This window comes from Methylosinus sp. Sm6 (assembly GCF_019802345.1).
In the GTDB taxonomy this organism is placed as follows: domain Bacteria; phylum Pseudomonadota; class Alphaproteobacteria; order Rhizobiales; family Beijerinckiaceae; genus Methylosinus.
This window is the reverse complement of record NZ_JAINDZ010000014.1, coordinates 54,360-111,432: the sequence shown is the minus strand read 5'-3', so window position 1 is coordinate 111,432 and position 57,073 is coordinate 54,360. Positions and strand designations below refer to the sequence as shown.

The following is a 57,073-nucleotide window of genomic DNA, read 5'->3' as shown; positions in this document are numbered from 1 at the left end:
AGCTGGACGGCGCAGACCACCGAGTGAATGCAGACGAAATCTCGACGCGCGTCCTTTCCCGAGAACGAGAGAAGGACGCGCCTTTCACCCGGTCAGCCGACGGCACAGCCCATCCAGCTGCTCCAGCGTCGTATAGCGAATACGAAGCTCGCCGGACTCGCCGCGATGCTGGATGGTCACATGCAGGCCGAGAGCGTCGGTCAGCATCTTCTCGATCGCGATCGTGTCGGCGTCCTTGTCGATGCGCGACTTGCGCGGCTTCGCCTCGACGGCGCCGGTTTCGCGCTGCGCCAGCTGCTCGACGTCGCGCACCGTCAGACCCTCGGCCACCACCTTGCGGGCGACCGCGTCCGGGTCGTCGACCGCCAGCAGCGCGCGCGCATGGCCGGCCGAGATCGCGCCATCGCTGACGAGTCGCCGCGTCGTCTCCGGCAGATTGAGCAGACGGATGGTGTTGGCGACATGGGAGCGGCTCTTGCCGATGATGCGGGCGAGCTCGCTCTGCGAATAGCCGAACTCGCCGCTCAGCCGCTCATAGCCGCGCGCCTCCTCGATCGCATTGAGATCGGCGCGCTGCACATTCTCGATGATGGCGAGTTCCAGCGCCTCGCGGTCGTCGGCCTCATGCACCAGCACCGGCACATCCGACAGATTGGCGAGCTGGGCCGCACGCCAGCGGCGCTCGCCGGCGATGATCTCATAGGCGTCGGCGACGCCGGGCACGGTGCGCACGAGGATCGGCTGGATGATCCCCTTCTCGCGGATCGAGGCGGCGAGGTCGGCGAGATCGTCCTCGCCGAAAGCGACGCGGGGATTGCGCGGATTGGGGCGCAGAAATTCGATCGGGACCTTGCGCTGGCCGCGCGCCCGCTCGACCGCCGGCGTCTCCTCGCCGGCCTCTCCGATGAGGGCGGCGAGGCCCCGCCCCAGCCGCGTGCGAACTTCCTCGGCCATATTCGTGGTCGCCTCTTTCGGGTCGGGCAACGCCGCGCGTCAGGCGGCGCGCAGCTGCTTCTCGCGCTGGATGACTTCGGTCGCGAGCTTCAGATAGGCTTGGCTGCCGCTACATTTGAGATCATAGAGCAGCACCGGCTTGCCATAGGACGGCGCCTCGGACACACGCACATTGCGCGGAATCACCGTCTCATAGACCTTATCGCCCATGAAGCGCCGCACATCGGCGACCACTTGGGTCGCGAGATTATTGCGTGGGTCGAACATGGTCAGCACGATGCCGTGGATGGTCAGCCGCGGGTTCAAGGTCTTCTTGACCTGATCGACCGTCGACAGCAGCTGCGACAGGCCTTCGAGCGCGAAGAATTCGCATTGCAGCGGCACGACCACCGAATCGGCGCCGGCCAGCGCATTGATGGTCAAGAGATTGAGCGACGGCGGGCAATCCACCAGCACATAGGTGAAAGGCGGAATCTGCTCGCGACGTTCGGCCGGCGCCAGCTCGGCGATGGCGCGCTTCAGGCGAAAGGCGCGATCCTTGTCGCCGGCGATCTGCAGCTCGACGCCGAGCAGGTCGAGCGTCGAAGGAGCGATGCAAAGACGCGGAACGGCGGTCGCGACGATCGCCTCGGCGAGGCTGCTCTCGCCGAGCAGCACGTCATAAGTGGAAATCTTGCGCGCCTTGCGATCGACGCCGAGGCCGGTCGAGGCATTGCCCTGCGGATCGAGATCGATCACCAGAACGGTCTCGCCGACAGCGGCGAGCGCCGTGCCGAGATTAATGGCGGTGGTCGTCTTGCCGACGCCGCCCTTTTGATTCGCCAACACCAAAATGCGGGGCCGAGGAACTTCGGTCACGTCAGACTCCAAAATCCCGCGCTATGGCGATGATGCGTCCGGACGAATGGGTGCGGCTCGCAAATGTTCTGACCTGGAAATTATCTGCGACCTTCGAGTCGGTCAATTCGATCGCCCAATCTTCGCCTTTCAAAAACACGCCGACGGTGCTTTTCAACAAGAGTTCGCGCGACCACTCGACCAGCTGCGACAAGGGCGCCAGCGCGCGGGCGGTGACGGCGTCGACACTTCCCTCGAGCTTCGGCAGCTCGGTCTCGATGCGTCCGAGATGAATTTCGGCCGGCGCCCCTGTTTCACGTGAAACGGCGCGCAGGAAGGAGGCCTTGCGCTGATCGCTCTCGATCAGGTGAACTTTCGCGCCGGGTCGCTCCCTCAGGCAAATCGCGAGGACCATTCCGGGAAAACCCGCGCCGGCGCCGAGATCCGCCCATTTTTCGACGTTCGGAAAGCGTTCCAGAACTTGCGCCGAATCGGCGAAATGCCGCGTCCAGAGAGTCGGCAGAGTGCCCGGCGCGACGAGATTGATCGACTTCTGCCATTTGCGCAGAAGCGCCTCATAGAGCGCGAGCTCTCGAACAAAGGGCCGCAGCGCCGGGGCCAGCTCCAGCGCCTGAGCCCGATCGCGCGCTAACTCCCGATCTGCGCTCACTTGCGTCGCGCCCGTGCGGCGAGAAGAGTCAGCGCCGCCGGCGTGATGCCTTCGATCCGCTGCGCCTGGGCGAGCGTGCGCGGCTGCAGAAAGGCGAGCTTCGCCCGCAGTTCCGCGGAGAGGCCGCCGATCTCGCGATAATCCAGCGTCGACGGCAAGGTCAGCTGCTCGTCGCGGCGATAGGCGTCGATATCGGCGCTCTGGCGGTCGAGATAGACCGCATAGAGCGCATCCGTCTCGACGCGCGCCGCCGTCTCTGCGTCGATCGAGCGGAGCTCGGGCCAGATATGGGAGAGACGCGCGAGATCGATTCCGGGATATGACAACAGCGCGAAGGCGCTGCGCCGCTGACCGTCCTGATTGATCGGCAGACCCTGCCGGGCCGCCGCCGCCGAAGTGAGCGTCAGTTCCGTCAGCATCGCACGCGCCCGCCCGAGCCGCGACATCCGATCGGCGAAGACATCCGCCCGCTGGGCGCCGACGCAACCGAAAGCGAGGCCTCGCCCAGTCAGCCTTTCATCGGCGTTGTCGGCGCGCAGAGACAAACGATATTCGGCCCGCGAGGTGAACATTCGATAGGGCTCGCTGACGCCTCGTGTGACGAGATCGTCGATCATGACGCCGAGATAGGCCTCGGCGCGATCGAAGATGATCGGCGCACGGCCGGCGGCGCGCGCCGCCGCATTCAGACCGGCGACGAGGCCTTGCGCCGCCGCCTCCTCATAGCCGGTGGTGCCATTGATCTGACCCGCGAAGAACAGTCCTTCGACCCGCTTGGTCGCGAGGCTGGCGCCGAGCTCGCGCGGGTCGACGAAATCATATTCGATCGCATAGCCGGGCCTCAGAATGCGCGCCTCTTCCAGCCCCTCGATGCTGCGGATGAAGAGATGTTGCACCTCTTCCGGCAGCGATGTGGAGACGCCATTGGGATAGACGGTGTCATCGTCGAGCCCTTCCGGCTCCAGAAAAATCTGATGGGCCTCGCGATCGTTGAAGCGCGTCACCTTATCCTCGATCGAGGGGCAATAGCGCGGACCGGGGCCGGAGATCGCGCCGCTGCGCAGCGGCGAGCGGTCGAGATTGTCGAGAATGACCCGATGCGCCACGGCGTTGGTGCGGGTGATGTGACAGTCGATCTGTGGATTGACGATCCTCGTCGTGAGAAAGGAGAAAGGCTCGGGCGTCTCATCGCCGGCCTGCCGCTCGAGCTTTTCCCAGGCGATGGTCCTGCCGTCGAGGCGCGGCGGCGTGCCGGTCTTCAGCCGCTGCGTCGCAAAGCCGATCCGGCGCAGGTCTTCAGCCAGGCGGATCGACGGCTGCTCGCCCATGCGGCCGGCGGAAATCCGCTTTTCCCCGATGTGAATGACGCCGTTCAAAAACGTCCCGGTGGTCAGAACGACGGCGCTGGCGCGCAGCATGGCGCCGCCGAGCTCCACGCCGCAGACGCGACCCTCCTCGATGACGAGGCGTTCCGCCGAGCCTTCGACAATATCGAGCCCTGGCACAGCGGCGATCGCCGCCTGCATTGCGGAACGGTAGAGCTTGCGGTCCGCTTGGGCGCGCGGCCCGCGCACGGCGGGCCCTTTGGAACGGTTGAGAAGACGGAACTGAATGCCGGCGGCGTCAGCCACGCGGCCCATGAGCCCGTCGAGCGCGTCGATCTCTCGCACGAGCTGGCCCTTGCCCAAGCCGCCGATCGCCGGATTGCAGGACATGGCGCCGATGGTCGCGTGGGAATGCGTGATCAGCGCCGTGACCGCGCCGAGTCGCGCGGCAGCGGCCGCGGCTTCACAGCCCGCATGCCCGCCGCCGATCACCACCACGTCATAGGACGAACGGTTCATTCGACTCACCCGACAATCCTATCCGCATCACAGACGACCTTGTCCCGCCGTGTTTCACGTGAAACAGCTATCTACTTTCCGATGCAGAATTGCGCGAAGATCGCATCCAGCACATCCTCCACATCGACCGCCCCGACGATGCGGCCGAGCGCGCGGGTGGCGCCGCGCAAATCCTCGGCTACGATCTCCAGCGCCTTCCCCTGCTCCAGACTCGCCCGAAGGCAGGCCGCCGCCGCCTCCACCAGGATCCGGTGGCGCTCGCGTGTGAGCAGAGCGCCGGATCCGTCGCCGAGCCGCTGCTCGGCCCGCCGCCGAATGTCGGCGATCAGCGCCTCCATTCCAAGCCCTGTCCGCGCCGATATGGCAAGATCCGCCCCGACCGGCACGCGAACATCCGCCTTGGTCGCGATGCGAATGCAATCGCCGGCGCCCGCCGCGATCTCATCGGCCGGCGGCTCCTTGCCGCCCTCCGAAAGCCAGAGCGACAAATCGGCCTCGCCGATCCGCGCGCGCGTGCGCGAAACGCCCAAGCGCTCGATCTCGTCGGCGGTCTCGCGGAGACCCGCCGTGTCGACCAGAGTGACCGGAAGCCCGCCGATATCGAGATGAACCTCGATCATGTCCCGGGTGGTGCCGGGAATATCCGAGACGATCGCCACATCGCGCTGCGCCAGCGCGTTCAGCAAGGTCGATTTGCCCGAATTGGGCGGACCCAGCAGCAGGACGAGAAAGCCCTCGCGCAGCCGCTCCGCCGCCGGCGCCTGTCGCGCCAGCTCTTCCATTTCCCGCATGAGGGGCGCGAGCAAGGGCCGCAAATGCTCCGCCGGCGCGAGCACATCGCCCTCGTCGGAAAAATCCAGCTCGGCCTCGACGAGAGCCGAGGCGCGAATGAGCGCGTCGCGCCACTCCTCGACGCGCCGTCGCAATCCGCCGCTCAGGGCCTGCAGCGCTTGGCGTCGCTGAAGCGCCGTTTCCGCGTCGACCAGATCGGCGATGCCCTCGACCTGCGACAGATCCATTTTGCCACGGACGAAACTGCGCCGCGCGAATTCGCCCGGCTCCGCCCTGCGCAAGCCGGGGGTCTGAGACAGGCTGGTCAAGAATCCGTCAATAACAGAGCGCCCGCCGTGAATCTGGAGCTCGCCATAATCTTCGCCCGTAGGCGACCGCCCGGCGGGAAAGAACAGGACGAGCCCATGATCGAGAATTTCGCCGGAACGAGGATCGCGCAAGCCTGCATAATGCGCAAAGCGCGGCTGCGGCGTCAGGCCGGCGATCGCCTCCAGCATCTGCGAGACGCAAGGTCCGGACAAGCGGATCACGGCGATGGCGGCGCGGCCAGCGCCGGTCGCCAAGGCAAAGATCGTATCGCTCGACATGTGCATCCCGCCCGGTCCGAGACATCGACTCGCCGTGTCGCTCTATAAAAATTCACCGCGGTTCGAAAGGGTTTACAGGCGGAAGCTCGTCAGCTCTGGCCAGAGGCCGCGGCGCCGCGCGCCTGTCGGCGCCGACGCTCCAGCCTTCCATCTCCTCGAGATCTTGCTCCAGCGGCGCTTGCGACTAGCGACAGGCGATACGGACGCAGCCGATCGACTGAACGCTCTCCCGGGCGAAAGCCTCGCGCGTCAGGTGTTCATCGAATCGAAGAAAGCGGCGTTGCCTTTCGGCGTCTCGCGCAGCTTGCCGAGCAGGAACTCGATGGCGTCGACCGTGCCCATCGGATTGAGGATGCGGCGCAGCACATACATCTTCTTGAGGATGTCCGACGGCACCAGCAGCTCTTCCTTGCGGGTGCCGGAGCGGGTGATGTCGATCGCCGGGAACACGCGCTTGTCGGAAACTTTTCTGTCGAGAATGATCTCCGAATTGCCGGTGCCCTTGAACTCTTCGAAAATCACTTCGTCCATGCGCGAACCAGTGTCGATCAGCGCCGTCGCGATGATCGTCAGCGAGCCGCCCTCTTCGATATTGCGCGCGGCCCCGAAGAAGCGCTTGGGCCGCTGCAGGGCGTTGGCGTCGACGCCGCCGGTCAGCACCTTGCCGGAGGACGGAACGACGGTGTTGTAGGCGCGGCCGAGACGGGTGATCGAATCGAGCAGGATCACCACGTCGCGCCGATGCTCGACGAGGCGCTTGGCCTTCTCGATCACCATTTCGGCGACTTGCACATGGCGCACAGCCGGCTCGTCGAAGGTCGAGGACACGACCTCGCCGCGCACGGAGCGCTGCATGTCGGTCACTTCCTCCGGACGCTCGTCGATCAGCAGAACGATCAGATAACATTCCGGATGATTGGTGGTGATCGACTGTGCGATGTTCTGCAGCAGCACGGTCTTGCCGGTGCGCGGCGGCGCGACGACCAGCGCGCGCTGGCCCTTGCCGATCGGCGCGACGAGATCGATGACGCGCGCGGACAGATCCTTGCGGGTCGGGTCCTCGATCTCGAGCTTCAGCCGCTCGTCCGGATAGAGCGGCGTCAGATTGTCGAAGGGGACCTTGTGACGGATCTTCTCCGGGTCCTCGAAATTGATCGAATTGACCTTGAGCAGCGCGAAATAGCGTTCGCCTTCCTTCGGGCTGCGGATCATCCCTTCCACAGTGTCGCCGGTGCGCAGGCCGAAGCGGCGAATCTGCGAGGGCGAGACATAGATGTCGTCGGGACCGGCGAGATAATTGGCGTCCGGCGAGCGCAGGAAGCCAAAGCCGTCCTGCAGCACCTCGACGACGCCCTCGCCGACGATCTCGACCTCCCGGCCGGCGAACTGCTTCAGAATCGCGAACAGCAGTTCCTGCCGCCGCATCAGCGAGGCGTTCTCGACTTCATGCTCCTCGGCGAAGGCGAGAAGCTCGGCAGCAGACTTGGACTTCAGGTCCTGAAGCTTGATTTCCCCCATGTGGGACAATCCTCGACGAAATTTTGGCGGCAGGTGGGGCTGCGGGGACACGGCAGAGATGCGGGAAGGAAAGTCCCGGGGCGCCGGTCGTGGTCCGGCTGTCGTGTGGACGACAATCTGCCTGAGGTGGGCGATTCAGCAATTAGTCCGTTTTGCCGAAGAACGCAAGACGAATGAAGAACGGGCGATGACGAATGTGTGAATTGCGTCAAGCATCGGGCTGTTCGGCCGCGCGATTTTGGCGCGCGGCCGTGCTCGAGACGCGCGTCAGAAAGGCTTCACGATCACCAGGATCACGATGCCGATCATCAGAACCGTCGGAAGCTCGTTGATCGCGCGATAAAAACCCGCCGGGCGCGTATTGCCGTCGCGGGCGAAGACGCGGGTCAGATAGCCGAAATAAAAATGCGCCGCGGTCAGCAGCACGACCAGAGCAAGCTTGGCGTGCAGCCAGCCGGCGCCGCGGAACTCGCCGAGATAAATGAGCGCCAGCCCCGCCAGCCAGGCGACGCCCATCGCCGGCGCCATGATGATGCGCACGAGCCCGCGCTCCATCTTCTTGAACCGTTCCGCCTGCGGACCGGTCCCGACCTCGGCGTGATTGACGAAGAGCCGCGGCAGATAGAGCAGAGCGGCCATCCAGGCGATGATGGCGATCACATGAAGCGCTTTGATCCACAAATACATGGTTGACTATCCTCTGTTGCGGACGCGCTCGACGAGCCGCGCGATATGGGCGAGCGGCGTCTCCGGAAGCACGCCATGGCCGAGATTGAAAATATGCGGGCGACCTGCGAAGGCGCTCGAAATCTCGTCGATCTGCCGGTCCAGCGCCTCGCCGCCGGCGACGAGAGCCAGCGGATCCAGATTGCCCTGCAGCGTCACGCTGGCCGGAACCTCGCCGATGGCCCATTGCGGCGGCGTCGAGGTGTCGAGGCCGAGCGCATCGGCGCCGAGACGCTTTGCGAGATCGCCGAGATGCGGCCCCGCGCCGCGGACAAAGGCGATGATCGGGACCGAAGGGCGCTGCTGCTTCAACTCGGCGATGATCCGCCGCAATGGCGAGACGACCCAGCGCTCGAATTCCTGCGGCGGCAGCACGCCGGCCCAGCTGTCGAACAGCTGCACTGTCTCGACGCCGGCGTCGATCTGGCGCGTGAGATAAGCGACCGAAGCCTCGATTAGCCGATCGATCAGCCGGGCGAAGGCCTGCGGATGACGATAGGCGAACAGCCGCGCCGGCGCTTGATCCGGCGTGCCCTCGCCGGCGATCATATAGCTCGCCACTGTCCAAGGCGCGCCGCAAAAGCCGATGAAGGCGACCGTCTCCGGCAGCTCCCGCTTCACCCGCTCGATCGTCTGATAGACCGGCGCCAGTCGATCGGCGTCGAACGCCGGCGCGAGCCGATCCAGATCTTTGGGCTCGGCGATCGGCTCGAGCTTCGGACCATGGCCGGATTCGAACGAGACCTTCTGCCCCAGCGCATCGGGAACGACGAGAATATCGCTGAACAGAATGGCGGCGTCGAAGCCGAAGCGCTCGATCGGCTGCAGCGTGATCCGCGCCGCGACCTCGGGATTGTAGCAAGTGTCGAGAAAGCTCCCGGCGCGGGCGCGCAGCTCGCGATATTCGGGCAGATAGCGCCCGGCCTGGCGCATCAGCCAGATCGGCGGAATATCGAGCGCCTCGCCCCGCAGCGCCGCGATGAGCGGCTTCTCCTCACCCATTTCGCTCGGCTCCATCGTCTCGCGGCCTCGAGGAACGCGCCATGCATCCCGGAAGAGGAGCTATCTCAAATCGACACAAAAACAAAATTCAATCTTTAAGAGATTTTTTTGATTTTATTTACCGTTTGTTGACGGAGGTTAATTTTCGTCAACCTTTTGTCCACAACCTACGTACCATGGACGCCACTGTAGACGCATTGTCCACATCTGTTGAAAATGTCGCATAACCCCATGTCTAAACAAATGTTTAAAGAAGACGACGCCTGCGGATGGATCCTGGACCGTGGAGAATTCCACCAGCCATAGCCACACTCCCGCTTTTCGGCGCCCGTCGCGTCGCCTGTTGATCGGCGGCTATCGATATGCGCAGCTGTTCACAATAGGCCCCGTAGCGCGGGGTTTTATCCCCGCTATGCCGAGCTTCGCCTCGGCATTGTGAATCCTTTTCCGCGAGGAGAGCGTGATGATCAGTGCGGCCGGCGAATCTCTCTGGCGCGGCTCGGCGCCCCTGGTGCTCGCTTCCCAGAGCGAGGCGCGACGGCTTGCTCTGCAGCAGACCGGCGCGGCTTTCGTCGTTCAGCCGGCCGATGTCGACGAACGCGCGATCGAGGCGCAAGTGGCGGCGGCGGGCGGCGGGCCGGACGACATCGCCGCGCGGCTCGCGCGTGAAAAGGCCCTCGTCGTCTCCGCTCTCCGTCCCGGCGCGCTGGTGATCGGCGCCGATCAGGTGGCGAGCTGCGAGGGCCGCCGATTCGGCAAGCCGGCCGATATCGCCGCCGCCGCCGATCAGCTCCGCTTTCTCTCCGGCCGGACGCATCGGCTCCATTCGGCTTTGGCGCTCGCCCGAGACGGCGGCCTTCTGCTCGAGATCGTGGCGCATGCCGATCTCACGATGCGCGTCTTTTCGGAGGCGTTTCTGGCCCATTATCTCGACGTCGTCGGCGCGCGCGTCACTTCGAGCGCCGGCGCCTATCAGATCGAAGGCCTCGGCATTCATCTCTTCGAGCAAATCTCCGGCGATCATTGGACCATTCTCGGCCTGCCGCTGACCCCTCTCCTCGCCGCGCTGCGGCGCGAAGGCGTCCTTCTGTCATGAGCGCGCGAAAAGAGGGGCGCCCGCCATGCTGACCATCGGCCTCACCGGCTCGATCGGCATGGGCAAAACAACCACGGCCGACATGTTCCGCGCCGAGGGCGTGCCCGTCTATGATTCGGACCGCGCGGTGCATGAAATCTACAGCGGCCCGGACGCCGCGCGCATAGAGATGCTGTTTCCGGGGACGCTCGTCGACGGCGTCGTCGATCGCGCCAAGCTCGCGGCGCGCGTGCTCGGCGACCCGGAGGCGCTGCGCCGGCTCGAGGCGCTCGTTCATCCGATCGTGCTGGAGAAGCGCAAGGCCTTCGTCGAGGAGCGGCGTCGCGCCGGCGACCGCCTCGTTCTCTTCGACATTCCCTTGCTGTTCGAGACGGGCGGCGACGATGATGTCGACGCCATCGTCGTGGTCACGGCGCCGCGGGCCGTTCAGCGCGAGAGAGTGCTGGCGCGTCCGGGCATGACCGAGGAAAAATTCGCGGCGATTCTCGCCAAGCAGATCCCGGATGAGGAAAAGCGCCGCCGGGCCGATTTCGTTGTTCATAGTGATCGCGGACCCGATTTCGCCCGCGAGCAGGTTCGGCTAATTCTAAAGGAGCTGAGATCGCGCGAAGCGAAGGCGCGGTGAGCATTTTCAAAAGGGGCGTTGCATGCGCGAGATCGTCTTCGATACGGAGACGACCGGCCTCGATCCGGCCAAGGGCCATCGCATCGTCGAGATCGGCGCCGTCGAGATATCCAATCTCATTCCGACCGGCCGCACCTTTCACTTCTATCTCGATCCCGAACGCGACATGCCGGAAGAGGCGTTCCGCGTGCACGGGCTCTCGACCGCCTTTCTGACCGGACAGAAGAAGTTCCGCGAGATCGCGGACTCCTTTCTCGAATTCGTCGCCGACGCGCAGCTCGTCGCACATAACGCCGAATTCGACATGCGCTTCGTCAACGCCGAGCTCGCCGCTCTCGGCCGGCCGGCGATCGAGGCGGAGCGCGTCGTCGACACTCTCGCCATTGCGCGACGGCGCCATCCCGGCGCCGCCAATTCATTGGACGCGCTCTGTCAGCGCTATGGCGTGGACGCCTCACGGCGCGACAAGCATGGCGCTCTGCTCGATTCCTATCTGCTCGCCGAGGTCTATGCGGAGCTGATGGGCGGACGCCAGTCGGCGCTGGTGCTGCAGAGCGCGGTGACGGCGGAGGCGGAGGAGCTCGGCGTTGATCTGCTGCGCGGCCGTCCCGTCCCGCTGGCGCCGCGCCTATCGGCGGAAGAGCGCGCGGCGCACGCGAAATTCATCACCGCGCTCGCTCAGGAGCCGATCTGGCGCTTTTATGCGACGCCGGAGCCCGACGCGCCGGCCGCCGAGGCGGCTCTCGCCGCCCGCAGCGCCTGACGCGGTTCGGCGCCGCGGCTCAATTGGCGTTGGCGGGGGACTGCTGTTCCTGCGCGAATTGCGCCGCGCGCTGCTGATAGAGCGCCAAAAAGTCGATCGGATCGATATAGAGCGGCGGAAAGCCCCCATTGCGCGTCGCATCGGCGACGATCTGGCGCACGAAGGGGAACAGCAGCCGCGGGCATTCGATCATCACGATCGGATGAAGCTGCTCCTGCGGAATGTTCAGCAGGCGGAACACGCCGCAATAATCGAGCTCGAATTTGAACATCAGATCCGCGCCCTCGCCGGCGGAGGCCTCGAGCGTCACGGAGACCTCGAAATCATTCGGGGCGAGCTGCTTGGCGTTGACATTCACCTGAATGCCGATGTTCGGCGCCGAGTCGCGCGGGCCGAGCGAGCGCGGCGCATTGGGATTCTCGAAAGAGAGATCTTTCACATATTGCACGAGAATATTGAGCGCGGGCCCTTCCGAGGCGGGGGCGGCGCCGCTTCCATTCGTGTCGGTCATCGTTGAGCTCCTTGCCGATTTCGGCTCCCGAACGGCGCGAACGGGATCGTCCCTCGCCTGGCGCCCGCCTAACACGCCTCCCTGCGGGCGACAATGAGATTCGGAGCGGGAGTCACGCGGGGCCGGCGCCCGGCGCGCGCCGGGCGGGAGGCCGGCGTTTGCGCTTTTCCTCGGTGACGGCCTTCCATTCGGTCGGAGCGAGATCGATGGTCCTCGGTCCCTTCTCCTCCACGACCTTGCCGCGGATGCGATCGGCGAGGCGCGCGCGGACGGAGGGCGCCTTCAAAGCGAGGCCGACGAGATCGGAGGCGAAGCCGGGCAGGATCAACAGCAGGCTGCCCACCGCTTCGATGCCGCCCTCGAGCAGATTGCCGGAGCGTCCGGTCTCGCCATGCGGCTCGGCGAGGCGCTGGCGCAAATAGAGATACAGCCGCTTCACATCGGCGAGGCCGAGCAGCGTCGTGCCGACGCCGAGCACGATGGCGGCGATCACGCCGAGCACCTCGACGACGAAGACGAAGGCCAGGATCTCGACGACGAGCCAGGCCGCCAGGACGTAAGCGACGAGCTTCGATTTATTCAAGATCGTCCTCCGCTTCCGCAGGCCTGCGACTGTCCCGCGCTTCGCCTTCCGCCATTTTCCGCCAGATCCGGCCGAGCCCACCCGCCGCTCGGCCCGGCTCCCGCGGCGGGCGGAAGAACGCTTGCCCCCCAACCCTCGTCCTGAGGAGCCGCCGGAGGCGGCGTCACGAAGGACGGCCGCGGGGCGCAGTCAAAGGTTTCTCCCCGTTGCCGCCCCTTCGAGACGCCCGCTTCGCAGGCTCCTCAGGACGAGGGTGATGGGGTTGTAGTCCTTCACCCGATTACCCTGCGCCGACGGGGGTTGATTCGTGACATTTGGGTTGCGACATGATACGCGACAATCCTTCCGCCCGGGAGACGCCCTTTGCCGGCCAATGAACCTTTTGATCCGTCGATCCTCGTGCTCGCTGCGCTCGCGGCCTTCGTGGTGTGGAAATTGTGGTCGGTCCTCGGCGTCCGCACCGACCGCGAGAACTCCGCCGCCGGCCGCTTCCCGTCTCCCGGCCGACGTATCGGCCTCGCGCCTCAGCCGCCCGGCCCGGGCTTCTCCCCGCCCCCGGCAAATCAGAACCGCTGGGACGGTCTCGCCGAGCCGGGCAGCAAGGGCTGGTCGGGTCTCGACGTGATCGCCGCCGCGGATCGCGCCTTCGACGCCCAGACCTTCGTCGAAGGCGCGAAGAAGGCCTATGAGCTCGTGGTCGAGGCTTTCGCCAAGGGCGATCGGGAACTCTTGCGCAATCTCCTCGCCAAGGACGTTTATGACAGCTTCGCCGAGGCGATCGCGGCGCGGGAATCGCGCGGCGAAACGGCCGAGGCCAAGGTCGTGACGATCGAAAAGGCGGGCGTCGAGGACGCCCAGGTCGAGCGCGGCCGGGCGCAGGTCACCATTCGCTTCGCCGTGAAGCTGATCTCGGCGCGCCGCGACAACGCCGGCGTCGTGATCGAAGGCGACGCCGAGCGGCCGATCGAGATCACCGATCTGTGGACATTCGCGCGCGATATTTCCTCGCGCGATCCGAATTGGAAGCTGGTCGCGACCGAAACGATCCACTAGGGCCGGGCGTGGGTTCGCCCGTTGATCTCGAGCCGATCGCCTTCGACGCGCTCGCCGGCTTCTCCCTGGACAATCTTTGCGAGGCCTTTCGCGTCTTTCGCCGGTCGGCGGATGCGATGGCCGCTGGCGTTCCGATCCTGCGGCCGGGCGTCGGGCCGGACGCGGCTCTGCTGCGCGTCTGCCGCGAAGCGCTCGCCGATCATGCGGCGGCGCAGTCTGCGGATGCGGCGCGGTCGTTCTTCGAGCGGAGCTTTCATCCGCACAGGGTGCGCGCCAACGGCTTCGTCACCGCTTATTACGAGCCCGTCATCGCGGCGCGCGCGGCCCCGGACGACGGCTTCCGCACGCCCGTCCCGGCGCGCCCGTCCGATCTCGTCACGCTGAACGACTCGCCGATCGCGGGCGAGAACGGCGAGGCGCTGACCAGTGCGCGGCGCCGGTCCGACGGCCGACTCGAGCCCTATCCCGACAGGCGCGCGCTGGAGGACGGGCCGGAGGCCGGAGCGCTGCGGCCGATCGCCTTTCTGCGCGATCGGGTCGAGCTGTTCCTCTTGCAAGTGCAGGGCTCCGGGCGCCTGCGCTTTCCCGACGGGCGCGAGCTGCCGTTCACTTACGATGGCCGCAACGGCCGCCCCTATACGTCGATCGGCCGGCTGCTGATCGAGCGAGGGATCGTGCGGGCCGAGGACATGTCGCTCGACGCGCTGAAGGCGACGATCCGCGCCATGGGCGCGGGGGCGGGCGAACCCGGCGCGCTGCTGATGCAGGAGAATCGCTCCTTCGTCTTCTTCCGCGCCGATGAGTCGCCGCAGCGGCGCATCGGCCCCATCGGCGGCGCCGGCGTGCCGCTTGCGCCATTGCGCTCCATCGCCGTCGATCGCTCGATCTGGGCCTATGGCCTGCCGTTCTGGATCGCCGCCGCGCTTCCCGAGGGGAAATTCGAGCGGCTGATGATCGCGCAGGACACGGGCTCGGCGATAGTGGGTCCGGCGCGCGCCGATCTCTTCTTCGGCTCGGGCGACGAGGCCGGCGCGCGGGCCGGCCGCGTGCGCCATTCCGCCGATTTCGTCGTGCTGCTGCCGAAGGCCGCGGAGGCCGGTCCGTGAACGAGCCGCCGGCCCGAGATCCCCGGCGCGGCCGCGCGCGCAGTCTGACGCCCGAAGAGACGGAGCTATGGCGCAAGGTGACGGCGGATGTGCGGCCGACGCCCGGACGCTCCCGCCGGCGGGCGTCCTCGCCGGCCTCGGGCGCCGAGGATGCGGCGCCGAAGACCGCCGCTGCGGACCGGCCGCCCTCCGCCGCGCCCGCGCCTCCGAAAAAGCCGCCGCGGCCGGCGCCGGCGCCCGCCGACATCGACCATCGCACCCGCACGAAGCTGCGGCGCGGAACGCTCGAGGTGGAGGCGCGGCTCGATCTGCACGGGCTGCGCCAGGCCGAGGCGCAGAGCGCGCTCGTCGCCTTTCTCCGCCGGGCCCAGGCCAGCGGCGCGCGCTTGGCCATTGTCGTCACCGGCAAGGGGGCGCGCAACGAGGAGGGCGGCGTGCTGCGGCGGCTCGTGCCGCTGTGGCTGCAGGGCGCGCAGATGCGCGAGCTGGTGGTGAGCTTCGGAGAGGCGGCGCGCCATCACGGCGGCGAGGGCGCGCTCTATGTGCAAATCCGGCGCGCCGGCCGCGGGCGCAATTAGAGCGCTTTCCGATCGAACGGAATCGTTCGATCGATCAGAATTCGCTCAAACTTAAAGAATCCTGGAGCATTATCCGATCCGAATGGATCGGATAATGCTCTAGAGATCGCTCGCGCGGCCGGCGCCTCGAGGGGCGCCGCCGCAGGCGTTATTCCGCGGCGCCGCTCTCGGCTTCGATTTCCGCCGCCTCGAGCAGCCGCTCCTGCCGGGTGAGAAAGGCGGCGGGTATGCCCGCATGGACATCCTCCGCGGGGCCGCGAATGGGCTCCGGCGGGGTCGTCCAGACGAAGGCGTCGAGCTTGCCGGTGACCGGCGAAGCCGGCGCCCAGCTGCGGGAGATCACGCCGTCGGCGATCCAGGCCGGATCGCGCGGCGCGCGCGAGCCGCGCGCCAGCCATTCGCGCACCGGCCCGCTCGGCCCGTTCTCGGCGTCCTCTACCTCGGCCATCAGCAGGCACACTTGAGCGGTCGGCGTCTGGCCCTCGGCGACGAGCGGGGCGAGCGCCCGCCGCGCCGTGGCGAAGTCCCGCGCCGACAGCGCCGCGCGCGCGACGATGACGCCGCTCTCCGTCGCCCTCGGCGCCGCCAGCGCCAGCTTTTTCACCCGCGCGAGCCGCTCGGCGTTGGATTCGCTCGGCGCGGCGTCGAGATAAGCGGAGGCAATGTCCGGATGCGGATTTTCGGCATAGGCTTTTTCGAGCAGCTTCAGCGCCTTGGCGCTGTCGCCATGGCGCGCCAGCAGCCGGCCGATCAGCGCCAGCGCCGGCACCAGGCTCGGCGCGCGCTTCACCGCCTGGCGGGCGAGGTGCAGCGCCTCGCTCGGCGAATCGACCTGCTTCTCCATCGCGAGAGCGGTCTCGACCACGGCCCGCAGGCGCTGCGCGGCGGGGAGGTCGATCGCCTTGGCCTTGAGATTGGCCTCGATGGCGACGCGCGCCTCCTCCCAATTGGCGTTGGAGCCATGGTGCTCCAGCAGCGCATGGCCGGCCCAGGGCACGGGCGCGAGCTGATGCGCCTGATCGGCGAAGAGATGAGCGGCCTCGGCGTCATTGCGGCGCTTGGCCTCGATATGCAGGCCGCGCAGGCCGAGCAGGCGCGTCTCCGACAGCAGCGTCATCTCGTGGAAGGCGGTCTCCGCGCCGACGCGGTCGCCCTCGAGCTGGGCGATCTGCGCCCTCAGCAGATAGGTGAGCGGCTCCTTGGGCAGATGTTTCTCGGCCTCTCGCGACGCCCTCTTGGCCGCGCCGACATGGCCGGCGCCGGCGGCGACGATGCCGCGCGAGAGCGCCTGAAAGCCCTTCTCGCGGCGCTTGGATCGCGAGCTCCGCGCGAGCAGAGACGGCGCGCGATAAAAATAGGCGATGACCGCCGACGCGAGGACGGCGGCCGTGACGGCCCCGATCGCGCCCAGCACGCCGACGGCGGGCGTGATCTTGTACTCATGGCCGAGGGGCCATTCGAGAATGATGTGGCCGGGCTGTTCGACGAGCCAATGGAGGCCGATGGACACGGCGGCGAGGGCCGCGAGGAAAACGAGCAGGCGAAGCATGGTCGGTGGGGTCCTCAGCTCTTGCTCTTGGGCTTGCCGAGCTGCGCGATCGCGCTCGACAGAATGGCGGCGGCGGCGCTCTCGGCCTCGAGCCGGCGGCGCGCCGTCTGCTCCCAGTCGCGAGCCACGGCTCTGGCCTCCTCCGGCAGGTCGGCGAAGGCCGTGAGCGCGGAGCCGAGCTCGGCATGATCGAGCGCCTGCTCGATCTTCGCCGCGACATCGGCGATCTCGATCTTCTCGGCCTCGCCCGGCCCTTTCATTTTGACCAGCTTGGCGGCGTGATGCAGCAGACGCTCGGAGATCGATTCCTCCGTCGCCGGCTTCGGCTCGGCGGCCGCCTCCATGCTCTTGACGAGCGGATGAAAGGCCTCCTTGAGCGCCCGGGGCGTCGGCGCGCCGGCGTCCGCCACGGGCGCGAGCTTGTCGAGCGCGTCCTTGTCCGCTCCCTGCGCGTCCAGCGCCGCCAGCTCGGTGGAGAAGGGCGCGCCGCGCTCCAGCGCTTTCTGCAGAGAATGCGCGATCACGACGAGAGCGGCGGGATTGGGCTCGTCGGCCGCCTCCGCCGGCCTTGGCGGCGGCTCGGCGACCGCCTCGCGCGGCAGGCGGGTCTCGTCCTTCGGGGCGTCGAGCCGATCGCGCAGCGCCTTGACCTCGTCGCCGAGCTCGTCGATCCGGCCCTCGAGCCCGCTCACATTGTCGCCGAGGTCGCGAAACGCCTGCGTCGGCGGGCTCTGATCGGATGTCTTCGCTTTGGGCGCGCTCGCGTCGGCGCTGGCGCGCGCCTGTTCGGCGAGGTCGAGAGCCGAGCGGGCGATCGCCGCCAGCTCCTCGACCCGCTTCGTCAGCGCCTCGACTTCCGCCGCGCGAGCGCTCGCGTCGATTTCCGGGGCCGCGGCGGCGACTGCTTTGGGGGGCTGCTCCGGAGCGGGGGCCACGGGCGGCGGCGTCAGGGCGGCGGGCCGCGGCGGCGGCGGCGGCGGCGGAGCAGAGGTCGGCGGCGCGGACCAGGTGATTCGCTCGCCATTATTCGTCTCGGGCTCGGCAGGCTTGGCGTCAGGCTTGGCTTCGGCCTCGCGCCGGGACTCGATCTTCGCCTCGACCTGCTGCTTGGGCTCTACCCGATCGGGCTCCACCCGCCTGGGCTCGGGCGCCGGCGGCTTTTTGGTCGGCCGCGCGGCGTCGCCGAGCCATTTCACGCTGGTTTCGCGCAGCGAGGCGACGAGCTTCTCAGGCCTTGCGGAATAGTCGTCGACGAGGGCGGCGAAGGCCGCGAGCTTCTCGTGCTTGTCGCGGAACCGATAGGCCGCGATCGAGCCGGCGGTCGCGGCGAGGCCGAGGACCGCCACCGCGGAGGTCAGAAGGAGGCGGTTCTTTCGCCGTGGCGGCGCCACAGACGCCTCGAGCGGCGCCGAATTTGCTGGCTCGACGAGTGGCGCCTCGGCCGGCGAGTCGACCGCCGGGCGGCCGGCGTCGGTCGCATCTGCGGCTCCGGAACCTCGCGTTTCGGGGTCTTTCGGGTCTTGCGCCATTTCGGGGAGCTCCTCGCCGCGCTTTACTTATAGCCGAGCCCGTCGGAAGGCGAAACATCCGGAGCTGCGCGCCATTGCAGCGAGCCGAAGGCGCGGTCCAAGGCGGCGACTGGACCGCGAGCCATCCGGCTCGCATTCGAACATCAGGCCCCGGCGAGCGCCAGCGTGCGGCGGGCGCCGTCGAGATGCAGACGCTCCACCATGCGGCCGTCGATCTGCGCCACCCCGGACGCGGCGTTCTCCGGCGCGTCGAAAATCTCCACGATTCTGCGGGCGAAGTCGATCTCCGCGGCCGAGGGGGCGAACGCCTCGTTGACGATGGCGATTTGCGAGGGATGGATCAGCATCTTGCCGTCCATGCCGAGGTCGCGGCCCTGCTCGGCCTCCCGCCGCAGCCCTTCGGCGTCGTTGAAATCATTATAGATGCCGTCGATGATGTCGACGTTGTGCAAGCGCGCGGCGAGCACGGCGGACGAGAGCCAGGAGAGCAGCGCCGGCCGGCCGGGCGTCAGCCGGGCGCGGGTCGATTTGGCGATGTCGTTCGGCCCGAGCACCATGGCCGAAAGAGGCGCCTCGGCGGCGGCGGAGGCGATCTTCTCGATGTCGAAGATCGCGCGCGGCGTCTCGATCATCGCATAGAGCGCCGTGCGCGCGGGCGCGCCGGCGGCGGCGATGTCGCGCGCGGCGCGCAGAATATCCTCGCGGCTGTTCGCCTTGGGAATGACGATGGCGTCCGGCCCGGCCGGCGCCACGGCGGCGATATCGGCCGCATACCAGGGCGAATCGAAAGTGTTGACGCGCACGACGATCTCGCGGGCGCCATAGCCGCCGCCCTTCACCGCGGCGGCGACCTGCTCGCGCGCGATCTCCTTGGCGCTCTCGGCGACGCCGTCCTCGAGCTCGAACATCAGCACGTCGGCCGCCAGCGACTTGCCCTTCTCCAGCGCCCGCGCGTTCGATCCGGGCATGGCCAGCATGCTGCGTCGCAATCGTGACATCATGGCGGCGTCATTCTCCCCTTGCGTCGTCGGTTCGGCTCCACAATAAAGGACGCGAGGCCGGAGCGCCATCGCCCTCGCAGAGCGCTTTCCGATCGGACGGAGTCGTTCGATCGATCAGAATTCGCTCAAAAGCGAGAAGTCTAGAGCGCCGGCGCGAAGTCAGGAACGAGAATGGACGAAACCGGCGCCGCCGCCACGGATCTGCTGCCGAAGCATCTCGCCGAGGGCTATGAGACCTTCCTCGCCGGGCGCTTCCGCGACGAGCGGCAGCGATTTCTGGAGCTCGCCGAGCACGGCCAGCGCCCGCGGACAATGGTCGTCGGCTGCTGCGACTCCCGCGTCGCGCCCGAGGCCATCTTCGACGCCGGACCCGGCGAATTATTCGTGATCCGCAATGTCGGCAATCTCGTGCCGCCCTATGCGCCCGACAATCAATACCACGGCACCTCGGCCGCGCTCGAATATGCGGTGATGGCGCTCAAGGTGCAGCATGTCGTCGTGCTCGGCCATGCCCAATGCGGCGGCGTGCGCGCCTATGCCGAGAGCCAGGCCGATCCCTATACGCGGCCGTTGTCGCCCGGCGATTTCATCGGCAGCTGGATCAAGCTGCTCGCCCCGGCGGCCGAGCGCGCCGGCGCCATGCCCGAGCCGCTCACCTCGGATTATGTGGAGCGGCTGGCCTTCGAGTCGATCAAGCAGGGCCTTCGCAATCTGCGCAGCTTTCCGATGGTGCGCACGCTCGAGCAGCGCCATTACCTGCAGCTGCACGGCGCCTATTTCGGCGTGCTCGACGGGCGTCTCCTGGCGCTGGACGAAGCCTCGGGCGAATTTCGGCAGGTGGCGGCGCAGGCTCATGCGGCGGCCTTCGCCGAGCCGCGGATCTGACTCGAGAGGCGCGAGGATTGAGCAGCCCTGTTCCCGACGCGGCGTCGGTTCCGTTGATTTCCGGACTCGCCGAGCTCGCCCCGCGCTATGACGCGCTGTTTTGCGACGTCTGGGGCGTGCTGATCGACGGCCGCTCGCATTTTCCCGCCGCCGCCGCCGCGCTCGAGCGCTACCGGGCCGCGGGCGGCAAGGTGGTGCTGATCACCAACGCCTCGCGGCCGAGCGAGGAGGTGCGCGGCCAGCTCGACCGGCTCGGCCTCCCCCGCGCCGCCTATGACGATCTCGTCAGCGCCGGTCAGCTGACCATGCTCGGCATGATCGCCCGACGCGGCCAGGCCTGCTATCAGCTCGGCCCGCCGCGCGACAATGGCCTGTTCGAGGCGGCGCGGCGGCTCATGGACGGCGAGCTGCGCCTCGTTCCGCTGGAAGAAGCCGATTATGTCGTCTGCACCGGCCTCGTGGACGAGCGGCGCGAGTCGCCCGATGATTACGCGGCGACGCTCGCCGCCATGAAGGCGCGCGATCTCACCATGCTCTGCGCCAATCCCGACATTGTCGTCGGCGTCGGCGGAGAGCTGGTCTGGTGCGCCGGAGCGCTCGCCGAGCGCTATGCGGCGCTGGGCGGCAAGGTGGCGATGGCCGGCAAGCCGCATCCGGAAATTTATGCGGCCGCGTCCGAGAGCCTCGCCCGCCTCGCCGGCGCGGCGGTCGGCCGCTCGCGGATTCTGGCGGTCGGGGACGGCGTCGCCACCGATCTCGCGGGGGCCGCCCGGGCCGGGCTGGACAGCCTGTTCCTGCTGGACGGCGTCCACCGGGACGAGCTGTTCCCCGGGGGCGAGCGCCGGCTCGACCGCGCGGCGCTCGGCGAGCTTTTTGCGCGCGCCCATGTCAAACCGGTTGCAATGACCTCTATTCTGGTGTGGTAGAAGGGGTCAGCGCGGCGAAACCTCTTCTGCGACAACCCTTCGGCCGGTGAACGACGATGTCGACCCCCTTCAAGACCTATTATTTCGAAGACCTCAGCCTGGGGATGCGCGAGACCTTGATGAAGGCGGTGATGGACGACGACGTCATCGCCTTCGCCGATCTCTCCGGCGACCGCAATCCGATTCATCTCTCCGACCACTTCGCCAGCAAGACGCGCTTCGGCGAGCGCATCGTTCACGGCCTCTACACGGCTTCGCTGATCTCCACCGTGATCGGCATGTATCTGCCCGGCCCCGGCGCGGTCTATCTGTCGCAGACGCTGAATTTCCGCGCTCCGGTGAAGATCGGCGACGTGATCCATGTGGTGGTCGAGATCGTCGAGCTGATCGAGAAGGGCCGCCGCGCGCGGCTGCATTGCGAATGCCTCGTCGACGGCAAGGTGGTGCTGGACGGCGAAGCCTGGGTCATGGTGCCGAGCCGCGAGCAGGCGACCCGCGCCGCGCAGCTCGCCAAGCCGGCGGCGCCCGTCTAGTTGGCTTGCGTCATCGCGCCCCGTTCGATTTGCCAAGGTCGTCGGACCTGTGTAGTCTCGTCACGCTGTGCATGAACAGCCCGCGGCGGAACCAGACCTTCTATGAATAAGGACCTTTTTCCTCTCTACGCCGCCGGTTCCGGGCGCCTGCCTTTCCGTGCGTTCTGGAAGAGAAAGCTTCGTCCCGGGGGCGAGATCAACGAATGGATCGAGAGAAATATTCGCGCGAGGATCCGCCGCGTCAAGCAGCGCCACGCCGAGCGCGCTCTCGAGGACGCCGACACGACGCGCTACCTGCGTGAAAGCTTTTGCGAAAAGCCCTTCCGCAAGCTCGAGTCGACCCCGAGCGGGCTCGCCTATGTCTGCTGCCCCGCATGGCTGCCGACGCCGATCGGCGATCTGAAGTCCGGAGCGGAGAAAGTCTGGTTCGGACGAACGGCGCGCGCCCTGCGCAAATCGATCACCGACGGCTCCTTTCGTTATTGCAGCCGCGTGAAATGCGCCGATATCGCCAATCGCAAGCTGATCAGTCGCGAGTCGCCCGAGGCGAAGGCGATCATCGCCGAATTCGAGAGCGCGACGCCGCCCCTGCCGAAGACGTTGTTTCTCTCGCATGATCGCTCCTGCAACCTGACCTGCCCGTCCTGCCGCACGCACAGCATCGTCTCCGACAAGGCCGAGCAGGCGCGGCTCGACGAGATGACGGAGCGCGTTCTGGTCCCGCTGCTGCGCGCCGCCGACCGCGTCCTCGTCACCGGCTCGGGCGATCCCTTCTTCAGCAATCATTTCCGCCGCCTGATCAAAAGGATCGACGGCGAGGACTTCCGCAATCTGCGCATCGATCTGCACACCAACGCCCAATTGTTCGACGAGCGCGGCTGGAACGATCTCCGGCTGCGCGGCCGGGTTCGCCAGGTGGAGATCTCGATCGACGCCGCCACTCCCGAGACCTACGCCATCGTCCGGCGCGACGGCTCGTTCGAGCGGCTTCTCGACAATCTGGCCTTCATCAAGGGCCTGCGGGACTCGGGCGAGATCGAGATCTTGTATTTCTCCATGGTCGTCCAGCGTCGGAACTTCCGCGAGATGCCGGATTTCGTCCGCCTCGCGCGGCGCTTTTCGGCCGACTGGGCGTCCTTCAACATGATCTGGAACTGGGGCACCTTCACTCCGGAAGAATTCGAACGCGAATATGTCGGCGCCGCCTCTCATCCGGATTTCGAGGAGCTGAGAAAAGTGCTGCAGGATCCGCTGCTGCAGCCGCCCTATGCGCAGCTCGGCAGCGTTCCCGGCCACGTCGAGCGCGCCCTGCGGGGAGAGGCTCCGATCGAGGCCTGACGTCGCCGGCGCGCCGGGCCGAAGCTCCGATTCGGCCGTGGCCCGCCTCTGAGTGGGCGACGCTCGCGCTCTCCGGCGCCCGAAGAGCGCGCCGCTCCACGGCGGCAAAACGCCGCCGAGCCGGCTCGGCGGCGATATTCCAGGCGATTCCCTGACCATCTTGCTTGCCAGCGGCGAGCCGATTTGATAGACGGGCCGCCTGCCGACGCTAGAGCGTCGGCGACTGCGGTCGTGGCGGAATTGGTAGACGCGCTAGCTTGAGGTGCTAGTTGGGCAACCAGTGGAGGTTCGAGTCCTCTCGACCGCACCATAGCTGAGAGGCAATCCAAGGCTTCCCGTGCTGCAACGGGAGTCCGGGAGGGACGAAAGCATTTCGCGCCGCTTCCCAAGCCGGCCGCCCTCCTGTATGAGATGCCGCACTGCAACACAGCCGCGGTCCGCGCCGCGCCCCTTAAAGGAGCGCCGCGCCGTGGCTCGTCCGCGAAACGATCGGCCCTTTCCATGAAGCTGCGCAACATCGCCATCATCGCCCACGTCGACCACGGCAAGACGACGCTCGTCGACCGTCTGCTCCAGCAGTCGGGCGCCTTTCGTGAGAATCAGCGCGTCGCCGAGCGGGTGATGGACAGCAACGACCTCGAGAAAGAGCGCGGCATCACCATCATGGCCAAGGCGACGTCGATCGCCTGGAAAGACACGCGCATCAATATCGTCGACACGCCCGGCCACGCCGATTTCGGCGGCGAGGTGGAGCGCATCCTCTCCATGGTGGACGGCGCCATCGTGCTGGTCGACGCGGCCGAGGGCCCCATGCCGCAGACCAAATTCGTGGTCGGCAAGGCGCTGAAGATCGGCCTGAAGCCGATCGTCGCCATCAACAAGGTCGACAAGCCCGACGCCCGCATCACCGAAGTGGTGAACGAGGTGTTCGATCTCTTCGCCGCGCTCGACGCGACCGACGAGCAATTGGACTTCCCGATCATCTACGGCTCGGCCAAGCAGGGCTGGATGGCCGAGGAGCCTACCGGTCCGCAGGACGGCATGGGGCCGCTGTTCGATCTCGTCCTCGAGCATGTGCCCGAGCCTCGAATCGAGGAGGGCGGCTTCCGCATGCTCGGCACGCTGCTCGAGGCCAATCCTTACCTCGGCCGCATCATCACCGGCCGCGTGTTCTCCGGCAGCGTGAAGCCCAATCAGGCGGTGAAGGTGCTGGACCGCACGGGCAAGATCGTCGAGCAGGGCCGCGTCTCCAAGATTCTCGCCTTCCGCGGCATCGAGCGCCAGCCGATCGACGAGGCCGAGGCGGGCGACATCGTCGCCATTGCGGGCCTGGAAAAATTCAACGTCGCCGACACGCTCTGCGCGCTCGAGGTGGCGGAGCCGCTGCAGGCGCAGCCGATCGACCCGCCGACGCTGTCCATGACCTTCCTCGTCAATGATTCGCCGCTCGCCGGCACCGAGGGCGACAAGGTCACGAGCCGCATGATCCGCGCCCGCCTGTTCAAGGAGGCGGAGGGCAATGTCGCGCTGCGCGTGGAGGATTCGCCCGGCGGCGAGTCCTTCATCGTCTCCGGCCGCGGCGAATTGCAGCTCGCCATTCTGATCGAGACCATGCGCCGCGAGGGCTTCGAGCTCGGCGTCTCGCGTCCCAAGGTCGTGTTCCAGAAGGACGAGGCCGGCGAGGTGCTGGAGCCGATCGAGGAGGTGGTGATCGACGTCGACGAGGAGCATTCCGGCGTCGTCGTGCAGAAAATGTCCGAGCGCAAGGCCGAGATGATCGAGATGCGCCCCTCGGGCGGCAATCGCCTGCGTCTCGTGTTCCATGCGCCGACGCGCGGCCTCATCGGCTATCAGGGCGAGTTGCTGACCGACACGCGCGGCACGGCGATCATGAACCGGCTGTTCCACGAATATGCGCCGCACAAGGGCGAGATCACTGGCCGCCGCAATGGCGTGCTGATCTCCAATGAGCAGGGCGAGGCCGTCGCCTACGCCATGTGGAAGCTCGAGGATCGCGGCCCGATGATGATCGAGCCGGGCTGGAAGGTCTATCGCGGCATGATCGTCGGCGAGCACACGCGCGACAACGACCTCGAGATCAATGTCCTGAAGGGCAAGCAGCTGACCAACATCCGCGCCGCCGGCAAGGACGAGGCGGTGCGCCTGACGCCCCCGATCAAGATGACGCTGGAGAAGGCGCTCGCCTATATCGAGGACGACGAGCTCGTCGAGGTGACGCCGAAGTCGATCCGGCTGCGCAAGACCTTCCTCGATCCGAACGAGCGCAAGCGCGCGCGCGGCAAATCGGCCGCGGTGGCGTAATCTCTGTGTTCTTCCTTCTCCCGCAGGGCGGGAGAAGGAAGACCGTCGTCGTTCCTCCGAGATCACGCCGCGAGCGGAATCCGACATCCCGCGAGCGCGCGCAAAAATCCCTCCATCCAATGATAGGCGTCGTGCTTGCGCACGCGCGCGAGCAATGCCGCGTGGCGCTCCTTGCGTTCGTCGCGCGGCATCACGATCGCCTTCTGCATCGCATGGGCGACCTCGTCCGCGTCATATGGGTTGACGATCAGCGCCTCCTGCAGATCCTCCGCCGCGCCGGCGAAGCGCGAGAGCACCAGCACGCCGGGGCTGTCCGCATCCTGCGCGACGACATATTCCTTCGCCACCAGATTCATGCCGTCGCGCAAGGGCGTCACCAGCCCGACCTGGCTGCCGCGATAGAGCGCCGCCAAAGTCTCGCGATCGACGCGGCGGTGCAGATAGCGCACCGGGGTCCAGTCGAAATCGCCGAACTGCCCATTGATCTCGCCCGACAGCGCCTCGAGCTCATGGCGAATATCGGCATAGGCCTGCACATCCTCGCGCGTCGGCGGCGCGATCTGCATCAAGGTCACCGCCTTGCAATTCTGCGGATAGAGCTCGAGCAGGCGCTTGAAGGAGCGCAGCCGATCGGGCAGCCCCTTGGTATAATCGAGACGATCGACGCCGATCACGTTTATGCGTGGTTCGCCGGCGCGATGCAGGCGCTGGATGCGCTTGGTCGCGCTGGGGCTTTCCGCCATCGCGGCGAAGGCGTCGACATCGATGCCGACCGGGAACACCGAGGCCGTCACCGTTCGCGCGCCGACGCGCAGCACATCCGGCGCGATCATCTCGCCGCCCATGAAGTCGCACATGAAGCGGCAGAAATTCGCCTGGTCGGTCTTCGTCTGAAAGCCGACGAGATCATAATCGACGAGCGCCGACATGAGCCATTCGTGCTCCGGCATCGCGACCAGCACGTCCGGCGGCGGAAACGGAATATGCAGAAAGAAGCCGATGCGATTGCGCACGCCGCGCGCGCGCAGGCCCGCGCCGAGCGGGATGAGATGATAGTCGTGCGCCCAGACGAGATCATTCGCCCTCAGCATCGGCGCCAGCGTCTCGGCGAAACGGTCGTTGACGCGGCGATAGCCGTCGATCGCCTCCTGCGTGAAGCGCGCGAGATCGAGCCGGTAATGATGCACGGGCCAGAGCGCGGCATTGGCGAAGCCGAGATAGTAATCGCGATAGTCGCGTTCGGTGAGCGGCGTCGTCGCAAAGGTCAGGTCGTCGAATTTGACCCGCGTCGTCCCGAGCAACGCGTCATCGTCGACGATCTCGCCGTTCCAGCCGAACCACAGGCCCCCGCGCTTGCGCAGAGCGTCGAGTATGCACACGGCGAGCCCGCCGAGCGCTTGGGCGCAGCCGGGATCGGCCACGCGATTGGAGACGACGACGAGGCGTTTCATATGGCCTTCTCCCAGGAGCGCGACAGACGCATCGCGCAATTGATGATTCCCACCATGGAATAGGTCTGCGGATAGTTCCCCCAGGCTTCGCCGGTCTCGACGTCTATGTCTTCGGACATCAGGCCGAGGCGGTTGCGCTGCGCGAGCAGCGCCTCGAAATAGTCGCGCGCCTCCTCGCGGCGCCCCATCCGCGCCAGCACGTCGATCCGCCAGAATGAGCAAGTCGTGAAGGCGGTCTTTGGTTCACCGAAATCATCGGCCGCCTCGTAGCGCATCATATGCGGGCCGCGGCCGAGCACGGCCTCGACCTGCCGCAAGGTGGAAAGCATGCGCGGATCGTCGGGCGCGAGGAAGCCGACCTCCGCCATCAGCAGAACGCCGGCGTCGAGATGCTCGCCGTCGAGCGATTCGACGAAGGCTTCGCGTTTCGGCGACCAGGCTCGCTCGAGAATGACCTTCTCGATCTTCTCGGCCTCGACGCGCCAATCGCGGGCGCGCTCCGGCTCGCCGATGTGATCGGCGATGCGCGCGAGACGATCCGCCGCCGCCCAGCACATGAGGCTGGACGTCGTATGGATGCGCGCGCGCGAGCGCAGCTCCCACATGCCGGCGTCCGGCTTGTCGTAGCAGGTGAGCGCCTGCCGGCCCATATCCTCGAGCCGAAGGAAATCCATGCGCGTCGGCGGCGAAAGCAGGCGCTTGTCGAGAAAGGCCTGGGCGACGCCGAGGACCACATTGCCGTAGGAATCGTGCTGCAAATGCTGATAGGCCTGATTGCCGACGCGAACCGGGCCCATGCCGCGATAGCCGGGCAAGCTCGTGACGATGCGCTCGGGGAGCTCCGCTTCGAGCCCGACGCCATAGACCGGCTGGATATGCGAGCCCGTCGCCGAGGCGACGATATTCATCAGCCAGTCGAAGTAATCCTCCATCTTATGCATCGCCGCGAGGCGGTTGAGCGCGCGCACGACGAAATAGGCGTCGCGCACCCAGCAATAGCGATAATCCCAATTGCGCTGCGTGCCCGGTGCTTCGGGAATGCTCGTCGTCAGCGCCGCGACGATGGCGCCGGTCGTCTCATAGGTGCAGAGCTTCAGCGTGATCGCCGCGCGTATGACCGCGCTCTGCCATTCGAAGGGAATGGCGAGGCGATGCACCCAATGGCGCCAGTAATCGCGCGTGCGCTCCTCGAAGGAGCGCGCCGTCTGCGCAATGCCTTCGCTCAACGTCTCGTCCGGGCCGAGCACGAAATCGACCGGACGGCTCAAATTGAACAAGATCTCGTCGCGCACATAATCGATCGGCGCATTGGTGGTGAGACGCAGGATCGTATGCGGGCCGACATAGCGGATGTGGTGCGAGCCGAAGGTGAGGCTCGGAACCGTCGAGCCATAATCGAAGCGCGGCCGCGCGCGAATGCGGATGCGCGGCGTGCCGGAGATGGGCGTGAGCCGTCGCACGATCATCTGCGGATGATACAGCCGGTCGCGCCAGAAGAAGCGCGGCGCGAAATCGGTGACGCGCACCGAGCCCTGCTTGCCGTGCAGCACCGTTTCCAGAATGGCGGTGTTGCCGCAATATTTCTGCTCGCTGTGAACGCGGTCCTCGAGCTCCACGGCGAAGAAGCCGCCGTCCTCCAGCTCCTTCGGCGCGCCGAGCAGGCTGTGGAACACCGGATCGCCGTCGTATCGCGGCAGGCAGCACCAGACGATGCTGGCGTCGCGATCGATCAGCGCGCCGAAGGTGCAATTGCCGATGACGCCGAGCTCGAGATCGGTGCGCGAGCTGCTCATTCGACACGCTCCTCCCTGCCGACGCGCGCGAGCTCTGCGAGCCATTGGTGCAGCTCGCGAAGCGTCGGCGCCCGATAGCGCGCCAGCGTCGTCGCGCAGGCGCCCACTTTGATCGACACGCCGCCACGCGCATTGACGATGGCGAAGCCGACCTCGTCGGTCGAGTCGTCGCCGGCGAAGACCGGACGACGTCCAGCGAATGGCGCCTCCTTCAAAAACGCCTCGATGACGTCGCCCTTGTCGGCGCCCTCGGTTCGGAGCTCATAGACCATCTTTCCCGGCAGCAGCTCTATATCGTTGCGACCGCGCACGACGGTTTCGGCGATCTCGCGGCAACGCTTCTGACAGTCGGGCCGCAGGCGATAATGCAGCGCCGCGGCGCCGGTCTTCGCCTCGACAATGAGACCGGGCTCCTCGCCGACAGCGGCGCGCAAAGCCGCGATGATCGGCGCAATGTCGACCGGCTCGACCGCCGCGCTGTGCAGCGTCCCGGCGGCGTCGCGCCGCTGCAACCCATGCACTCCGGCCACCGGCAGCACGAGCGGATGGAGCAGCCGGTCGACGACGGCTATATCTCTACCCGATATGATGGCGAGAGCGTGGCCGCAGCTCTCCTGCAGCGCGTCGAGCAGCGCGATCGTCGCCGGCTCCACCACGACCGCCTCCGGCCGCTCCGCCAATTCGGCGAGCGTGCCATCGAGATCGAGAAACACCGCAGAACGGCCGATCTCTCTTACATCCGGCAACATGTAAAGCTCTGACCTCCGCCTCAGTCAGCGTGGACCCGAACCCGAAAGACCAAAGCAGCGCGTCGCGCGCGATGGGCGCGCTCGCCGTCGTGACGGATGATCGGGAACGGCGCCGCCCGCGCCGAAGCGCGTGTTTGCGCCCTCGCTTGCGAAGACAACTATGGACGATCACGCAGTTTTCAATAAGCATTGTGCAAGGGCGTCGCGATCGGCGCCGGGGAGTCGACAGCATGACGGAACCAGAGCCGTTTCGCGCCCCCTATCATCCCGCGGACGAGGACATCGCCGCGCATCTGCTCGCCGCCCCGCGTGAGACGGAGCAGGAGGCGCGCGCCGACGCTCTCGCGCGCCGATTGCTCGCCGCCATTCGCGCGCCGCGCGCGCGAGGCGGCGTCGACAGCCTGCTGCAGGAATATTCCCTCTCGACGCGCGAAGGCGTCGCGCTCATGGCGCTGGCCGAATCTTTGCTGCGCGTGCCCGACGACGCGACGCTCGACCGGCTCATCGTCGACAAGCTCGCGGCGGGCGCCTTCGATCGCCATGCGCCGGCCTCCGACGCTCTTCTCATCCAGGCCTGCGCCTTTGCGCTCGGCGTGTCGACGCGTCTGTTCGCGCCGAGCGAGACGCCGCGCGGCGTCGTCGCCGACCTCGCGCGCCGTCTCGGCGCGCCGGCGCTGCGCGCGGCGGCGCGCCAGGCGATGAAAATAATGGGCGGCCATTTCGTGCTCGGCGAGACGATCGAGGAGGCGCTCGCGCAAGCCGCGACCGGCGAGGCGCGCCGCTGGCGCTATTCCTTCGACATGCTGGGCGAAGGTGCGCGCACGATGCGCGACGCCGAGCGCTATTGCGACGCCTATGCTCACGCCATCGAGATGGTCGCGCGCGGCCGCGGCGCCTCCTGCGTCGAGCGTCCCGGCGTTTCGGTCAAGCTCTCGGCGCTGCACCCGCGCTATGAGCCCATGTCGCGCGAGCGCGTCCTCGCCGAGCTGGCGCCGCGCCTGCTCGAGCTCGCGCGCCTCGCCAAGGCGCGCGACATCTCTCTCACCGTCGATGCCGAAGAAGCCGACCGGCTCGAGCTTTCGCTCGATGTGATCGGCAAGGTCGTCGCGGATCCGTCTCTCGCCGGCTGGGACGGCTTCGGCCTCGCCGTGCAGGCCTATCAGAAGCGCGCCGCCGCGGTCATCGATCACGTCGCGGCGCTCGCCGAGACCCACGGCCGGCGCTTCATGCTGCGCCTCGTCAAAGGCGCCTATTGGGATACGGAAATAAAGCGCGCGCAGGAGCGCGGCCTCGCCGATTATCCGGTGTTCACGCGCAAGGCGATGACCGATCTGAACTACATCGCCTGCGCTGATCGTCTGCTCGCCGCCCCGCGCCTGTTCCCGCAATTCGCGACGCATAACGCGCTCACCGTGGCCATGATCGTGGAACGCGCCGGCGATGGCGCGCAATATGAGTTTCAGCGTCTGCACGGCATGGGCGAGGAGCTCTACGACGCGCTGCTCGAGGAGAGGCGAGGCGTCGCCTGCCGGCTGTATGCGCCGGTCGGGCCGCATCGCGACCTGCTCGCCTATCTCGTGCGGCGCCTCATCGAGAACGGCGCCAATTCCTCCTTCGTCGCCCGCGCCGCCGACGCGGCCACGCCGGAGAGCGAATTGCTGCGCTCGCCCGCCGCTATCATCGGCGACGCCGCTCATGCGCGCCACTCGCATCTGCCGCGTCCGCCTGCGCTGTTTGCACCGCGAAAAAATTCGAGAGGCGTCGAATTCGGCGACCGCGCCGCGCTCGCGTCTCTGCTGGGCGAGATCGAAGCCGCGCGCGGGCGCGTCCTGGCGACGCCCTCGACCGGCGCGCGCGCCGCCGCGCGCGACTGCGTCTCGCCGATCGACGGCGCGTGCATCGGCCGCGTCGTCGAGGCGGACGACCGCACCGCCCGCGCGGCGATGGCGGCGGCGGCGCATGCCTTTCCCGCTTGGGAGCGCGCTTCGGTCGAGACGCGCGCGTCCATCCTGGAGCGGGCCGCCGACCTCGTCGAGGCGCGGCGCGGCGCGCTCATCGCGCTGCTGCAGGACGAAGGCGGCAAGACGCTCGACGACGCGCTGGCCGAAGCGCGCGAAGCCGCCGACCTCTGCCGCTATTATGCCGGCGAGGCGCGCGAGCTCTGCCGGGAGCAGACATTGCCCGGTCCGACGGGCGAGGACAACCGGCTGCTCCGGCGCGGGCGCGGCGTCTTCGTCTGCATCTCTCCGTGGAATTTTCCGCTCGCCATATTTCTCGGGCAGATCGCCGCCGCGCTCGTTGCCGGCAACAGCGTCGCAGCCAAGCCGGCCGAGCAGACGCCGCTCGTCGCGCATGAGGCGGTCGCGCTGTTGCATGACGCAGGCGTTCCGCGCGAAGCCCTGCAATTCGTTCCCGGCGACGGCGCCATCGGCGCCGCGCTCGTCGCCGACGCGCATACGGCGGGCGTCGTCTTCACCGGCTCGACACAGGCCGCGCGCGCCATTCATCGCGCGCTCGCCGCCTCCGACGGTCCCATAGTCCCCCTCATCGCCGAAACCGGCGGCGTCAATGCGATGATCGTCGACTCGACGGCTCTGCTCGAGCAGGTCGTCGACGATGTTCTCGTCTCGGCATTCCGCTCCGCCGGCCAGCGCTGCTCCGCGCTGCGCCTGCTCTGCTTGCAGGACGAGATTTTCGAGAACGCGCTCGCCATGCTGATCGGCGCGGCGCGCGAGCTTCGCCTCGGCGATCCGCGCGCGCTCGCGACGCATATCGGACCGGTGATCGACGCCGAAGCGAAAGCGTCGCTGGAAACCTATCTATCGGATTGTCGCGCCGAAGGTCGCGTGCTCTATTCCGGCGAGGCGCCGCACGGCGGCAGCTTCGTCGCCCCGCACATCGTTCGGCTGGAGCGCGCCGGAGATTTGCGCGAAGAAATTTTCGGTCCCGTGCTGCATGTCGCGCGCTGGCGCGCCGAGGAGAACGGCTTCGCGCTGCTCGTGCAGGAGATCGCCGCTTCCGGCTTCGGCCTCACAATGGGCCTGCATTCACGCATCGAAGCGCGCGTTCGCGAATTGGCCGAGCTGACGCCGGCCGGAAATCTCTACGTCAATCGCAACATCATCGGCGCTATTGTCGGCAGCCAGCCTTTCGGCGGCTGGCGCGATAGCGGCACCGGCCCCAAGGCCGGCGGGCCGGACTATCTGCGCCGCTTTCTGCGCGAGGAGACGGTCACGGTCAACACGGCCTCGTTCGGCGGCGACGCGCGGCTGCTGTCGATGAAGGAATAGGGCTCGGCGCCCTTGAAACATCGAGAGCGGGCCATAGCTGTTGCTCGAGCAGCGCGTCGCCATTTTGGAAGAAGGCTCGCTCGGGCGCGAGGCGCGACACGCGGCCGGAGCATCTAGCCCATGCGCCACTGGATTCCCTCGCTCGATTTCGCGCTCGGCGTGACGTGCGACATGCTGCGCGATCAGGTCGAAGCCTTCGCCGCGCGCGAGATCGCCCCGCGTGCGTCGGAGATCGATCGCGACAACGCGTTTCCCGCCGATCTCTGGCCGAAGATGGGCGCGCTCGGCGTGCTCGGCGTCACCGTCGACGAGGAGTATGGCGGCGCCGGCCTCGGCTATCTCGAGCATGTCGTGGCGATGGAGGAGCTGAGCCGCGCCTCCGCCTCCATCGGCCTCTCCTATGGCGCGCATTCCAATCTCTGCGTCAACCAGCTTCGCCGCAACGCCAGCCAGGAGCAGAAGCGGCGCTATCTGCCCGCGCTCGTCTCCGGCGAGCATGTCGGAGCGCTGGCGATGTCGGAGCCGGGCGCCGGCTCCGATGTCGTGAACATGTCCATGCGCGCGGAGAAGCGCGGCGACCGCTATATTCTGAATGGCGAAAAGATGTGGGTGACGAATGGTCCGATTGCCGATGTCGTCATCGTCTATGCGAAGACGGAGCCGGCGGCCGGCGCGCATGGCATCACCGCCTTCATCGTCGAGAAGCGCTTCAAAGGCGTCTCCACCGCGCAAAAGCTCGACAAGCTCGGCATGCGCGGCTCCGACACTTGCGAGCTTTTGTTCGCCGATTGCGAGGTGCCGGAGGAGAATGTGCTCGGACTCCCCGAGCGCGGCGTCAATGTGCTGATGAGCGGCCTCGACTATGAGCGCTGCGTGCTCGCCGGCGGGCCGATCGGCATCATGCGCGCCTGTCTCGACATCGTCGTCCCCTATGTGCACGACCGCAAGCAATTCGGCCAGCCGATCGGCGAGTTCCAGATCATGCAGGCCAAGCTCGCCGACATGTACACGACGGTGAACGCCGCGCGCGCCTATGTCTATGCAGTGGCCAAAGCCTGCGATCGCGGCCGCACCACGCGCAAGGACGCCGCCGGCGCCATTCTCTTTTCCGCCGAGCACGCGACGCGCATGGCGCTCGAGGCCATCCAATGCCTCGGCGGCAATGGCTATATGAATGATTATCCGACCGGCCGGCTGCTGCGCGACGCCAAGCTCTATGAGATCGGCGCCGGCACCAGCGAAATCCGCCGCATGCTGATCGGACGCGAGCTGTTCACCGAGACCGCCGCCTGACGATTGCCCGAGGCGTCGCGAGGTCGCCATGGCTGTTCTCGAGACGCGATTGGATACGGGCTCCGCCGAATTCGCAGCCAATGCGCAGGCGATGCGCACGCTCGTCGCCGATCTGCGCGCCAAGACTGCGCGCATTCATGACGGCGGCGGCGGCGCGGCGCGCGAGCGGCATATCGCGCGCGGCAAGCTGCCGGCGCGCGAGCGCGTCGACCTTCTGCTCGATCCTCTGTCGCCCTTCCTCGAGATCGGCCAATTCGCCGCCTTCGATCTCTATGGCGGCGAGGTTCCCTGCGCCGGAGTCGTCGCCGGAATCGGCCGCGTGCAGGGGCGGACCTGCATGATCGTCGCCAATGATGCGACGGTGAAGGGCGGAACCTATTTTCCGCTCACCGTGAAGAAACATTTGCGCGCGCAAGAGATCGCGCTCGAGAATCGTCTTCCTTGCATTTATCTCGTCGATTCGGGCGGCGCGCATCTGCCGAGCCAGGACGAGGTGTTTCCGGATCGCGACCACTTCGGGCGCATCTTCTTTAATCAGGCGCAAATGTCGGCGCGGGGCATTGCGCAGATCGCGGTGGTGATGGGCTCCTGCACCGCCGGCGGCGCCTATGTCCCGGCGATGGCCGACGAGACGATCATCGTGCGCGACACGGGGACCATCTTTCTCGCCGGCCCGCCATTGGTGCGCGCCGCGACCGGCGAAGTGGTGAGCGCGCAGGACCTCGGCGGCGCGATCGTGCACACGCGCCAATCCGGCGTCGCCGATCATTTCGCCGAGAGCGACGCCCATGCGCTCGCGCTCGCCCGCTCGATCGTCGCCAATCTCGGCGCGGCGCCGACCCCGTCCCTGTCGATGCGCGCGCCGGCTCCGCCGAAATACGACCCGGAAGAACTCTATGGCGTCACGCCCGCCGAGCCGCGCCGCCAATATGACGCGCGCGAGCTGCTGGCGCGATTGATCGACGCCGGAGAGTTCGACGAATTCAAGCGCGACTATGGGGACACGCTGGTCGCGGGCTTCGCGCATATCTGCGGCTTCGCGGTCGGCGTGCTGGCCAATAATGGCGTGCTGTTCGGCGAAAGCGCGCTCAAGGGCGCGCATTTCATCGAGCTCTGCGCGCAGCGCGGCGCGCCGCTGCTCTTTTTGCAGAATGTCACCGGCTTCATGGTCGGCCGCGACTACGAGGCGCGCGGCATCGCCAAGGACGGCGCCAAGATGGTGACGGCCGTCGCCACCGCCGCCGTGCCGAAGATCACGGTGATCGTCGGCGGCAGCTTCGGCGCCGGCAATTATGCGATGTGCGGCCGTGCATATGGGCCGCGCTTTCTGTGGAGCTGGCCCAATGCGCGTATTTCCGTGATGGGCGGCGAGCAGGCCGCGGACGTGCTGACGCGCGTGCGCGCCGAGAGCGACGCCGCCAAGGGCCGCGCGCGAAGCGCGGACGAGCAGGACGCCTATCGCGCGCAGATACGCGAGCAATATGAGCGGCAGGGCCATCCCTATCATGCGAGCGCGCGGCTGTGGGACGATGGCGTCATCGATCCGGTCGACACCCGCCGCGTGGTTGCGCTCTGCCTCGCGGCGGCGTCCAATGCGCCGATCGAAGAGACGCGCTTCGGTCTCTTCCGCATGTGAGGCGCCATGTCCATTCTTCTCGAATCCTCCACTCTTCTCGAATCCATCGACGCGCGAGGCGTCGCCAGAGTGACCTTCAATCGGCCCGAGCGTCGCAATGCGCTGGACCCCGCGCTCGTCGCCGAGACGATAGGCGCGCTGCGTCGGCTCGAAGCGCGCGAGGACGTTCGCGTCGTGCTGCTCGCCGGCGCCGGCGGCAGCTTCTGCGCCGGGGGCGACATCGAATCGATGAAGCGCATGGCGGCGGAGAGCTTCGAGGAGAATGAGCGCGACGCGCTTCTGCTGTCCGAGCTGATGCAAACGCTCGATCGGCTCGCCAAGCCGACGCTCGCGCTGGTGCGCGGAGCCGTCTATGGCGGCGGCGTCGGACTCGTCTCCTGTTGCGATATCGTTGTCGCGGCCGATACGGCGAGCTTCTGCCTCAGCGAGGTGAAGATCGGGCTGACACCCTCTGTGATCGGCCCTTACGTCCATCGCGCGATAGGCCCGCGCCAAGCGAGGCGCTATTTTCTGACCGCCGAGGTCATCACCGCGATCCGCGCGCGCGAGATCGGGCTCGCGCATGAGGTGGCGCAGGAGCAGGAGCTCGACGCGGTCTGCGCGCGAATCGTCGATGCATTGCTGGCCGCCGCGCCCGGCGCGCTGCGGGAAGCGAAAGAGTCGTGCTTTTTGTTCGCGCAGCGCGTGCTCGACGAGGAGTTGAGCAGGGAAACGGCGCAGCGGATCGCCGGGCGCCGAATATCGCAGGAAGGTCGCGAGGGCTTCACCGCTTTTCTCGAGAAGCGTCCGCCTGCCTGGCGAACCGATACGAAAGGGCGAGATGTTCCGTAGGCTGCTGATCGCCAATCGCGGAGAAATCGCCTGCCGCATCATCGCGACGGCGAAACGTCTCGGCGTCGCGACGGTCGCCGTCTATTCCGACGCCGACGCCCATGCGCTGCATGTCGAGCGCGCCGATGAGGCCTATCCGCTCGGCGCGGCGCCTGCGCGCGAGAGCTATCTCTCGATCGAGAAGATCCTCGCCGTCGCCCGCGCGGCAAAGGTCGAGGCGGTGCATCCGGGCTATGGATTTCTCTCCGAGAACGCCGATTTCGCCGAACGCTGCGCGGCGGAGGGACTCGTCTTTATCGGCCCGTCCGCGCGCGCGATGCGGTTCATGGGGTCGAAGTCGGAGGCGAAGGCGCTGATGGAGCAGGCCGGCGTCCCCGTCGTTCCGGGCTATCACGGCGCTCAGGACATGGAGACATTGACGCGCGCCGCAGAGCGCATCGGCTATCCGCTTCTCGTGAAGGCGTCGGCCGGCGGCGGCGGCAAGGGCATGCGCGTCGTGGCGCACGCCGACGCGCTGCGCGATGCCATCGAGAGCGCGAAGCGCGAAGCGCTATCGTCCTTCGGCGATGACCGCGTTCTGCTCGAGAAGCGGCTGGAGCGGCCGCGCCATATAGAGGCGCAAATCTTCGGCGATTCACATGGCGATTGCGTCGCCTTCGCCGCGCGTGACTGCTCGATCCAGCGTCGTCACCAGAAGATCATCGAGGAGACGCCGGCGCCGCTGCTGCCTCGCACGCTCGACGAAAGCCTGCGCGAGGCGGCGCTGACCGCAGCGCGGGCCGCCGGCTATGTCGGCGCCGGCACGGTCGAGTTTCTGGTCGAAAAGGACGAGTTCTTTTTTCTAGAGATGAACACGCGGCTGCAGGTCGAGCATCCGATCACCGAGATGATCGCGCGCGAGGACCTCGTCGAATGGCAATTGCGCGTCGCCGCGGGCGAGCCCCTGCCGAAGACGCAGGGCGAGATCGAGACGCGCGGGTCTGCGATCGAGGCGCGGGTCTATGCGGAGCAGCCGGCTCGAGACTTCTTGCCCTCGACAGGACGGCTCGACTATCTGCGCGAGCCTCGGGCGAGCGCGTCGCTGCGCGTCGAGACCGGCGTGCGCGAGGGCGACGCCATCACGCCCTTCTATGATCCGATGATCGCCAAGATCATCGCTTGGGGCGAGGATCGCGAGGCGGCGCGCGCGCGCCTGCTCGGGGCTTTGCGCGACTATGAGATCATCGGCGTCGAGACGAATTTGCGATTGCTGACGTCGATCCTCGCCAACGCGGAATTCGTCGCTGCGGCGATCGACACGCAATTTCTGCCGCGCCACGGCGAACTTCTCGCAGCGGACGCCGACACGCTCGATGCATCCGATCTGACCTTTATTCTGGCGGCGAGCGCCGCCGCTTGGCTTGCGCGCCTGCGCGCCGCGACAAAGGCGGCGACGCCGTTCGACGATCTCGACGGCTGGCGCATGAATGCGGCGGCCGGATCGAGACTCGCCTTCAGGCCGGACGGCCGCGAGCTCGCGCTCGTCGTGGCGCCTCTCGATGCGACGCGCTTCCGGCTCGATATGGCGGGGTCCTCGCATAGGGTCGAGACCGAAGCAAATGGACCGCGCATGAGCCTGCGCGTCGACGGCGTCCGACGTTCGCTGGTCATCGTCCCTGATGAGAGCGGCTTCGTCGTCGCGCTCGGCGCGGCGCAGCGCAGGCTGGAGCTCGTCGACCCGCTCGCGGCGCCGAGCCGCGCCGCAAACGCTGTCGACACGCTCTCGGCGCCGCTGCCGGCGCGCGTGACGCAGGTGCTCGCCACGGCGGGCGAAGACGTGCGGAAAGGCGCGCCGCTCGTCATGCTCGAGGCGATGAAGATGGAGATCGCGCTCGCGGCGCCGCGCGATGCGCGCATCGCCGAGATTCACGCCGCGATCGGCGACATGGTGAAACAGGGCGAGACGCTCGTCGTCTTCGCCGAGGGAGCGGCCGCATGAATTTGCCTCAGCGCGTGCGCATCGTCGAGGTCGGCCCGCGCGACGGGCTGCAGAACGAAACCGCCATCATATCGGTCACGACCAAGGCGGAGCTGATCGAGCGGCTCGCAGCGGCGGGCCTATGGGAAATCGAAGCGGGCAGCTTCGTCTCGCATGTGCGCGTGCCGCAAATGGCGACGACGAGGCGGGTTATCGAGGAGCTCGAGCCGTCATTGCGCGAGCGCCTCGACGTGCTCACGCCCAATTTGCGCGGGCTCGAGGAGGCGATCACCTGCGGCGTCGGCGGCGTCGCCGTCTTTGCGGCGGCGTCTCGAAGCTTCTCGCTCGCCAATATCGGCTGCACGGTGGAAGAAAGCCTCGATCGCTTCGCGCCGGTCGTCGAAGCGGCGCTGAGCGCCGGCCTGCGCGTGCGCGGCTATATCTCCTGCGCGCTCGGATGTCCTTACGAAGGCGACGTCGCGCCGCGCAGAGTGGCCGCTCTCGCGCGCGATCTCGCCGCGCTCGGCTGCGAGGAAATCTCGCTCGGCGACACGATCGGCGTCGGCGCGCCGATTGCGGCGCGGCGGCTCGTCGAGGAAGTCGCGCGCGACGTGCCGCTCCGCCGTCTCGCCGTGCATTTCCACGACACCTACGGCCAGGCGCTCGCCAATATTTTCGCTTGCCTCGAGCTCGGCGTCGACGTGGTCGACAGCTCGATCGCGGGTCTCGGCGGCTGTCCATTCGCGCCGGGCGCGACGGGAAATGTCGCGACGGAAGATGTGGTCTATATGCTGGAGCGGTCCGGAGTCGAGACGGGCGTCGATCTTACCGCCGCGATCGCGGCGGGAGACTTCATATCCGAGCGGCTCGGACGCGCCAATCGAGCCAAGACGGCGCGCGCGCTGCAGGCGAGGCGCCAGCGGGAGGACGGCGCCGCATGAGCAACATCATCGTCTCCCGCAGGCGGCGCACGGGCTCGATCTCGCTCGATCGTCCCGCGGCGCTCAACGCGCTCACGCTGGAGATGGTGCGCGAGCTTACGCGCGCGCTGGACGAGTTCGGCGCCGATCGCGACATTGTCGCGGTGATCGTGACGGGAGAAGGCGGGCGCGCCTTCTGCGCCGGCGGCGACATTCGCGCGTTGTATGAGCTGCCGCCGCAACAGCGCGGCCGCTACGCGACATTCTGGCGCGAGGAATATGAGCTCGACGCGCGCATCGCGTCGTTTCCGAAACCCTATGTCGCGCTGATGGACGGCATTGTCATGGGCGGCGGCGTCGGGCTCGGCTCCCATGGCGGTTATCGGGTCGTCACCGAGCGAACACGGCTCGCAATGCCCGAGACCGGCATCGGCTTCATTCCCGATGTCGGCGGCACATGGCTGCTGACGCGCAATGGCGGCGTCGGTCTCTATATGGCGCTTTCGGGCGAGAGCGTCGGCCCGCAGGACGCCATCAGCGCCGGCCTCGCCGACGTGCTCGTCGACTCGGCGGCGCTGCCGGAGATTCTTCGCGAGCTGCGCGAGGCGGCGACGATGGACGATATTCGTCCGCTGCTCGCGCGCTTCGCCCGGCATTCGGGGCTCGGGCCGCTGGCGCAGCACGAGTCGCTGCTGCGTCGAGCGATGGCGAAGGAAAGTGTCGGCGAGACGATTGAGACGCTCCGCTCCGAAGGCTCGGAATTCGCGCGCAAGGCTGCGGAGACGATCGCCTCACGATCGCCGACGAGCCTGAAGCTGACATCCTTGCTGCTGAAGCGCGCCGCCGACGCCGACCGCCTCGAGGACTGCCTGCTCGATGAATATCGCGCGGCCTGCAATCTTCTGAGATCGCATGATCTCTATGAAGGCATACGCGCCGCCGTGATCGACAAGGATCGCAAGCCGCTCTGGTCGCCGGCGACGCTCGAGCAGGTGGACGACGACTCCATCGGCGCTCTGCTCGCGAGCGGCGGCGAGCCGGAGCCGAATTTCAGGGCCTGGACATGAGCAATAGCGATCCGATCGTCATCGTCGGCGCGGCGCGCACGCCGATCGGCGCGCTGCTCGGCGAGCTGAAAGGCGCGACCGCGCCGCAGCTCGGCGCGACGGCGATCCGCGCCGCTGTGGCGCGCAGCAGGCTCCCGGCGGAGCGCGTCGACGAGGCGCTGATGGGCTGCGTGCTCTCGGCCGGATTGGGGCAGGCGCCCGCGCGTCAGGCCGCGCTCGGCGCGGGGCTTCCCGATGCAGTCGCATGCGCCACCATCAACAAGATGTGCGGCTCCGGCATGGAGACGATCATGCTCGCGCATGATCAATTGCGCGCAGGATCGGCCGACGCGATCGTCGCTGGCGGCATGGAGAGCATGAGCAATGCGCCTTATCTGCTCGGCCGCGCCCGCGCCGGCTATCGGATGGGCCATGGCCGGTTGATCGATCATATGTTCCTCGACGGTCTGGAGGACGCCTATGACGAGGGCAAGCCCATGGGCGCCTTCGCCGAGGATTGCGCGACGGCGCTCCAATTCACGCGCCGGATGCAGGATGACTATGCCGAGCGATCGCTGCGGCGCGCGCAGCAGGCGGTGGAGGGGGGCGTTTTCGACTGGGAGACGACGCCGATCGAAGCGCGCGACGGCAAGACGACGACGAGCGTCACGCGGGACGAGCTGCCAAGGAAGGCGAAGCTCGACTCCATCGCATCCTTGAAGCCGGCCTTTCGCGAGGGCGGCACGGTGACGGCGGCCAATTCCAGCGCGATCTCCGATGGCGCGGCCGCGCTCGTGCTGATGCGTCGCGGCGACGCCGAGCGCGCCGGGCTGACGCCGCTCGCGATCATGCACGCTCATGCGACTCATGCCGGGCCTCCGCATCTCTATCCGACCGCGCCCATCGGCGCCATTCGCAAGCTCGCGGAGCGAATCGACTGGCCGCTCGACAGCGTCGATCTCTTCGAGATCAACGAGGCTTTCGCCGTCGTCGTGATGGCGGCGATGCGCGAGCTGCGGCTGCCGTCGGAAAAAGTCAATGTGCATGGCGGCGCCTGCGCGCTCGGCCATCCCATCGGCGCCTCCGGCGCCCGCATCGTCGTGACGCTGCTGGCGGCGCTGCGCAAATATGATCTGCGCCGCGGCGTCGCGGCGCTCTGCATCGGCGGCGGGGAGGCCACGGCGGTGGCGATCGAGACGATCGTCTGAGCCCACGGCCACGCTGGCGCTCGTTTTGCGACTCACGTAACATGCCCTTGAACCCAAGGGCTTTCAGATGCGGAATTTCGAACTCGGCCGGGTCGCGGCGGGCCTGCTGCGTCCCTATTTGCCTCTCGCGCTCTCGGCCATGGCGCTCGGCGCGCTCGGCAGCCTCGCCACGGTCGGCAGTCTCGCGCTGATCGACGACGCGCTGAAGAATGGCCCCTCGCCCTGGAACGCGCTCGGATTCGTTCTGCTCTGTCCGCTCATGATCGCCGTCCAGATCGGCTCCTTTCGCGCGAACAGCTGGATCGTGCAGAGCGTGATGGCCGATTTGCGCAAATCGATCGTCGAAGACATTTTGAAGGCGCCGATCGCGGTTCTGGAGCGGATGCAGAAGCACCGCATGATCGTCGCCCTCAATCACGACGTCGAGCAACTGACCAACTTCATACGCGGATTGCCCTATCTGCTCGTCTCCATTCTTACCGCCACGGGATGCGCGGCCTATCTCTTCTATATTTCCTGGCGGCTCGCCGGCGCGGCGGCGCTCGCCGGCGCTTTTCGCATCTCTCTCGTCCGGCGCCTGCTCCATTCGGCCTATGCGCTGTTCTTCGCCGAGCGCGAGGCGCGCGAGGGCCTGCAGAGGGATTTCGACCTGCTGGTCGAAGGCTGCAAGGAGCTGCGGCTCCATCAGCCTCGCCGCGCGCGCTTTCGCGAGAAGCGGCTGCTCGCGAAGATCGACGAAATTCGCGAGCTCACGCATCGCAACTTCACCAAATTCACCGCGATCGAAGCGCTCGAATCGGGCTCGGCCTTCATCGTTATCGGCGTGCTGCTCGCCACGCAGCAGGCTCTGGGCGAGCCGAAGGAGACGCTCGGCGCCTTCGTCGTGGCGATGCTGTTTCTGCGCGAGCCGGTCAATTACATCGTCGGCTATATTCCGATGTTCGGACGCGCGGAGACGTCGTTCCGCCAGATCGCGAAGCTGCGCGACGAGCTCGCCAATGCGGAGAGCTGGGCGCGCGGCGACGTCGGCGCGGCGGATTTCTCCACGATCGAGCTTCGCGGCGTGAGCTATGTCTATTCCTCCGAGGAGGAGACGGCGCCCTTCGCGCTGGGGCCGATCGATCTCGAGGTGCGACGCGGCGAAACCCTGTTCGTCGTGGGCGAGAACGGCAGCGGCAAGACGACGCTGATCAAGCTGCTGCTCGGCCTCTATGCGCCGACCTCCGGCGAAATCCTCATCGACGGCGCGCCGGTCGGCGACGCCGATCGCGACGATTATCGCCAGCGCTTCTCAGCGGTGTTCTTCGACTATTGCCTGTTCGACGACGTCGCCATGCACGCGGATAATGCGGAGGCGGCGAATGATTATCTCACGCGCATGGAGCTGTCGGCGAAGACGGCGATCGTCGACGGCGTCTTCTCGACCACGGCGCTCTCGGCCGGCCAGCGCAAGCGCCTCGCGCTGGTCTCCGCTTTTGCGGAAGGGCGCCCCGTGATGGTGCTCGACGAATGGGCCGCCGAGCAGGACCCGACCTTTCGCCGCGCTTTCTACAGCGAGATCCTGCCCGATCTGAAGCGCCGCGGAAAGACGCTGATCTGCGTCTCGCATGACGATCGCTATTTCGCCGCGGCGGATCGGGTGATTCATATCATGGAGGGGAAGATCGTTTGACGCTGTCGTCTTCGCCGCGGCGATCAAGGCGCCTCGAGAAGCGAGCCTTCAGGCTCGCTCTTCAAAGACTGCAGATCGGAGAGGGCGCGCCACTCGTCGCCGAAAAATTCAATCGACACTCCAAAAATAATGCCACACGCCGTCCGCCGCTATGGCGAGGCGCGTCACATGCGGGCGCCCTTCCGCGTTCGAGCGTGCGAGATCGGAAAAGCGCACGCAGGACCAGAGCGCGCGCGCCGCATCTTCATCCGCGGGGGGCGCGGGATGGCGCGCATAGGCCGGCCATTCGTAGAGCGTGACCGGTCCGCGCGCGATTCTCACGAAAGGCTGCGCCAGCACGGCGCTCGCGAGCGCGAGGCTCTCGCGTCCCTTGCGATCGAAGGACAGCGCCTTCAGCGTTTCGATCGGATCGGCAGGCGCGCCGCCGCGCTGAAACATCGGGCGCAATTCGTTCCAGTCGATCGGAATGCGCAGCGCTTCGATGTCGCCTGTCTCGCAGGCCGCGAGAATTTTTTCGCGCATCGCGCGCGTCGCGGCGGACAACAGGGAGAGGTCCGTCAGAGTATCGGAAACGGCTTCGGCCGCAGGCGTCTTGCGCGCGCGCGTCACGCGCTCAGTGCCGCGCGCCGGTCGAGAATTCGCCGTTGCGCAGGCGCTTCGGCAGGCGTTCGACGAACATGGCCACTTCCTCCTCGCCATAGGTCGAGACGAGTTCGTGCAGCGCGGCCGAAAGCGCGGCATGGGCGAAGGAATCGCTTTCGATCCCCGCCAGCATCGCCTCGGCGAAGGCTTCGGCGACATAAGAGAGGGCCGCCTGCCGCTGGTCGTAGCCGCCGGCGTCGTCGACTGCGGAGAGGGGAGAGCGCGTCATAAAATCACTTTAGACAAGCGTGAGGAAAGGCGCGAGACGGGTCCTTGCCGGACGGTTAACGGCCTCCGTATGACCACGCATCAGGACGCGCCATAGCGATAGGCGATGTCATGGGCGATTCTGCCGCCCTCGTCGAGATAGCGCGCGATCGCCGAGCGGGCGTTAGCCGTGCAGCTGCGATAGGTCGTCTCATAGCCGTGGAAGCCGCGGTTGAAGGCGCCCGTGAGCTTGGCGCGCCTCTGCCCGGCCTTCGCCTCGGCGTCGAGCAGCGAGGCCATTTTGGCGCGCCACTCCTCGCCGTCGGCGTCTCCGCAAAGGTCGCGCAGAAACGATAGAGCCCCGAGGATTTCGGAGAGTCGCAGCAATTGCGGCTCATAGGGCGGCGGCGGGCCTTCCGGCTGTGGCTGCGGCGCGCCGGCGAGCGCGGGCGGCGGGGCGCCCTTGGCCGCCTTCTTCGCCTTCTTGGCCTTGGGCGGCGCGGCGGCTTTGCGCTCCGCCGGCAGCGCCGGCGCCGCATGCGGCCGCTCCCAGCCGCCGAAGAGATTCGAGAGGAAATCCTGGGCGCGCGCGGGGCCGGCGACGGCGAGGCAGACCGCGAGGACGCAAACAGAAAGGCGCTTCATCTCTCGCTCTCTCGCTTTAGAGCGTGTTCCGATCGAACGGAATCGTTCGATCGATCAGAATTCGCTCGAGCTAAAGAATGCTGGAGCGTCATCCGATCCATTCGGATCGGATGACGCTCTCAAGGATAGAGTCGGTCCTTCGTCCAGCCCGCCTCCGCCCGCGTGAAACGCAGGCGGTCATGCAGGCGAAACGGCCGATCGGCCCAAAATTCGATCGCCTGCGGGACGATGCGGAAGCCGCGCCAATAGGGCGGGCGCGGCACGTCGCCGAAGCCGAAGCGCGCCGCCTCGACCGCCACCGCCTTCTCCAGCGCGAAGCGGCTCTCGAGCGGGCGCGACTGGCGGCTGGCCCAGGCGCCGATGCGGCTGTCGCGCGGGCGGCTGGCGAAATAGGCGTCCGATTCGGCGTCCGCGATGGGCTCCACCGGGCCGCGCAGGCGCACCTGCCGGCGCAGAGATTTCCAGTGAAAAAGCGCGGCCGCCTTCATCGTGGCCGCGAGTTGTCGCCCCTTGGCGCTTTCGGCGTTGGTATAAAAGACGAAGCCCGATTCGGTCCACTCCTTGAGCAGCACCATGCGGGCGTCCGGCATGCCGGTCTCGTCCACTGTCGCGAGCGCCATCGCTTCGGGGTCATTGGGCTCTCGCTCCCTCGCCTCCTCGAGCCAGGCGCGAAACAGCGCAAAAGGCTCGCCCGTATCGGAGAAGTCACCCGGCGTTAACGCTTCCACGACAAAATCCTCAGCTGCCGCCGGGCGACAGGCGCGCGGCGATCCTCGAGCGACAGGTTGGCGCATTGCACATTCGGCGACACATATCTAGCGCCGCCGCGGCCGCTTCTCAAACGTCGATTCGCGCCATTCGCTTCTTCGGGGCGAGCTTGACGGCGCTGTCGCTCGCCTCCTGCTCCTTCGCCATTCCCGGCGGCGAGCCAGCCGCCTGGAGCGGCAATGTGAGCGACGAGGTCACCGGCTCCATTCGCCCCGCGGCGCCGCAGCTCTCCTCGGCGCTGGACCAGGAGGATCGGCGGCGCGCCGATGCGGCGCTGGGCGTCGCGCTCGATCCGCAGGGCGCGGGCGCCAGCGTGAATTGGGACAATCCGCAGACGCAGGCCAAGGGCTCCTTCACCCCCCTCGGCCCGCCTTATCCTTCCGACGGCAGAGTGTGCCGCGCCTTTCGCGCGGAGGTGGAGACGAAAGAGACGCATGAGCGCCTGCAGGGCGCCGCCTGCCGCGAGCGGACGGCGGATTGGGCGCTGATCGAGGTGCGGCCCTGGCGCAAGGCCGGCGTCTGACGAAGGTCACGAAACTGTGACGCATCCTTGCGCCGCGGCCAATCTTCTCCCAAATAGACGAGCAGACACGAGCGTCCGCGCCGCTCTCGTGGCGGACGCACCGATGGGCTTTCCGAGATATGCGCGATCCATATGACGTCCTGGGCGTCGCCAAGACGGCGACCGCGAGCGAGATCAAGAAGGCGTTCCGCCATCTCGCCAAGAAATATCACCCCGACCAGAACAAGAACGACCCCAAGGCCAAGGAGAAATTCGCCGAGGCCAACTCCGCCTACGAGATTCTCGGGGACGAGAAGAAGAAGGCGCAGTTCGACCGCGGCGAGATCGACGCCGAGGGCAAGCCGCGCTTCGAGGGCTTCGGCGCCGGGCCGGGCGGTTTTCCGCGCGGGCAGCGCGGGCCGGGCGGGGCCGAGAATTACGAGTTTCATTTCGGCGGCGGCGGGCCGGGGGCAGCCGGCCAGGGGGCGGGATTCGACCCGTCCGACATTTTCGCCGATCTCTTCGGCGCCGGCGGCCGGCGCGGTCGCGCCCCGCGCCGCGGCGAGGACATCGCGCTGCAGGTGACCGTCTCGCTCCCCGAGGCGGTGAAGGGCGGCCATACGCGCGTGCTGATGCCGAACGGCCGCACGCTCGAGGTGGCGATTCCCGCCGGCCTCGAGGACGGCAAGCAGATCAGGCTGCGCGGCCAGGGCCACGCCGCCCCGCCCGGCGGCGAGCCCGGCGACGCCATCGTCACCGTGAAGGTCGCGGCGCACCCGCTGTTCATGGTCTCCGGCCGCGATCTGAAGCTCGATCTGCCGATCACATTCTACGAGGCCGTGCTCGGCGCCAAGGTCGCCGCGCCGACGCTCGGCGGCAAGGTGGAGCTCACCGTGCCGGCCGGCTCCAATGGCGGCCGCGTGCTGCGGCTGCGCGGCAAGGGCCTGCCGGCGGGCGACGGCAAGGCGGCGGGCGATCTCTATGTGACGCTGAAGATCGTGCTGCCGGACGCCGATCCGGAGCTCGAGGCCTTCGCGCAGAAATGGCGCGGCGGCAAGCCCTATGATCCGCGCAAGGGGATGTGAGCGCGAGAGCGCTTTCTGGAGCATGGCCTGTCGGGGTAACCAGTCCCCTCACCCTGAGGAGCCCGCGCAGCGGGCGTCTCGAAGGGTCACGCCGCCGCGCCGTCCCGGAGCATACTTCGAGGCTCCTTACGCCCCGAAGCTCGCGATGATCGGCGCGTGCAGCGAGCCGAGAATCGGATCTGGCGCGGTCGCCTCGTCGGCGAGGCCTTTGTTCATGATCTCGACCCGCTCGCAGCGCGCGGCGAGCGCGCGCGAGACGAGGATGTGATCGAGCAGCGTCTCGCGTCCCGCATGAATGACGCTGTAGCGCGCCGGCTGCGGCGCCCGCTCGGCGAGGGCGACGAGCGCGAAAGGGGCGTCCGCATCCTCCTCCGCCGCGCCGCGCAAGATGCGCGCCGGCGCGTCGAAGCCCTCGGAGTTGAGATCGCCGCAGACCGCGATCGACGCGCCCTCGTCATCGGCAAAGAGGCGATCGACGAAGAGCCGCGTCTCCAGCGCCTGGCCCTCGCGCTTCTGCGCGGCGAGGAATTGTCCTTCGGCGAATGCGGGACCGCAGCGCGCGCCGCTCGCCCCGGACAGAGGGACCGCGCGGGGCGCGCGCAAATGCAGGTTCAACACATGCAGCGCGGGCCCGTTCGGCGGCGCGATGCGCGCATAGAGCGCCGGGCGATCGAACAGGATCTCGACAGGCGCCGGCGCAGCGGGGGGCGTCCAGCGCCAGGGCGCGATGATGTCGTGGTGGAGCTGGCGCGTCTCGACGATCGGCCAGCGGCTCAATATCGCGAGATTGTGAATGTCGGCCGGCGCATCCGTCCCCGGACGCAGGCTCGTCGCCCGAGAGAAGCCGTCATAGAGCGTGCCGGCGACGAGCCGGTCGAGCGCGATGAAGCGCCGCGGCGCATGCGGCGCCGGCCGCTGCGCATCGACCTCCTGCAGGCACAGAACATCGGCCGCGATCGCCGCGAGCAGCGGACGCAGCACGGCGAGCCGCTGCTCGAACGCCTCTTCGCCAGCGGGCGACCAGTCGAGATTTTCGATGTTGAAGCTCGCCAGCCGAAAAGCGGTGGACATGCGGGCGCCCCCCGCGCGCCCCTCTCCCGCGGGGCGCGCGGGAGAGGAAGCGATTCACCCGAGCCGCACGTCACGCCGCCTTGACGGAGATGACCTTCTCGGGCTTTTGCGCCGCGGCCGACTTCGGCAGGCGCACGGTCAGCACGCCTTTCGTGAAGGTCGCGTCGATCTTCTCCTTATCGACATCCTCCGGCAGGCGGAAGGCGCGACGGAACGCGCCGAAGCGGCGCTCGGACAGGAAATAGCCCTTGTCCTTCTCCTCGCGCTCCTCCTTCTTCTCGCCGCTGATGACGAGCGAGCCATTGTGCAGCTTCACCTCGATATTCTTCTCGTCGAGCCCAGGCAGCTCCGCCGTGACCTGATACTCCTGGTCCTTCTCCACGAGATCGACCGCCGGCGTCGTCGCCCAGCCGAGCGAGAACCGTCCGAACGGCTCCAGGTCGCTCGGCGTGGCCCGCTGGAACGGCGCGTCCTCGAACAGCCGGTCGATCTGCCGCCGCAACGTCTCGAACGGATGCCAGTCGAACAGGCCAGAGCTCGGCGCGGTCTCCCTCTGCTGCCGCACGGGAACTTTGCTTTCGGCTTCCGCCATTTTCGCCTCCTCGTCTTCAAGGATCGGCGCGCCGGCTTCGCGCAGGACAAAGCGCCGCGCCGCATGGGACGCCTCAGACGTAGGGGCGCGGACGCGAAAGGCAATGCGGCGAAACGCCGGAAACCCGCCCGTCGGCTCTGAAAGACTCGCTCTTCGACCTCAATTTGCGATCACGACGCGCCGGCCGGCGCTCTGCGCTCGGACTCCTTTCTTATACATCGTCTCGACGAGCCCGGGCGGCTCGGAGAAGACGCCGGCGGTCTGCGCCTTGGCGCGGAAGGCGAAGCGGTAATTGCCTTTCGGCAGCGCGTCATAGGCATAGAACACGCGATCGTCGCCGAAGGAGACGCTGGTCGGCGCGAGAGTGGGCGCGAAGGAGGGCTGCGCCTCGGCGGGCGCGGTCGCGAGCGCCGGATTGAGCGGCTCGAAGCCGGCGGGCAGCGGCAGAGAGATCGCCACATGGGTGCGGTCCTGCGGATTGACGAGCTCCGCCGTCTCCTCGATCACATCGCCGACGGCGAGCTTCACGGCGCCGTCGTCCGCCGCGATTCTTTCGAGCGGCGCATCCGCCTTGCGGACGCGCAGCAATTCGCGCGTCAGCGCGAAGCCTTCGCTCAGCGGCGCCGCCGTCGCGCCGCTCTCCTTCGGCTCGTAGCGCGTCTCGACGAGCGCGACGATCGGCGCTTGTCCGCGATTGGCGATCGCGATCGCGGCGGGCGCCTCGCTCGTCTTGCGCAGGATCGGCATGTTCGCGTCGAGCGTGATCGTCTCCGGCGCCGCGTCCCCTTGCGCGAGCGCGATCGCCAAGGGCGATTGCGGACGCCGCCACACGTCCGCGAGCGCGTCGATGGCCGCAGCGTCGGCGTTGGTCGAGCCCCAGCCGTCGCCTTCGCCCAAGCGCAGCAGCGCGTCGCGCAGCAGGCCCGCCCGAGCATCCGTCGGAGCGGCGAGCGCCGTGGCGCGCACCATCTCCGCGAGAGCGCGCGTCTCGGAGGGCAGGATGGTCGGATTGCCGGCGTCCGCCGCCTGGCCGGCATAATATTGCACGCCATTGCGCGAGAGGATTTTCACGCGGCTCCACATGATGTCGAGCAGCGCGTCGACGATGCGGCGATCGCCGGCGCTCGCGCGCGCGGCGGCGCGCGCCAGCTCGGCGACGCTGGCGTTGGGCATCGCATCGGCGTGGCGCGCCAGCTCGGCGACGTAAGACTCGTCGAGCTTGCCGCCCTCGGCGAGCGCGATCAGCGCCTCGACGCGCTCGCGCAATTCCTCGCCGGAGAGCAGGCGCGGATAATCGGAACGCAGCGACAGCTTCAACACATTGGCGAGACGCTCCGCGAGCGGCTTGTCGATCGGCTCACCGGCGCGCTCGGCGGCGGCGAGGAAGGAATAGGCCCAGGCGGTGAGCGAGACATTGCCGCGCGCGCGGGGCCAGAAGGCCACGAGGCCGTCGCCGTCGATCGATTGGTCGATGGCGCGGATCGTGTTGCGCACATCGGCGCCGATGCGGCCCTCGAGCCCCGCCGACGAGAGGATCGGCGCGAAGCTCTTCAGCGCCAGCGACGCGCGCGCGAGCGACAGCCGCTGCTCGGTGCAGCCATAGGGATATTCGGCCAGCGCGTTCAGGCCCGCCATGAGCTTCACCAGCGCCGGATCGCCGGCGAGCGTCATCTCGCGGCGGAAGGAGCCGGGGCGCGCGTCATCGGGCGCTGCGGGAAACGTCTTTGTCTCACCGGGCGCAATCTCGACGATCTCGTAACGGCGCACGGGCAGACGATCCGGCTCGATCGGCAATTCGATCTGCACGGCGTCGCGCGCATGGTCGGCGTCGCGCTCGACACGGAAATCCAGCGTCGCCGTCTCCTTGCCCGACTCCGGAACAGTCGCCGCGACGTCTATGCGCGCGGGCTTGTTGGCGACCCAGGCGAAGGCGTGCGGCGCATCGCTCGCGAGCGCCAGCCCATCCGCCGTGATCGCCGCCTTGCCGCCGCCGCCCGGGCCTTCGACCACGCGCGCGATCAGCGAGACATCGACAGCATCGCCCCGCCGCAGGAAGCGCGGCAGCGCCGGCTGCGCGACCAGCTCCTGGCGAATGAGCATCTCGCCCGTCGCGAAGCCGAAACGATCCGGCCCACTCACCGCCTTGGCGCGCAGCTTGAACACGGTGAGCGTGTCGGGCAGCTTCACCTTGATCTTCGCGATCCCATCGGCGCCGATCTTCACGCTCGGCAGATAGATCGGCACGGGCGTGAAATTCTTGCGCACGCTGACATTGGTTTCCGCGCCCCATTCGTCGAGGCCGGCGTCGCCGCCCGGAATCTCCTCCAGCGGAATCTTGCCGAAGGCGAGATTGCGCGTGTCGCGCGCCGCGAGCCTCGTCTCGCGCTCGACGATGAAATCGGGCAGCGGATCGAGCGGGCGTTCTTTCGCGAGCGACAACACCGCCTGATCGACCATCCAGAAGGTGGCTTCGCCGGCGAGCGGCTTGCCGAGATCGTCGGAGAGGCGCAGCGTCGCCTCGACCTCCTGTCCCGGCCGCGCTTTCGCGGGATAGTCGAGCTTCACGGTCGCAATATTCTTCACCGGCGTCACCTCGACCCATTTGGTCGCGGCGATCGTCACCGGCTTGCCCTGGTCGATGTTCGACGCCGGCGCCGGCGCGCTGTCCTTCAAGCGTCCGCGCATGATGAGGAAATGCACGGCGAGCTTGGGCGTCTGCTCTTTTTTCAATGTCAGCGCATAGCGCCCGAAGCCATTGGCGATGTCGACGAATTGATAATCGAACACGCCGTTCGGCTGCTCGACGATGGCGAGCGCCTGCGCATTCTGGAACGGCGACTGGATGATGAGCGTCGCCGTCTCGCCCGGCGCGTAAGCCTGCTTGTCGGTCGCGATCGTCGCGGTGGAGGCGGGCGGCCGCTGAAACGTCACCGGCGTATTGCCGCCGACGAAGAAATCGACGCTCACCTGCTGGCGCCGGCCGATGCGGTCATAGGCCTCCAACTGGACGACATAGACGCCGGCCTCGCGCGCCTCGAGCTCTATTCTCTGCGCCTCCTTGGCGCTGGTGAGCTTGCGCTCGAGGATCGTGTCCTCGATCACCTGCGTCACATATTTCGCCGCGCCCTGCGCGAAGTCCGAGGCCTGCAGCGTCGACACCCAATTGCGCCTGACGAAGCGCAGCGTGACGGGCAGATTCTCCACCGCCTCGCCCTTGCCGTCGAGCGCGATGAATTCCGGCGTGACGGCGCCGGGCCGCTCGACATAGCGCGGGATCTTGAGCCCGAGCATGAAGGGCGGCACGGCGATCACATTCTGCACATTGCGCACTTCCAAGCCGTCCTCGCCGGTCACCGTCGCCTCGATCGAATAGCGGCGCGGCTGCGCGGTCGGCTCGATGGTGGTGTCGAAGCTCATGCGCGAGGCGCCGCCGGCGTCGGTGCGCGCGTCGCGCTCCAGCACCGGCGAGGATTTGAATTTTCCCTCGCCCGAGAAGCGCGCGTCGGTCGAGAACAGAAAGCCCTCACGTCCCGGCGGCTGGAACAGATGCGGGAATTGCACGGCGCGCCATTTCACCGGACGCTCGGCGACGAGTCCGCCGGCGAAATAGCGCGCGAGAAGGTCGACATTGAACTCGCCGTCGAGCGGCACGATCTGCGGCGCATTGAGCACGACCTCGAAGGTCGGCAGGCGATAGGCCTCCTTCTTGAACGGGAATTGTCCGCAGGAGACAGTCTGCGGCGCCGCTGTTTCACTCTCCTCGCCTTCGCTCTCTTCCGTCTTCTTCGCCTTGGCGCCGTCGGGCTCGAAGCGCAGCGCATAATCGCCGGTCGCCGGCGTCTGCGCGTCGAATTTGTGATAGAAGCTCCCCGCAGCGTCGAGCTTCACCGGAATGCGCCATTCCTGATTGCCGGGGCCGGAGACGACGAGCGTTCCGCCCGTTTTGGCGACGCTCAATCCGCCGTCGCGATAAGCGCGCACGAAGCCTTTCACATGCACCGGCTCCTCGGGCCGATAGATCGGCCGCTCGGCGAACACATGGCAGAGGATGCGCGGCTCCTCCTTGCGCGGCGTGTCGGGCTCCGTCGTCCAGGCGAGCCAGGCGCCGTCGGGCTTCGTCCAATTCTCGCGCGAATATTCGGACGGCGCGTCATTGGCGTCGATGACGAGCGTGTCGAGGCCCTTGCTCACGACGACGCGGCGCAGCTCCGCCTCCGCGCGCTTGCCGGGATCGTAAGAGAAGAAGCCGGAGGCGTCGGTGACGCCATGCGCGAGCGTGACGAACTTCTCGTCCTTCACGCCCTCGAGCCTGATCTCGGCGCCCGCGATCGGCTTGGCGGTCGAAAGCGAGGTGACGGCAAAGCGCACGCGCGCGCGCTCCTCGATCGCGCCCAGCGTCAGATCGGTCAGTTGCGCGCGCAGCCAATGGCGCTTCTTGTCGTCCACCGCGCGCAGACCGACGAGATAGGTTCCCGGCTGTTCGGCGCCGGCGATCTTGGCGAATTCGCCCGAGAGGTCGAGGCCGAATTTGGCGTCGGCGCCATTGCGGCGAATCGGGAGATCGAGCAGCGCCGAGACCGCGGGCGAGCCCAGCGCCTTTATGCGCTCGGCGATGGCGGAGGCCTCCGGCGCGGCGTTGTCGCTCCAGCGCGCCGGCTCATTGCCGGGCAGCGGCGGCGGTGCGGAATCCTCGGTCTCGACCCCGGCCTTCGGGAAGGGCCAGAAGTCGCGCGCGAGCGGATCGATTGCATGAATGCGGATGTCGGCGCGATCATAGCCGCGCCCGCGCAGAGGCAGCAATTGCGGTCCGAAGCGCTCGACGATGCCCTGCGCGGTGTCCCATGCGAGCGCCGGCCTGTCGCGATCGAACGCAAAGCGCTGCGAAAAGCGCGCGGCGAGCGCGCGCTTGCGGATATCGCGCAAGGCGCCCGGCGCAACGACGAGCTCATAGACGCGATCGGAGAGAAATTTGCCGTAGATCTCGAGCCTCTTATGATCGATCTCGACCGCGAGATCATCGACCGGCGGCGTGACCCGCAACGCCTCGCGCGCGCGCAAAATGTCGATTGCGTCGGGCTGCTCGGTGAAGGTCAGCGTCAGCCGACGCCGATTGGCGGGCTGATAGGCGGGCGCCGCATTCTCCTCTTCGCCTTCCGACGCCGACGAGGCAGAGCCCGCGAGCGAATAGCCGAAGGCGCAGCGCAGCACGCCGTCCTGCTTCTCGTCGCTCCAGCCGCGACCGCAGCTCGCTTCCGTGACGGCGAAGGGCGCGGCGGAGCGCGCGCGCAATTCGAATGTCTCGTCGTCGAGGCCCGGCTCGTCGGCGAGCTTCAGGCGCAGAATGGCGACGCGGCCGTCGCGCACCGGCTCGCGCAGACGAATGGCGACGCTCTGCCCGGCGCCGCGATCGGCGCGCTCCAGCGCGCGAATGTCATAGTCGCGCACTGTCAACATCTGGCCGCCGAGCGGAGAAACGCCGGGCGCGGGCCGCAATTCGATGGTGAGCAGCCGCGACAGCGCGGCGAGGTCGACGGGCTCCGGAAAGGTGAGCGTGATGCGCTCGAGATCGGCGAGCGGCTCGGCGCTCTCGCCCGGCTCCGTCGAGGACGGCGTCGGCAGCAGCGCAACGAGGCGCGTCGCGGCGCCGGCGGCCTCGACGCCGACGCGCTCCAGCGGCTTCCACGGCTCGGCGGGACGGAACTGCAGCGCGCGCGCGCCGATCCAGCGCCACTCGCCGGCCGGCTCCGGCGACAGCTTCACGAATTTCTCATGCGCGTCCTCGGGTCCGCCCGCCTTCGGCCCGGCGTCGCGATCGAAGAAGACGGTGATGGGATCGAAGCTGCGCAGGAATTTTTCCGGCACGACGCGCGCGCCATCGGCGCGGCGCAGCTGATCGAAAGCCTGCGGCTCGGCGCGCAGCGGCGTTGCGAGCGAACAGCAGGCGAGGAGGACCATGGCGACAAAACGCATCGGATGCCCTTTGCAACAGGCGTTCCTCATCGCGAGGAGCGCAGCGACGAAGCGATAGAGGGGCCGCCCCACGGCTCTGGATCGCTTCGCTGCGCTGGCGATGACGGCGCTGTGAATGTCGAACAAATTGGAAGAACGTTTCATCGCAGCGCCTCGAGGCGTCCTCCCATTCAACCCGCAGCTTCGATCTTCGCGCGAGCGGCGCTCGCGAGAAACGCCGATCATGTGAGGCCGGCGCGCTTCGCCGCCTCGTCGATCGCATCCAACAAACCACGATCGAGGGAGATGTTGGCTTTCACGGGGCGACCCGTTTCCTCTATGAGCGGAACCGAGAGAAACACGGCCCCTTCGGCCAAGGCCGCCTTCACATCTGGATCGCGCCGCAAGGCGGCGACGCTGCGCGGCGAGGGGACTGCGCCATCCGCGCGGGCGTCGTGGACCCATTCGCCGAGCGCCTCGATCGCATTGGAATAGGCTTCATTCTCATCGACGCCCATGGCCGTGCAGCCGGGACAATCGGGAAAGGCCACTCCATAAGCGCCCGGCTTTCCGTCGAGCAGAGCGAAAAAGCGTTGCATGGCGTTCTCCCTCACCATCCCGCGGCTCTGGCGATGTTGCGCGCGACGCCGGGCGTCAGCGTCTTGTGACGCGGGACCATGATTTTGACATGCGATCGGGATGTGCGAATTTGTCGTGCTTCGCGCCGCTCCGGTCATTTCCGTCGGCCCTTTTCCGCGAACTCCGCCACCACCTCCGGCGGCGGGCCGGAGGGTGGCGGGGCGAGGCCGCGCAGGGAGAGGCGCAGCGTCGTCGCCGGCGCGTCGACGGGCGCGCGCGCCTCGACAAAATAGCGGCCCGGCTCGAGCCGCGTGATCTGCGCGGCGCCTTCGCCGATCGTCTTGCCCGCGATGTCGAGGAGCCGCAGCTCGGCGCGGTCCGGCTCGGCGCGCAGGCCGAGGCCGATCTCGCCTGCCGTCTTCACCTCGAATGTGAACAGCGCCGCGCCCCCGGGACCGAGCGCGACGGGCGCATTGACGCCCTCCGTCACGGCGATGACCGGCGTCGTCGACAGGGTGAGCGAGCCGGAGAGCGGGCCGTCCTGCGGCGAGAGGATCTCGACGAGGACGCGGCCCGGCGCTGCAAAGCGATGCAGCTCCACGCCCGCCGGAAATGTCGAAATCTCGCGCACGCCGTTCTGCGTCACGGCGACGATGGCCGGCGCGCTCGCGCGAATGTCGAGGACGGCGGGCGCGGTCGGATCGAGCGCGAAGGCCTGCGCCTCGCCGCCGAGCGCCGTCGCGAAGGGCGCGCTCACCGCGCGGGGAGCGGGCGACGGCCAGGGCGATGCGCCGGCGCGCTCGATCCAGGCGGCGACGAGGCCCGGACCATGGGCGATCACGACCTCGCCGGGTCCGCCGAGCCGCAGCGAGCGCCCACGCGCGACCCGCCCGTCGTCGCCGACGAAAGTCGCGTCGCCGCCGGCGACGACCAGCACGTCGCCGGCAGTGGCCTCGACCCGATGCGCGGTCTCCCCCGCCGCGCCGAAGAAGCGCTTGGCGACGCGACCCGCCGCCAGCGGCTCGTAGCGCTCGGCCGCGAGGGCGAGGCGCGCCGGCGCGGGACGCTCGGTCGGATTGACCAGCCAGATCTCGCGCGGCCCCTCGAGGCGGCGCGAGAGCGGCGCGGCGTCGGCGAAGGCGGCGAGGACGCGCGGCTCCTGCGGAGCGGAGAAAGCGGCGAGGCCGCTCGCAAGATCGAGCGCCAGCGAGCCGCCCGCGCCCTCCAGCGTCACCGGCTGCGCGGTGAAAGGCGGGATGACGCCCGTGAACAGCGTCTCGGCGCGCTGCGGCGCGGCGACGGCGACGTCGATCGGCTGTGCGGCGAAGCGCAGCGGCGAGGCGCCGGAGGCGTTCCAGAGGCGCGCGGGCTCCGCGCCGGCCAGCGCCAGCGCCAGCGCCGCGCCCGGCGCCACGGCGAAGCCCCGCCCGGCGGCGACGCCCGGCTGGCCGAAGGCCGCGCGCGCGAGCCACAGACGCGCTTTGCCGGAGGGCGGCGGGGCGGTCGGCAGCACGGCGCGCTCGCCGGCGCCGAGCGTCAGCGCGATCTCGGCCGCTGTCGGCGCGAGCGACGCGATGCGGGCGGGCGCCGCGCAGTCGCCGCGCGCGAGCAGCCACAGAGCCTCCGACTGCGGCGCGAGCGCGCCGGCGGGCGCGGACTCGAGCAGCCTGCCGGGAGAAGATCCCGCGACCAGCGTCGCCGGCGCCGGACCGACCGAGACCAGCGCCGCGCCGGGGGCGCGGACGAGGCCGACGCAGAGCCGGCTCGTCAGCCCCTCGATCGGCGCCGGCTCCAGGATCGCATTGCCGAGCGGAGCGGCCGGTCGCGCGAGGCTGCGCGCCGCGAGCGAGATGGGCGCC

Annotated in this window: 48 protein-coding genes and 1 tRNA gene (2 of these 49 only partly in view); 24 read left to right on the top strand and 25 right to left on the bottom strand. The window is 67.7% G+C overall.

From position 1 onward, the window contains the following. A protein-coding gene (locus K3F48_RS11530; protein WP_222575588.1) for an MgtC/SapB family protein crosses the window boundary here: on the top strand, positions 1-27 show its final stretch. The gene continues 690 nt to the left of window position 1, outside the view; 27 of the gene's 717 nt are visible here — the last part of the coding sequence; its start codon lies off the left edge, out of view; its stop codon occupies positions 25-27. Positions 28-84: 57 nt separating this feature from the next. Here the strand turns inward: K3F48_RS11530 and K3F48_RS11525 are convergent, their stop codons facing one another. The 8 genes from K3F48_RS11525 to hemE form a co-directional block, all read right to left on the bottom strand. Then, on the bottom strand, positions 85-954 hold the full coding sequence (locus tag K3F48_RS11525; protein WP_222575587.1) for a ParB/RepB/Spo0J family partition protein: 870 nt from the start codon (positions 952-954) through the stop codon (positions 85-87). A gap of 39 nt (positions 955-993) precedes the next feature. Then, complete coding sequence (locus K3F48_RS11520; protein ID WP_222575586.1) at positions 994-1,812, bottom strand: ParA family protein; 819 nt, start codon at positions 1,810-1,812, stop codon at positions 994-996. A 1-nt stretch (position 1,813) separates the two neighbouring features. Continuing rightward, positions 1,814-2,461 carry a 16S rRNA (guanine(527)-N(7))-methyltransferase RsmG gene (rsmG, locus tag K3F48_RS11515; RefSeq protein ID WP_222575585.1) on the bottom strand — a complete coding sequence of 216 codons (648 nt, stop codon included), beginning with the start codon at positions 2,459-2,461 and terminating at the stop codon, positions 1,814-1,816. Next, positions 2,458-4,305: a tRNA uridine-5-carboxymethylaminomethyl(34) synthesis enzyme MnmG gene (gene mnmG, locus K3F48_RS11510; protein ID WP_222575601.1), complete on the bottom strand. Its 1,848-nt coding sequence runs from the start codon at positions 4,303-4,305 to the stop codon at positions 2,458-2,460. Before mnmG ends, rsmG begins: the two co-directional genes overlap by 4 nt. Before the next feature lie 71 nt (positions 4,306-4,376). Next, positions 4,377-5,684, bottom strand: coding sequence for a tRNA uridine-5-carboxymethylaminomethyl(34) synthesis GTPase MnmE (gene mnmE / locus K3F48_RS11505; protein ID WP_222575584.1), 1,308 nt, complete (start codon positions 5,682-5,684; stop codon positions 4,377-4,379). Positions 5,685-5,933: 249 nt separating this feature from the next. After that, the gene (rho, locus tag K3F48_RS11500; protein WP_222575583.1) at positions 5,934-7,202 is read right to left on the bottom strand and encodes a transcription termination factor Rho; all 1,269 of its coding nucleotides are present in this window, start codon (positions 7,200-7,202) and stop codon (positions 5,934-5,936) included. 267 nt (positions 7,203-7,469) lie between these two features. Next, positions 7,470-7,889: a protoporphyrinogen oxidase HemJ gene (hemJ, locus tag K3F48_RS11495; RefSeq protein ID WP_222575582.1), complete on the bottom strand. Its 420-nt coding sequence runs from the start codon at positions 7,887-7,889 to the stop codon at positions 7,470-7,472. 6 nt (positions 7,890-7,895) lie between these two features. Beyond that, the gene (gene hemE, locus K3F48_RS11490) at positions 7,896-8,930 is read right to left on the bottom strand and encodes a uroporphyrinogen decarboxylase (protein ID WP_222575581.1); all 1,035 of its coding nucleotides are present in this window, start codon (positions 8,928-8,930) and stop codon (positions 7,896-7,898) included. A gap of 463 nt (positions 8,931-9,393) precedes the next feature. On the opposite strand from hemE, the gene K3F48_RS11485 reads away from it, so the two are divergent. Genes K3F48_RS11485 through dnaQ form a run of 3 tightly spaced genes read left to right on the top strand, consistent with a single transcriptional unit; the run spans position 9,394 to position 11,414 of the window. Continuing rightward, complete coding sequence (locus K3F48_RS11485) at positions 9,394-10,026, top strand: Maf family protein (protein WP_222575580.1); 633 nt, start codon at positions 9,394-9,396, stop codon at positions 10,024-10,026. A gap of 25 nt (positions 10,027-10,051) precedes the next feature. After that, the gene (coaE, locus tag K3F48_RS11480) at positions 10,052-10,651 is read left to right on the top strand and encodes a dephospho-CoA kinase (protein WP_222575579.1); all 600 of its coding nucleotides are present in this window, start codon (positions 10,052-10,054) and stop codon (positions 10,649-10,651) included. A gap of 22 nt (positions 10,652-10,673) precedes the next feature. Next, on the top strand, positions 10,674-11,414 hold the full coding sequence (gene dnaQ, locus K3F48_RS11475) for a DNA polymerase III subunit epsilon (protein WP_222575578.1): 741 nt from the start codon (positions 10,674-10,676) through the stop codon (positions 11,412-11,414). Positions 11,415-11,433: 19 nt separating this feature from the next. Here dnaQ and secB read toward each other — a convergent pair whose 3' ends face one another. After that, positions 11,434-11,925, bottom strand: coding sequence for a protein-export chaperone SecB (gene secB, locus K3F48_RS11470; protein WP_222575577.1), 492 nt, complete (start codon positions 11,923-11,925; stop codon positions 11,434-11,436). A gap of 112 nt (positions 11,926-12,037) precedes the next feature. Continuing rightward, on the bottom strand, positions 12,038-12,508 hold the full coding sequence (locus K3F48_RS11465) for an FxsA family protein (protein ID WP_222575576.1): 471 nt from the start codon (positions 12,506-12,508) through the stop codon (positions 12,038-12,040). 363 nt (positions 12,509-12,871) lie between these two features. Between K3F48_RS11465 and K3F48_RS11460 the strand changes: the two genes are divergently transcribed. From K3F48_RS11460 to K3F48_RS11450, 3 genes are read left to right on the top strand one after another with little or no spacing between them, the layout of a single operon-like run. Further along, on the top strand, positions 12,872-13,561 hold the full coding sequence (locus K3F48_RS11460; RefSeq protein ID WP_222575575.1) for a Tim44/TimA family putative adaptor protein: 690 nt from the start codon (positions 12,872-12,874) through the stop codon (positions 13,559-13,561). Positions 13,562-13,569: 8 nt separating this feature from the next. Further along, positions 13,570-14,667 carry an MltA domain-containing protein gene (locus K3F48_RS11455; RefSeq protein WP_222575574.1) on the top strand — a complete coding sequence of 366 codons (1,098 nt, stop codon included), beginning with the start codon at positions 13,570-13,572 and terminating at the stop codon, positions 14,665-14,667. Beyond that, positions 14,664-15,245: a Smr/MutS family protein gene (locus K3F48_RS11450; RefSeq protein WP_222575573.1), complete on the top strand. Its 582-nt coding sequence runs from the start codon at positions 14,664-14,666 to the stop codon at positions 15,243-15,245. The genes K3F48_RS11455 and K3F48_RS11450 overlap by 4 nt, the downstream gene beginning before the upstream one ends. A 148-nt stretch (positions 15,246-15,393) precedes the next feature. On the opposite strand, the gene K3F48_RS11445 is transcribed toward K3F48_RS11450, so the two are convergent. The 3 genes from K3F48_RS11445 to K3F48_RS11435 form a co-directional block, all read right to left on the bottom strand. Further along, positions 15,394-16,794 carry a heme biosynthesis protein HemY gene (locus K3F48_RS11445; protein WP_222575572.1) on the bottom strand — a complete coding sequence of 467 codons (1,401 nt, stop codon included), beginning with the start codon at positions 16,792-16,794 and terminating at the stop codon, positions 15,394-15,396. Between the two features lie 14 nt (positions 16,795-16,808). Continuing rightward, positions 16,809-18,323, bottom strand: a complete 1,515-nt coding sequence (locus tag K3F48_RS11440) for a COG4223 family protein (RefSeq protein ID WP_222575571.1) — start codon at positions 18,321-18,323, stop codon at positions 16,809-16,811. A 143-nt stretch (positions 18,324-18,466) separates the two neighbouring features. Further along, entirely contained in the window at positions 18,467-19,324 is an 858-nt protein-coding gene (locus K3F48_RS11435) for a CoA ester lyase (protein WP_222575570.1), read from the bottom strand. A 171-nt stretch (positions 19,325-19,495) separates the two neighbouring features. On the opposite strand from K3F48_RS11435, the gene K3F48_RS11430 reads away from it, so the two are divergent. From K3F48_RS11430 to typA, 6 genes are all read left to right on the top strand, one after another. Next, positions 19,496-20,209, top strand: coding sequence for a carbonic anhydrase (locus K3F48_RS11430; protein ID WP_222575569.1), 714 nt, complete (start codon positions 19,496-19,498; stop codon positions 20,207-20,209). A gap of 17 nt (positions 20,210-20,226) precedes the next feature. Then, positions 20,227-21,135, top strand: a complete 909-nt coding sequence (locus K3F48_RS11425) for a TIGR01459 family HAD-type hydrolase (protein WP_222575568.1) — start codon at positions 20,227-20,229, stop codon at positions 21,133-21,135. Between the two features lie 56 nt (positions 21,136-21,191). Next, the gene (locus K3F48_RS11420) at positions 21,192-21,668 is read left to right on the top strand and encodes a MaoC family dehydratase (protein ID WP_003609203.1); all 477 of its coding nucleotides are present in this window, start codon (positions 21,192-21,194) and stop codon (positions 21,666-21,668) included. A gap of 102 nt (positions 21,669-21,770) precedes the next feature. Then, a complete protein-coding gene (locus K3F48_RS11415; protein WP_222575567.1) occupies positions 21,771-23,006 on the top strand; it encodes a radical SAM/SPASM domain-containing protein in 1,236 nt (411 codons plus the stop codon). A gap of 225 nt (positions 23,007-23,231) precedes the next feature. Continuing rightward, positions 23,232-23,316: transfer RNA gene (locus K3F48_RS11410), tRNA-Leu, on the top strand. A gap of 191 nt (positions 23,317-23,507) precedes the next feature. Then, on the top strand, positions 23,508-25,328 hold the full coding sequence (gene typA, locus K3F48_RS11405; protein ID WP_222575566.1) for a translational GTPase TypA: 1,821 nt from the start codon (positions 23,508-23,510) through the stop codon (positions 25,326-25,328). A 62-nt stretch (positions 25,329-25,390) separates the two neighbouring features. On the opposite strand, the gene K3F48_RS11400 is transcribed toward typA, so the two are convergent. Genes K3F48_RS11400 through otsB form a run of 3 tightly spaced genes read right to left on the bottom strand, consistent with a single transcriptional unit; the run spans position 25,391 to position 29,321 of the window. Continuing rightward, complete coding sequence (locus K3F48_RS11400) at positions 25,391-26,779, bottom strand: trehalose-6-phosphate synthase (RefSeq protein ID WP_222575565.1); 1,389 nt, start codon at positions 26,777-26,779, stop codon at positions 25,391-25,393. Beyond that, positions 26,776-28,572, bottom strand: a complete 1,797-nt coding sequence (locus K3F48_RS11395) for a glycoside hydrolase family 15 protein (RefSeq protein ID WP_222575564.1) — start codon at positions 28,570-28,572, stop codon at positions 26,776-26,778. Before K3F48_RS11395 ends, K3F48_RS11400 begins: the two co-directional genes overlap by 4 nt. Beyond that, the gene (gene otsB, locus K3F48_RS11390; protein ID WP_222575563.1) at positions 28,569-29,321 is read right to left on the bottom strand and encodes a trehalose-phosphatase; all 753 of its coding nucleotides are present in this window, start codon (positions 29,319-29,321) and stop codon (positions 28,569-28,571) included. The genes K3F48_RS11395 and otsB overlap by 4 nt, the downstream gene beginning before the upstream one ends. Before the next feature lie 230 nt (positions 29,322-29,551). Between otsB and putA the strand changes: the two genes are divergently transcribed. The 9 genes from putA to K3F48_RS11345 all read left to right on the top strand — a co-directional run bounded on the left by putA (position 29,552) and on the right by K3F48_RS11345 (position 43,174). Further along, positions 29,552-32,611: a bifunctional proline dehydrogenase/L-glutamate gamma-semialdehyde dehydrogenase PutA gene (gene putA, locus K3F48_RS11385; RefSeq protein WP_222575562.1), complete on the top strand. Its 3,060-nt coding sequence runs from the start codon at positions 29,552-29,554 to the stop codon at positions 32,609-32,611. A gap of 120 nt (positions 32,612-32,731) precedes the next feature. Then, positions 32,732-33,904 (top strand): isovaleryl-CoA dehydrogenase, encoded by a 1,173-nt coding sequence (locus K3F48_RS11380; protein ID WP_222575561.1) that lies wholly within the window; start codon positions 32,732-32,734, stop codon positions 33,902-33,904. 28 nt (positions 33,905-33,932) lie between these two features. Next, positions 33,933-35,540 (top strand): carboxyl transferase domain-containing protein, encoded by a 1,608-nt coding sequence (locus K3F48_RS11375; RefSeq protein WP_222575560.1) that lies wholly within the window; start codon positions 33,933-33,935, stop codon positions 35,538-35,540. Between the two features lie 6 nt (positions 35,541-35,546). Further along, a complete protein-coding gene (locus K3F48_RS11370) occupies positions 35,547-36,371 on the top strand; it encodes an enoyl-CoA hydratase-related protein (RefSeq protein ID WP_222575559.1) in 825 nt (274 codons plus the stop codon). Continuing rightward, positions 36,361-38,349: a biotin carboxylase N-terminal domain-containing protein gene (locus K3F48_RS11365; protein WP_222575558.1), complete on the top strand. Its 1,989-nt coding sequence runs from the start codon at positions 36,361-36,363 to the stop codon at positions 38,347-38,349. Before K3F48_RS11370 ends, K3F48_RS11365 begins: the two co-directional genes overlap by 11 nt. Next, the gene (locus tag K3F48_RS11360; protein WP_222575557.1) at positions 38,346-39,269 is read left to right on the top strand and encodes a hydroxymethylglutaryl-CoA lyase; all 924 of its coding nucleotides are present in this window, start codon (positions 38,346-38,348) and stop codon (positions 39,267-39,269) included. Before K3F48_RS11365 ends, K3F48_RS11360 begins: the two co-directional genes overlap by 4 nt. Then, on the top strand, positions 39,266-40,315 hold the full coding sequence (locus tag K3F48_RS11355) for a 3-hydroxyisobutyryl-CoA hydrolase (protein ID WP_222575556.1): 1,050 nt from the start codon (positions 39,266-39,268) through the stop codon (positions 40,313-40,315). Before K3F48_RS11360 ends, K3F48_RS11355 begins: the two co-directional genes overlap by 4 nt. Continuing rightward, a complete protein-coding gene (locus K3F48_RS11350; RefSeq protein WP_222575555.1) occupies positions 40,312-41,502 on the top strand; it encodes an acetyl-CoA C-acyltransferase in 1,191 nt (396 codons plus the stop codon). The genes K3F48_RS11355 and K3F48_RS11350 overlap by 4 nt, the downstream gene beginning before the upstream one ends. A gap of 67 nt (positions 41,503-41,569) precedes the next feature. Further along, positions 41,570-43,174, top strand: a complete 1,605-nt coding sequence (locus K3F48_RS11345) for a cyclic peptide export ABC transporter (RefSeq protein WP_222575554.1) — start codon at positions 41,570-41,572, stop codon at positions 43,172-43,174. Between the two features lie 108 nt (positions 43,175-43,282). Here K3F48_RS11345 and K3F48_RS11340 read toward each other — a convergent pair whose 3' ends face one another. The 4 genes from K3F48_RS11340 to pdxH form a co-directional block, all read right to left on the bottom strand. Then, on the bottom strand, positions 43,283-43,783 hold the full coding sequence (locus K3F48_RS11340) for a hypothetical protein (protein WP_222575553.1): 501 nt from the start codon (positions 43,781-43,783) through the stop codon (positions 43,283-43,285). 4 nt (positions 43,784-43,787) lie between these two features. After that, positions 43,788-44,045 carry a hypothetical protein gene (locus K3F48_RS11335; protein WP_222575552.1) on the bottom strand — a complete coding sequence of 86 codons (258 nt, stop codon included), beginning with the start codon at positions 44,043-44,045 and terminating at the stop codon, positions 43,788-43,790. Positions 44,046-44,125: 80 nt separating this feature from the next. After that, complete coding sequence (locus K3F48_RS11330; RefSeq protein ID WP_222575551.1) at positions 44,126-44,668, bottom strand: TIGR02301 family protein; 543 nt, start codon at positions 44,666-44,668, stop codon at positions 44,126-44,128. Between the two features lie 119 nt (positions 44,669-44,787). Beyond that, the gene (pdxH, locus tag K3F48_RS11325) at positions 44,788-45,396 is read right to left on the bottom strand and encodes a pyridoxamine 5'-phosphate oxidase (protein WP_370631404.1); all 609 of its coding nucleotides are present in this window, start codon (positions 45,394-45,396) and stop codon (positions 44,788-44,790) included. A 149-nt stretch (positions 45,397-45,545) separates the two neighbouring features. Here pdxH and K3F48_RS11320 point away from each other — a divergent pair, with 149 nt between their 5' ends. Then, positions 45,546-45,959 (top strand): RT0821/Lpp0805 family surface protein, encoded by a 414-nt coding sequence (locus tag K3F48_RS11320; protein WP_255608869.1) that lies wholly within the window; start codon positions 45,546-45,548, stop codon positions 45,957-45,959. A 119-nt stretch (positions 45,960-46,078) separates the two neighbouring features. Beyond that, positions 46,079-47,023, top strand: coding sequence for a DnaJ C-terminal domain-containing protein (locus K3F48_RS11315; RefSeq protein WP_222575548.1), 945 nt, complete (start codon positions 46,079-46,081; stop codon positions 47,021-47,023). Between the two features lie 126 nt (positions 47,024-47,149). On the opposite strand, the gene K3F48_RS11310 is transcribed toward K3F48_RS11315, so the two are convergent. The 5 genes from K3F48_RS11310 to K3F48_RS11290 all read right to left on the bottom strand — a co-directional run. Beyond that, positions 47,150-48,094: an endonuclease/exonuclease/phosphatase family protein gene (locus K3F48_RS11310; RefSeq protein WP_222575547.1), complete on the bottom strand. Its 945-nt coding sequence runs from the start codon at positions 48,092-48,094 to the stop codon at positions 47,150-47,152. 70 nt (positions 48,095-48,164) lie between these two features. Continuing rightward, the gene (locus K3F48_RS11305) at positions 48,165-48,686 is read right to left on the bottom strand and encodes an Hsp20/alpha crystallin family protein (RefSeq protein ID WP_222575546.1); all 522 of its coding nucleotides are present in this window, start codon (positions 48,684-48,686) and stop codon (positions 48,165-48,167) included. Positions 48,687-48,845: 159 nt separating this feature from the next. Then, positions 48,846-54,800: an MG2 domain-containing protein gene (locus K3F48_RS11300; RefSeq protein ID WP_222575545.1), complete on the bottom strand. Its 5,955-nt coding sequence runs from the start codon at positions 54,798-54,800 to the stop codon at positions 48,846-48,848. 77 nt (positions 54,801-54,877) lie between these two features. Beyond that, the gene (locus K3F48_RS11295) at positions 54,878-55,234 is read right to left on the bottom strand and encodes a type II toxin-antitoxin system HicB family antitoxin (RefSeq protein ID WP_222575544.1); all 357 of its coding nucleotides are present in this window, start codon (positions 55,232-55,234) and stop codon (positions 54,878-54,880) included. A 134-nt stretch (positions 55,235-55,368) separates the two neighbouring features. Next, on the bottom strand, positions 55,369-57,073 hold the final stretch of the coding sequence (locus tag K3F48_RS11290; RefSeq protein ID WP_222575543.1) for a hypothetical protein. 3,398 nt of this gene lie beyond the right edge of the window; only the last 1,705 of its 5,103 coding nucleotides appear in the window; the start codon falls outside the window, past its right edge — the gene reads right to left on this strand; its stop codon occupies positions 55,369-55,371.

Excerpts from the sequence above, each read along its gene's own strand:
- K3F48_RS11525 (WP_222575587.1), bottom strand. The coding sequence starts at position 954 with ATGGCCGAGGAAGTTCGCACGCGGCTGGGGCGGGGCCTCGCCGCCCTC.
- mnmG (WP_222575601.1), bottom strand. The coding sequence starts at position 4,305 with ATGAACCGTTCGTCCTATGACGTGGTGGTGATCGGCGGCGGGCATGCG.
- mnmE (WP_222575584.1), bottom strand. The coding sequence starts at position 5,684 with ATGTCGAGCGATACGATCTTTGCCTTGGCGACCGGCGCTGGCCGCGCC.
- rho (WP_222575583.1), bottom strand. The coding sequence starts at position 7,202 with ATGGGGGAAATCAAGCTTCAGGACCTGAAGTCCAAGTCTGCTGCCGAG.
- hemJ (WP_222575582.1), bottom strand. The coding sequence starts at position 7,889 with ATGTATTTGTGGATCAAAGCGCTTCATGTGATCGCCATCATCGCCTGG.
- hemE (WP_222575581.1), bottom strand. The coding sequence starts at position 8,930 with ATGGGTGAGGAGAAGCCGCTCATCGCGGCGCTGCGGGGCGAGGCGCTC.
- K3F48_RS11485 (WP_222575580.1), top strand. The coding sequence starts at position 9,394 with ATGATCAGTGCGGCCGGCGAATCTCTCTGGCGCGGCTCGGCGCCCCTG.
- coaE (WP_222575579.1), top strand. The coding sequence starts at position 10,052 with ATGCTGACCATCGGCCTCACCGGCTCGATCGGCATGGGCAAAACAACC.
- dnaQ (WP_222575578.1), top strand. The coding sequence starts at position 10,674 with ATGCGCGAGATCGTCTTCGATACGGAGACGACCGGCCTCGATCCGGCC.
- secB (WP_222575577.1), bottom strand. The coding sequence starts at position 11,925 with ATGACCGACACGAATGGAAGCGGCGCCGCCCCCGCCTCGGAAGGGCCC.
- K3F48_RS11445 (WP_222575572.1), bottom strand. The coding sequence starts at position 16,794 with ATGCTTCGCCTGCTCGTTTTCCTCGCGGCCCTCGCCGCCGTGTCCATC.
- K3F48_RS11440 (WP_222575571.1), bottom strand. The coding sequence starts at position 18,323 with ATGGCGCAAGACCCGAAAGACCCCGAAACGCGAGGTTCCGGAGCCGCA.
- K3F48_RS11435 (WP_222575570.1), bottom strand. The coding sequence starts at position 19,324 with ATGATGTCACGATTGCGACGCAGCATGCTGGCCATGCCCGGATCGAAC.
- K3F48_RS11430 (WP_222575569.1), top strand. The coding sequence starts at position 19,496 with ATGGACGAAACCGGCGCCGCCGCCACGGATCTGCTGCCGAAGCATCTC.
- K3F48_RS11420 (WP_003609203.1), top strand. The coding sequence starts at position 21,192 with ATGTCGACCCCCTTCAAGACCTATTATTTCGAAGACCTCAGCCTGGGG.
- K3F48_RS11415 (WP_222575567.1), top strand. The coding sequence starts at position 21,771 with ATGAATAAGGACCTTTTTCCTCTCTACGCCGCCGGTTCCGGGCGCCTG.
- typA (WP_222575566.1), top strand. The coding sequence starts at position 23,508 with ATGAAGCTGCGCAACATCGCCATCATCGCCCACGTCGACCACGGCAAG.
- K3F48_RS11400 (WP_222575565.1), bottom strand. The coding sequence starts at position 26,779 with ATGAAACGCCTCGTCGTCGTCTCCAATCGCGTGGCCGATCCCGGCTGC.
- K3F48_RS11395 (WP_222575564.1), bottom strand. The coding sequence starts at position 28,572 with ATGAGCAGCTCGCGCACCGATCTCGAGCTCGGCGTCATCGGCAATTGC.
- otsB (WP_222575563.1), bottom strand. The coding sequence starts at position 29,321 with ATGTTGCCGGATGTAAGAGAGATCGGCCGTTCTGCGGTGTTTCTCGAT.
- putA (WP_222575562.1), top strand. The coding sequence starts at position 29,552 with ATGACGGAACCAGAGCCGTTTCGCGCCCCCTATCATCCCGCGGACGAG.
- K3F48_RS11380 (WP_222575561.1), top strand. The coding sequence starts at position 32,732 with ATGCGCCACTGGATTCCCTCGCTCGATTTCGCGCTCGGCGTGACGTGC.
- K3F48_RS11375 (WP_222575560.1), top strand. The coding sequence starts at position 33,933 with ATGGCTGTTCTCGAGACGCGATTGGATACGGGCTCCGCCGAATTCGCA.
- K3F48_RS11370 (WP_222575559.1), top strand. The coding sequence starts at position 35,547 with ATGTCCATTCTTCTCGAATCCTCCACTCTTCTCGAATCCATCGACGCG.
- K3F48_RS11365 (WP_222575558.1), top strand. The coding sequence starts at position 36,361 with ATGTTCCGTAGGCTGCTGATCGCCAATCGCGGAGAAATCGCCTGCCGC.
- K3F48_RS11360 (WP_222575557.1), top strand. The coding sequence starts at position 38,346 with ATGAATTTGCCTCAGCGCGTGCGCATCGTCGAGGTCGGCCCGCGCGAC.
- K3F48_RS11355 (WP_222575556.1), top strand. The coding sequence starts at position 39,266 with ATGAGCAACATCATCGTCTCCCGCAGGCGGCGCACGGGCTCGATCTCG.
- K3F48_RS11350 (WP_222575555.1), top strand. The coding sequence starts at position 40,312 with ATGAGCAATAGCGATCCGATCGTCATCGTCGGCGCGGCGCGCACGCCG.
- K3F48_RS11345 (WP_222575554.1), top strand. The coding sequence starts at position 41,570 with ATGCGGAATTTCGAACTCGGCCGGGTCGCGGCGGGCCTGCTGCGTCCC.
- K3F48_RS11335 (WP_222575552.1), bottom strand. The coding sequence starts at position 44,045 with ATGACGCGCTCTCCCCTCTCCGCAGTCGACGACGCCGGCGGCTACGAC.
- K3F48_RS11330 (WP_222575551.1), bottom strand. The coding sequence starts at position 44,668 with ATGAAGCGCCTTTCTGTTTGCGTCCTCGCGGTCTGCCTCGCCGTCGCC.
- K3F48_RS11315 (WP_222575548.1), top strand. The coding sequence starts at position 46,079 with ATGCGCGATCCATATGACGTCCTGGGCGTCGCCAAGACGGCGACCGCG.
- K3F48_RS11310 (WP_222575547.1), bottom strand. The coding sequence starts at position 48,094 with ATGTCCACCGCTTTTCGGCTGGCGAGCTTCAACATCGAAAATCTCGAC.
- K3F48_RS11305 (WP_222575546.1), bottom strand. The coding sequence starts at position 48,686 with ATGGCGGAAGCCGAAAGCAAAGTTCCCGTGCGGCAGCAGAGGGAGACC.
- K3F48_RS11300 (WP_222575545.1), bottom strand. The coding sequence starts at position 54,800 with ATGAAACGTTCTTCCAATTTGTTCGACATTCACAGCGCCGTCATCGCC.
- K3F48_RS11295 (WP_222575544.1), bottom strand. The coding sequence starts at position 55,234 with ATGCAACGCTTTTTCGCTCTGCTCGACGGAAAGCCGGGCGCTTATGGA.